Source organism: Variovorax sp. 22077, assembly GCF_052044195.1.
Classification (GTDB): domain Bacteria; phylum Pseudomonadota; class Gammaproteobacteria; order Burkholderiales; family Burkholderiaceae_C; genus Variovorax; species Variovorax atrisoli.
The window spans coordinates 1-55539 of record NZ_JBQEQC010000005.1 but is presented as its reverse complement, the minus strand read 5'-3'; the positions used below and the strand labels follow the sequence as shown (position 1 = coordinate 55539).

Annotated in this window: 54 protein-coding genes and 2 pseudogenes (1 of these 56 only partly in view); 27 read left to right on the top strand and 29 right to left on the bottom strand. The window is 67.0% G+C overall.

From position 1 onward, the window contains the following. On the bottom strand, nucleotides 1-736 hold the 5' portion of the coding sequence (locus ACTJLF_RS08680; protein ID WP_440882891.1) for an IclR family transcriptional regulator. 5 nt of this gene lie to the left of the window's left edge; 736 of the gene's 741 nt are visible here — the first part of the coding sequence; it begins with the start codon at nucleotides 734-736; its stop codon lies beyond the left edge, outside the window. Between the two features lie 158 nt (nucleotides 737-894). Between ACTJLF_RS08680 and ACTJLF_RS08675 the strand changes: the two genes are divergently transcribed. Beyond that, nucleotides 895-1443, top strand: a complete 549-nt coding sequence (locus tag ACTJLF_RS08675) for a GNAT family N-acetyltransferase (RefSeq protein ID WP_440882890.1) — start codon at nucleotides 895-897, stop codon at nucleotides 1441-1443. Between the two features lie 18 nt (nucleotides 1444-1461). Here ACTJLF_RS08675 and ACTJLF_RS08670 read toward each other — a convergent pair whose 3' ends face one another. Both ACTJLF_RS08670 and ACTJLF_RS08665 read right to left on the bottom strand, forming a co-directional pair. Further along, entirely contained in the window at nucleotides 1462-2934 is a 1473-nt protein-coding gene (locus ACTJLF_RS08670; RefSeq protein WP_440882889.1) for an APC family permease, read from the bottom strand. A gap of 153 nt (nucleotides 2935-3087) precedes the next feature. Then, a complete protein-coding gene (locus ACTJLF_RS08665; protein WP_440882888.1) occupies nucleotides 3088-4047 on the bottom strand; it encodes a helix-turn-helix domain-containing protein in 960 nt (319 codons plus the stop codon). A 365-nt stretch (nucleotides 4048-4412) separates the two neighbouring features. On the opposite strand from ACTJLF_RS08665, the gene ACTJLF_RS08660 reads away from it, so the two are divergent. The 7 genes from ACTJLF_RS08660 to ACTJLF_RS08630 all read left to right on the top strand — a co-directional run bounded on the left by ACTJLF_RS08660 (nucleotide 4413) and on the right by ACTJLF_RS08630 (nucleotide 14322). Continuing rightward, the gene (locus ACTJLF_RS08660) at nucleotides 4413-5867 is read left to right on the top strand and encodes an aldehyde dehydrogenase family protein (protein WP_440882887.1); all 1455 of its coding nucleotides are present in this window, start codon (nucleotides 4413-4415) and stop codon (nucleotides 5865-5867) included. 38 nt (nucleotides 5868-5905) lie between these two features. Beyond that, nucleotides 5906-6535 (top strand): cytochrome b, encoded by a 630-nt coding sequence (locus ACTJLF_RS08655; protein WP_440882886.1) that lies wholly within the window; start codon nucleotides 5906-5908, stop codon nucleotides 6533-6535. A 278-nt stretch (nucleotides 6536-6813) separates the two neighbouring features. After that, complete coding sequence (locus ACTJLF_RS08650) at nucleotides 6814-8214, top strand: DUF1329 domain-containing protein (RefSeq protein ID WP_440882885.1); 1401 nt, start codon at nucleotides 6814-6816, stop codon at nucleotides 8212-8214. Between the two features lie 46 nt (nucleotides 8215-8260). Then, nucleotides 8261-9925, top strand: coding sequence for a DUF1302 domain-containing protein (locus ACTJLF_RS08645; protein WP_440882884.1), 1665 nt, complete (start codon nucleotides 8261-8263; stop codon nucleotides 9923-9925). Nucleotides 9926-9984: 59 nt separating this feature from the next. Then, complete coding sequence (locus tag ACTJLF_RS08640; RefSeq protein ID WP_440882883.1) at nucleotides 9985-12381, top strand: efflux RND transporter permease subunit; 2397 nt, start codon at nucleotides 9985-9987, stop codon at nucleotides 12379-12381. 182 nt (nucleotides 12382-12563) lie between these two features. Further along, on the top strand, nucleotides 12564-13424 hold the full coding sequence (locus ACTJLF_RS08635) for a WD40/YVTN/BNR-like repeat-containing protein (protein WP_440882882.1): 861 nt from the start codon (nucleotides 12564-12566) through the stop codon (nucleotides 13422-13424). Between the two features lie 304 nt (nucleotides 13425-13728). Further along, nucleotides 13729-14322 (top strand): cytochrome b, encoded by a 594-nt coding sequence (locus tag ACTJLF_RS08630; protein WP_440882881.1) that lies wholly within the window; start codon nucleotides 13729-13731, stop codon nucleotides 14320-14322. A 223-nt stretch (nucleotides 14323-14545) separates the two neighbouring features. On the opposite strand, the gene ACTJLF_RS08625 is transcribed toward ACTJLF_RS08630, so the two are convergent. Next, nucleotides 14546-15853, bottom strand: coding sequence for a hypothetical protein (locus tag ACTJLF_RS08625; protein WP_440882880.1), 1308 nt, complete (start codon nucleotides 15851-15853; stop codon nucleotides 14546-14548). Between the two features lie 336 nt (nucleotides 15854-16189). On the opposite strand from ACTJLF_RS08625, the gene ACTJLF_RS08620 reads away from it, so the two are divergent. From ACTJLF_RS08620 to ACTJLF_RS08560, 13 genes are all read left to right on the top strand, one after another. Continuing rightward, nucleotides 16190-16582: a DUF6152 family protein gene (locus tag ACTJLF_RS08620; protein WP_440882879.1), complete on the top strand. Its 393-nt coding sequence runs from the start codon at nucleotides 16190-16192 to the stop codon at nucleotides 16580-16582. Nucleotides 16583-16644: 62 nt separating this feature from the next. Continuing rightward, a complete protein-coding gene (locus ACTJLF_RS08615; protein ID WP_440882878.1) occupies nucleotides 16645-17412 on the top strand; it encodes a hypothetical protein in 768 nt (255 codons plus the stop codon). A gap of 46 nt (nucleotides 17413-17458) precedes the next feature. Next, entirely contained in the window at nucleotides 17459-18967 is a 1509-nt protein-coding gene (locus tag ACTJLF_RS08610; protein ID WP_440882877.1) for an alpha/beta hydrolase domain-containing protein, read from the top strand. Between the two features lie 25 nt (nucleotides 18968-18992). Next, nucleotides 18993-19481, top strand: coding sequence for a DUF6644 family protein (locus ACTJLF_RS08605; protein WP_440882876.1), 489 nt, complete (start codon nucleotides 18993-18995; stop codon nucleotides 19479-19481). A 33-nt stretch (nucleotides 19482-19514) separates the two neighbouring features. Then, on the top strand, nucleotides 19515-20006 hold the full coding sequence (locus tag ACTJLF_RS08600) for a DUF6644 family protein (protein WP_440882875.1): 492 nt from the start codon (nucleotides 19515-19517) through the stop codon (nucleotides 20004-20006). Between the two features lie 41 nt (nucleotides 20007-20047). Further along, complete coding sequence (locus ACTJLF_RS08595) at nucleotides 20048-20752, top strand: DUF6162 family protein (RefSeq protein WP_440882874.1); 705 nt, start codon at nucleotides 20048-20050, stop codon at nucleotides 20750-20752. After that, the gene (locus tag ACTJLF_RS08590) at nucleotides 20749-21687 is read left to right on the top strand and encodes a metal ABC transporter solute-binding protein, Zn/Mn family (RefSeq protein WP_440882873.1); all 939 of its coding nucleotides are present in this window, start codon (nucleotides 20749-20751) and stop codon (nucleotides 21685-21687) included. The genes ACTJLF_RS08595 and ACTJLF_RS08590 overlap by 4 nt, the downstream gene beginning before the upstream one ends. Before the next feature lie 14 nt (nucleotides 21688-21701). Continuing rightward, the gene (locus ACTJLF_RS08585) at nucleotides 21702-22400 is read left to right on the top strand and encodes a metal ABC transporter ATP-binding protein (protein WP_440882872.1); all 699 of its coding nucleotides are present in this window, start codon (nucleotides 21702-21704) and stop codon (nucleotides 22398-22400) included. Continuing rightward, nucleotides 22397-23302: a metal ABC transporter permease gene (locus ACTJLF_RS08580; protein ID WP_440882871.1), complete on the top strand. Its 906-nt coding sequence runs from the start codon at nucleotides 22397-22399 to the stop codon at nucleotides 23300-23302. The genes ACTJLF_RS08585 and ACTJLF_RS08580 overlap by 4 nt, the downstream gene beginning before the upstream one ends. 11 nt (nucleotides 23303-23313) lie before the next feature. Beyond that, complete coding sequence (locus tag ACTJLF_RS08575) at nucleotides 23314-24294, top strand: metal ABC transporter solute-binding protein, Zn/Mn family (protein WP_440882870.1); 981 nt, start codon at nucleotides 23314-23316, stop codon at nucleotides 24292-24294. 26 nt (nucleotides 24295-24320) lie between these two features. Further along, on the top strand, nucleotides 24321-24641 hold the full coding sequence (locus ACTJLF_RS08570; protein ID WP_440882869.1) for a hypothetical protein: 321 nt from the start codon (nucleotides 24321-24323) through the stop codon (nucleotides 24639-24641). An 8-nt stretch (nucleotides 24642-24649) separates the two neighbouring features. Then, the gene (locus tag ACTJLF_RS08565; protein ID WP_440882868.1) at nucleotides 24650-25471 is read left to right on the top strand and encodes a DUF4198 domain-containing protein; all 822 of its coding nucleotides are present in this window, start codon (nucleotides 24650-24652) and stop codon (nucleotides 25469-25471) included. A 54-nt stretch (nucleotides 25472-25525) separates the two neighbouring features. After that, nucleotides 25526-27637 (top strand): TonB-dependent receptor, encoded by a 2112-nt coding sequence (locus ACTJLF_RS08560; RefSeq protein ID WP_440882867.1) that lies wholly within the window; start codon nucleotides 25526-25528, stop codon nucleotides 27635-27637. Here ACTJLF_RS08560 and ACTJLF_RS08555 read toward each other — a convergent pair. The 13 genes and pseudogenes from ACTJLF_RS08555 to ACTJLF_RS08495 form a co-directional block, all read right to left on the bottom strand. Then, nucleotides 27590-27943, bottom strand: a pseudogene (locus ACTJLF_RS08555) (GNAT family N-acetyltransferase); the annotation flags it as partial. The gene ACTJLF_RS08560 and the pseudogene ACTJLF_RS08555 sit on opposite strands and share 48 nt — an antisense overlap. A 447-nt stretch (nucleotides 27944-28390) precedes the next feature. Next, nucleotides 28391-28990 carry a nitroreductase family protein gene (locus ACTJLF_RS08550; RefSeq protein ID WP_440882992.1) on the bottom strand — a complete coding sequence of 200 codons (600 nt, stop codon included), beginning with the start codon at nucleotides 28988-28990 and terminating at the stop codon, nucleotides 28391-28393. Nucleotides 28991-29029: 39 nt separating this feature from the next. Continuing rightward, nucleotides 29030-30478 (bottom strand): NAD-dependent succinate-semialdehyde dehydrogenase, encoded by a 1449-nt coding sequence (locus tag ACTJLF_RS08545; RefSeq protein WP_440882866.1) that lies wholly within the window; start codon nucleotides 30476-30478, stop codon nucleotides 29030-29032. An 11-nt stretch (nucleotides 30479-30489) separates the two neighbouring features. After that, nucleotides 30490-31941 carry an NAD-dependent succinate-semialdehyde dehydrogenase gene (locus tag ACTJLF_RS08540; RefSeq protein ID WP_440882865.1) on the bottom strand — a complete coding sequence of 484 codons (1452 nt, stop codon included), beginning with the start codon at nucleotides 31939-31941 and terminating at the stop codon, nucleotides 30490-30492. Nucleotides 31942-31991: 50 nt separating this feature from the next. Next, complete coding sequence (locus ACTJLF_RS08535; protein ID WP_440882864.1) at nucleotides 31992-33674, bottom strand: bifunctional 3-(3-hydroxy-phenyl)propionate/3-hydroxycinnamic acid hydroxylase; 1683 nt, start codon at nucleotides 33672-33674, stop codon at nucleotides 31992-31994. A 47-nt stretch (nucleotides 33675-33721) separates the two neighbouring features. Next, nucleotides 33722-34018, bottom strand: coding sequence for an NIPSNAP family protein (locus ACTJLF_RS08530; protein WP_440882863.1), 297 nt, complete (start codon nucleotides 34016-34018; stop codon nucleotides 33722-33724). Next, on the bottom strand, nucleotides 34015-34887 hold the full coding sequence (locus ACTJLF_RS08525) for an alpha/beta fold hydrolase (protein WP_440882862.1): 873 nt from the start codon (nucleotides 34885-34887) through the stop codon (nucleotides 34015-34017). The genes ACTJLF_RS08530 and ACTJLF_RS08525 overlap by 4 nt, the downstream gene beginning before the upstream one ends. 20 nt (nucleotides 34888-34907) lie before the next feature. Further along, entirely contained in the window at nucleotides 34908-35510 is a 603-nt protein-coding gene (locus ACTJLF_RS08520; RefSeq protein ID WP_440882861.1) for an amino acid synthesis family protein, read from the bottom strand. A gap of 54 nt (nucleotides 35511-35564) precedes the next feature. Beyond that, nucleotides 35565-36074, bottom strand: coding sequence for a VOC family protein (locus tag ACTJLF_RS08515; RefSeq protein ID WP_440882860.1), 510 nt, complete (start codon nucleotides 36072-36074; stop codon nucleotides 35565-35567). A gap of 16 nt (nucleotides 36075-36090) precedes the next feature. After that, entirely contained in the window at nucleotides 36091-37128 is a 1038-nt protein-coding gene (locus tag ACTJLF_RS08510) for a WD40/YVTN/BNR-like repeat-containing protein (RefSeq protein WP_145761144.1), read from the bottom strand. A 25-nt stretch (nucleotides 37129-37153) separates the two neighbouring features. Continuing rightward, nucleotides 37154-37948, bottom strand: coding sequence for an SDR family NAD(P)-dependent oxidoreductase (locus ACTJLF_RS08505; RefSeq protein WP_440882859.1), 795 nt, complete (start codon nucleotides 37946-37948; stop codon nucleotides 37154-37156). A gap of 43 nt (nucleotides 37949-37991) precedes the next feature. Continuing rightward, nucleotides 37992-39551: an acetolactate synthase large subunit gene (locus tag ACTJLF_RS08500; protein WP_440882858.1), complete on the bottom strand. Its 1560-nt coding sequence runs from the start codon at nucleotides 39549-39551 to the stop codon at nucleotides 37992-37994. Between the two features lie 50 nt (nucleotides 39552-39601). Continuing rightward, complete coding sequence (locus ACTJLF_RS08495; protein WP_440882857.1) at nucleotides 39602-40588, bottom strand: Bug family tripartite tricarboxylate transporter substrate binding protein; 987 nt, start codon at nucleotides 40586-40588, stop codon at nucleotides 39602-39604. A gap of 581 nt (nucleotides 40589-41169) precedes the next feature. Here ACTJLF_RS08495 and gstA (ACTJLF_RS08490) point away from each other — a divergent pair. Genes gstA (ACTJLF_RS08490) through ACTJLF_RS08470 form a run of 5 tightly spaced genes read left to right on the top strand, consistent with a single transcriptional unit; the run spans nucleotide 41170 to nucleotide 45552 of the window. Further along, nucleotides 41170-41796, top strand: a complete 627-nt coding sequence (gstA, locus tag ACTJLF_RS08490; RefSeq protein WP_440882856.1) for a glutathione transferase GstA — start codon at nucleotides 41170-41172, stop codon at nucleotides 41794-41796. Between the two features lie 32 nt (nucleotides 41797-41828). Continuing rightward, on the top strand, nucleotides 41829-42470 hold the full coding sequence (gene gstA, locus ACTJLF_RS08485) for a glutathione transferase GstA (RefSeq protein WP_440882855.1): 642 nt from the start codon (nucleotides 41829-41831) through the stop codon (nucleotides 42468-42470). Between the two features lie 32 nt (nucleotides 42471-42502). After that, entirely contained in the window at nucleotides 42503-43480 is a 978-nt protein-coding gene (locus ACTJLF_RS08480; RefSeq protein ID WP_019655342.1) for a Bug family tripartite tricarboxylate transporter substrate binding protein, read from the top strand. Between the two features lie 34 nt (nucleotides 43481-43514). Then, a complete protein-coding gene (locus ACTJLF_RS08475) occupies nucleotides 43515-44498 on the top strand; it encodes a Bug family tripartite tricarboxylate transporter substrate binding protein (protein ID WP_440882854.1) in 984 nt (327 codons plus the stop codon). A gap of 49 nt (nucleotides 44499-44547) precedes the next feature. Further along, nucleotides 44548-45552, top strand: a complete 1005-nt coding sequence (locus ACTJLF_RS08470) for a Bug family tripartite tricarboxylate transporter substrate binding protein (RefSeq protein ID WP_440882853.1) — start codon at nucleotides 44548-44550, stop codon at nucleotides 45550-45552. An 18-nt stretch (nucleotides 45553-45570) separates the two neighbouring features. On the opposite strand, the gene ACTJLF_RS08465 is transcribed toward ACTJLF_RS08470, so the two are convergent. The 5 genes from ACTJLF_RS08465 to ACTJLF_RS08445 form a co-directional block, all read right to left on the bottom strand. After that, complete coding sequence (locus tag ACTJLF_RS08465) at nucleotides 45571-46362, bottom strand: IclR family transcriptional regulator (RefSeq protein WP_440882852.1); 792 nt, start codon at nucleotides 46360-46362, stop codon at nucleotides 45571-45573. Between the two features lie 77 nt (nucleotides 46363-46439). Next, on the bottom strand, nucleotides 46440-46559 hold the full coding sequence (locus ACTJLF_RS08460; RefSeq protein ID WP_440882851.1) for a hypothetical protein: 120 nt from the start codon (nucleotides 46557-46559) through the stop codon (nucleotides 46440-46442). Next, nucleotides 46556-46735 carry a ribbon-helix-helix protein, CopG family gene (locus ACTJLF_RS08455; RefSeq protein WP_440882850.1) on the bottom strand — a complete coding sequence of 60 codons (180 nt, stop codon included), beginning with the start codon at nucleotides 46733-46735 and terminating at the stop codon, nucleotides 46556-46558. The genes ACTJLF_RS08460 and ACTJLF_RS08455 overlap by 4 nt, the downstream gene beginning before the upstream one ends. Before the next feature lie 181 nt (nucleotides 46736-46916). Then, on the bottom strand, nucleotides 46917-47981 hold the full coding sequence (locus ACTJLF_RS08450) for a relaxase/mobilization nuclease domain-containing protein (protein ID WP_440882991.1): 1065 nt from the start codon (nucleotides 47979-47981) through the stop codon (nucleotides 46917-46919). A 55-nt stretch (nucleotides 47982-48036) separates the two neighbouring features. Beyond that, nucleotides 48037-48618 (bottom strand): hypothetical protein, encoded by a 582-nt coding sequence (locus ACTJLF_RS08445; protein ID WP_440882849.1) that lies wholly within the window; start codon nucleotides 48616-48618, stop codon nucleotides 48037-48039. Nucleotides 48619-49050: 432 nt separating this feature from the next. Here ACTJLF_RS08445 and ACTJLF_RS08440 point away from each other — a divergent pair, with 432 nt between their 5' ends. Further along, complete coding sequence (locus ACTJLF_RS08440; protein ID WP_440882848.1) at nucleotides 49051-49491, top strand: helix-turn-helix domain-containing protein; 441 nt, start codon at nucleotides 49051-49053, stop codon at nucleotides 49489-49491. A gap of 461 nt (nucleotides 49492-49952) precedes the next feature. On the opposite strand, the gene ACTJLF_RS08435 is transcribed toward ACTJLF_RS08440, so the two are convergent. The 7 genes and pseudogenes from ACTJLF_RS08435 to radC all read right to left on the bottom strand — a co-directional run bounded on the left by ACTJLF_RS08435 (nucleotide 49953) and on the right by radC (nucleotide 55489). After that, nucleotides 49953-50222 carry a hypothetical protein gene (locus ACTJLF_RS08435; protein WP_440882847.1) on the bottom strand — a complete coding sequence of 90 codons (270 nt, stop codon included), beginning with the start codon at nucleotides 50220-50222 and terminating at the stop codon, nucleotides 49953-49955. A 121-nt stretch (nucleotides 50223-50343) separates the two neighbouring features. Continuing rightward, on the bottom strand, nucleotides 50344-50622 hold the full coding sequence (locus tag ACTJLF_RS08430) for a type II toxin-antitoxin system Phd/YefM family antitoxin (RefSeq protein WP_440882846.1): 279 nt from the start codon (nucleotides 50620-50622) through the stop codon (nucleotides 50344-50346). Nucleotides 50623-50933: 311 nt separating this feature from the next. Then, nucleotides 50934-51242: a type II toxin-antitoxin system RelB family antitoxin gene (gene relB, locus ACTJLF_RS08425; RefSeq protein WP_440882845.1), complete on the bottom strand. Its 309-nt coding sequence runs from the start codon at nucleotides 51240-51242 to the stop codon at nucleotides 50934-50936. 172 nt (nucleotides 51243-51414) lie between these two features. Further along, nucleotides 51415-51772: pseudogene (locus ACTJLF_RS08420) on the bottom strand (DUF2958 domain-containing protein). Between the two features lie 757 nt (nucleotides 51773-52529). After that, nucleotides 52530-53435, bottom strand: coding sequence for an ArdC family protein (locus ACTJLF_RS08415; RefSeq protein ID WP_440882844.1), 906 nt, complete (start codon nucleotides 53433-53435; stop codon nucleotides 52530-52532). Between the two features lie 617 nt (nucleotides 53436-54052). After that, on the bottom strand, nucleotides 54053-54448 hold the full coding sequence (locus tag ACTJLF_RS08410; RefSeq protein WP_440882843.1) for an ATPase: 396 nt from the start codon (nucleotides 54446-54448) through the stop codon (nucleotides 54053-54055). A 405-nt stretch (nucleotides 54449-54853) separates the two neighbouring features. Continuing rightward, a complete protein-coding gene (gene radC / locus ACTJLF_RS08405; protein ID WP_440882990.1) occupies nucleotides 54854-55489 on the bottom strand; it encodes a RadC family protein in 636 nt (211 codons plus the stop codon). Between the last annotated feature and the right edge of the window lie 50 nt (nucleotides 55490-55539).

The following is a 55539-nucleotide window of genomic DNA, read 5'->3' as shown; positions in this document are numbered from 1 at the left end:
GCTGGGCGATGCGAGCCGTGAGCTCCGACGCGGCGGTGGTGATCAGAGTGCACAGGTAGCTTTCCTGGAAGGCCCTGAAGCGCTCATTGCGTCCCACCAGCGTCATGCTGCCGAGCACGCGCTGCTTCTCGTCGAAGATCGGCGCTGCCACGCCCGTGCGGCCCGGATGCAGCTCGCTTTCGCTGATGCAATAGCCCTGCTTGCGGATCCCCAGCAAGCCCTTGGAGAAGGACTTCCATTCAAGCCCCTGCTGCTGCCCCTCGGGCGTGCTGGCATGGGCATCGAAGACGCGGCGGATCTGCCGCGGAAGCAGGTAGGCCAGCACCACGCGCGAGGTTGCGCTGTGGAATAGGTCGATGGGACGGCCGCGGCCTCCGCCCACGGGCCCGGGGTCGGGGCCGCGGCGGATCAGCACGTTGACCACCGAGTCGCCGTACCACTCGCTGATCACGGCGTCCAGACCCGTCTCGGCCACCAGCTTCTCGACGAGGTCGCGGCTGCGCACCAGCACCGGGTCGTAGTCGGTCATCTGGTGCTCCAGCGCGATGATGCGCGGTCCCAGCGAGTAGCCGCGGGGCAGGCGCACGAGGAGGCCGGCATCGCCGAGTTCGCGCAGGTAGCGGTAGGCGCTGGCGGGCGTGTAGCCGAGCTGGTTGCAGATGATCTCGACGTCGATGACCGGCTGGTCGGGCCGGAAAAGGCCGAGGACATCGAGCATGCGGCGGAGGCTGTTCATCGTCTGAAAAGGCTGCTGTCGTGAAATAGGAAATCGTACGGGCACGCCGAGGCGCGCTGCCCTTCATTGTCGGGCACGGCCCGAGGACCTGATCGGGGCTCGCGGCAGCCCCGGATTCCCCAGACACTGATACTTGAGAGAGGACGCAAGCAAACACCATGGCCCTTGACCAACCCATCCACACCCCAAGGCTCGAGCTGCGGCGCTTTCGCGAGCAGGACGCCGCGGACCTGTTCGACTATCTCCAGTCGCCGACCGCGAGCTGCTTCCTGTCGCTTGCGCTCGCGGACGTCGAAGCCGCGCGGGCCGAGGCGCGGAGACGCAGTACCGACGGCGAGCATGTGGCCATGTGCCTGCAGAACACGGGTCAGCTCATCGGCGACCTGTTCGCCATGCAGGAAGACGACACCTTTTCGGTCGGCTGGAACCTCAACCCGCGTTTCGGCGGCCTGGGCTACGCCCGTGAGGCAGCCGAGGCGTTGTTCGCCCATCTCTTCCATGCGCGGGCCGCGCGCCGGCTCTATGCCTATGTGGAAGACCACAACGGTGCCTCCCGGCGGCTGTGCGAGAAGCTGGGCATGCGCGCCGAAGGACTATTCCTCGAGTTCATCTCGTTCAGGAACGATGCACAGGGCCAGCCCGTCTACGAGAACACCATGCAGTACGCGGTCCTTCGCAAGGAATGGCTGCTGGCTTCATCGGCTTGACTGGCGCCACTCCGGGGCTCAGCTGCGGTCCTGGCCCAGCGCGGCAAAACGCTGCGGATCGCGTCTTGCCAGCCGTGATGCGGCCAGCCAGCCGGCCGCCGCCGCGAGGGGCACCGTGATCACCAGTGCCACCGAAATGCCCCGGCTCGCACCGGTGAGCACATGGAAGTTGCCCACCGCCAGCACCAGCACTACCAGCAGGCCCGCGCACGCCAGAAGCGGCAGCACGCGGATCCGCAGCCGGCCGTAGCCGTGCGACTCGGCCCTGAAGAAGCGCACCACCGCCACGGCCGTCGCGATCATCAGCACCAGCAGGCACAGCGTGGCCAGGTTGCTGAGCCAGGCGAACTGGGTGAGCACCGGGTCGGCGCCCAGCAGCGCGAACAGCCCGACCGCCACCGCGCTCAGCACCGTCTGTAGCACCGAGGCCACGTACGGGCTGCGGTGGCGTGCATGTGTCCAGCCCAGGCGAGCAGGCATCAGGCCCTCGCGGCCCATGGCGTAGAAGTAGCGCGCACTGGAGTTGTGGAAGGCGATCAGTCCCGCATAGATGCTGGCGATGAACATTATGCGCAGCAGCATCGTCAGGCCATGGCCCGCGTAGGTGTCCGACAGCAGGTACAGCAGGTTGGTCGGATCGGCGAGTGCGGTGATGGCGGCCACCACCCGGTCGCTGCCCGCGCCGAGCACCAGGCACCACAGCGAGAATGAATAGAAGCCGCCCACCAGCAGAAGCGCCGCATAGGTAGCGAAGGGAATGCTGCGCTTCGGGTCCTTGGCTTCTTCGCTGTAGATGGTGGTCGCCTCGAAGCCGATGAAGGCCGCGAAGCAGAACAGCAGGCCGATGAAGGGGTTGCCGCTGGTGAAGGCCTCGGGAGAGAAGGAGTGTGCGTCGATGCCGTGCGCACCGCCCTTTGACAGGATCAGCACGTCCAGGGCCAGCACCGCCAGGTATTCCGCCACCACGAAGACCGCGAGCACTCGCGCTGAGAAGTCGATCTGCCGGTAGCCGAAGACCGCCACGCTGGCCATCGCGGCGAACGCGCAGGCCCACCACGACACCGCCAGGCCGAACTGCGCCTTAAGCGCCTCGGACGCCACCGCGCCGAGCAGGCCGTACAGCCCGAACTGCAGCGTGACGTAGCCGAACACGGCCACCATCGCGGCCGCTCCGCCTGCCCTGCCGCCCAGGCCGCGCGCCACCATCGCATAGAAGCCTCCGGCGCTGGTAACGCAGGTGGCCATGGCGGTGTAGCCGGTCGCGAACATCAGCAGCAGCCCGAGCGCCACCAGCACCAGCACCGGCGTGCCGGCGCCGTTGCCCAGCATCATTCCGATCGGGAAGCCGCCCGCCACCACGCTCAGCGGGCTCGCGGCTGAAATGACCAGCAGCGTGATGAAGCCGGCGCTCAGCGTGCCGCGGCGCAGGCTGGTGGTGTGGGGGTGGCGCGTTTCCTGGGCAGGTGTCATCGCGGGAGTCAGCGTTTCCATGGGGCGTCGCAATGCGTGCCGCGCGCGGACGCGTGCGGCGGTGAGAGAGAAAGAAGGTCGTGCACGGAGTGCCGGCCGCCGAGAGAGGCAGTCTAGGAAGGCATGCACGAGCAGCGGTATCCCGGATCGGCAATCCGGACACGCATGCCCGCATCAGGCGTCATGCCACCTGGCCGCCCGCGGCGTCTGCGACGGCAGTTCGCCGAAAAGCTCCTGGTACTCCGCTGCGAAATGGCTCAGGTGGAAGAAGCCCCATTGCCCCGCCGCGTCGCCCACGGTCAGCTCGCCGGCGCGGCTGCCCATCAGGGCGCGCCGCACACCGTTCAGGCGCACAGAGCGCAGGTAGCTCAGCGGCGTCGTATCCGCCACCGAGCGAAAGCTGTTCTGCACCGTGCGCCGGCTGACCTGGAGACGCTCGCACAGCTCCATCACGCTGGGTGCGCTCATGGTTTCAGCCATGGCCATGCGGTGGCACTTCTCGACGATGAAGTCCTGGGTGGAACTGCCGCTGCGCTGATGCCGGTCGCAGGCGGGATCGATCACCAGCTGCACCAGTTCGCCCAGCAGCGCCTGTTCGAACTCCTCCTGCCGCGCAGGCGTGCCGCTGAGTTCGTCGTTGACCAGGGCTTCGGAGAACATCGCCATCAGGCGCTGGCGGCATTCGGCGAAGCGCTGCGCCGGCACCTTGATGACGGGCTGGCGCAGCAGCCGGGCTATCTCTTCGGCAAAGGGAGCTTCCAGGAGCGCCGCGTCGAAGAAGGCACGGTCGAAGGTGATGGACAGCAGGTCCATGCCCGTGGGCATGTGGAACATGAACTCCTCGCCGCCGCGGAGGAAAAATAGGCTGTTGTCGTCCGCATCGCGTCCCTGCATGCGGGCGGTGCCGGGAATGGCGATCGGGACTGCGAAGCACACGCGCTGGCTGGGTGCCTCGCCTTGCTGGACCACGCGCTGATTGATGCGTTCGCGAAAGACGTGGCAACGGTCGCTGGACAACTGCTGAAGCGAGCTCTCGAGCGTACCGGCCGTCAGCTGGCTGTAGAGCTGGCTCCAGTGAGCCACCGATGCGGCATGGGCATGCACGTCCTGGAAATGGCGGATGCTTCGGATCATGGTGTGGAATCCTTGCTCAGAAGAGGCTCGAGTGTGTTTCCAATAAATGCATATTTATCGGATAGAAGAAATTGTGCATAGATTGAGTCCGGTGTCAGACAGAGGAAACCCGATGAGGGAAATTCGAATTAATAGGGGGAGATCTGAGGTTGCGGCCGTTCTGCGACGATCGACCTTCATGCGTGCTCGATTTCGAAAGAGCAATAAACGTGCAAGACTGAGTGAGGTCCGTCGCACCGCCGCGGTGCGCCGGGCACGGCAGCAGTGGCTGCCCGTCGCCAGCGTGCATGCCCATTGCTGATTTGGGCTAACGCAGCGCGGGGCCCTCCCTGGACACTGCGGCCGTTCGAACACCCGCAGACACCATGACTCAGAACCTGAAGCATTTCATCGAAGGCGCCCACGCCGAAGCTTCCGACGGCGCGCGTATGCGCCTCGTCAGCCCCGTGGACGAACAGGAATACGGCAGTGCCGCCCGCGGCACCGCCGAAGACGTCGACCGCGCCGTGGCCGCGGCCCACGCCCAGCTCGAAGGCGGCGCCTGGAGCCGACTGCACGCCAGCGAGCGGGCCCAGCTCCTGCTGCACCTTGCCGACCTGGTCGAGCGCGACACGGCCCTGCTCGCCGACATGGACGCCAACGCCATCGGCCGCTCGCCGATGGAGCCGCGCATGATGGATGTGCCCAACGCCGTCGCCAACCTGCGCGCGGCCGCAGGTTGGACCAATCAGCTCGAAGGCCGCACGGTGCCCACCGGAGGCTACATGGGCACGCCCACGCTGTCGTACACGCTGCGCGAGCCCGTGGGCGTGGTCGCGGCCATCGTGCCGTGGAACTCGCCGCTGATGATCACCGTGTGGAAGCTCGCCGCGCTGCTCGCCGCCGGATGCACCGTGGTGATTAAGCCCGCCGAGGAAACGCCCCACTCCGCCCTGCACTTGGCGCGGCTGGCGCAGGAGGCGGGCTTTCCCGACGGCGTCATCAACGTGGTGACCGGCTTCGGCGACGTGGTGGGCCGGGCGCTGTGCGAGCACCCGCTGGTCGCCAAGATCAGCTTCACCGGCAGCCCCGAGGCGGGCCGCGCCATCCAGCGCATCGCCGCGCCGCTCTTCAAGCGCGTCACGCTGGAACTCGGCGGCAAGAGCCCGCAGATCGTTTTCGACGATGCCTCGTTCGACGACGCGCTGCGCGGCTGCGCCATGGGCCTGTTCGTCAACCAGGGGCAGGTGTGCGCCGCCGGCTCGCGCATCCTGGTGCAGCGCAGCCTCGCGAAGCCTTTCGCACAAGCGCTGGCCGAGGCGGCCCGCGCGGTCACGGTCGGCGACCCGCGCCAAGCCGGCGTGCAGATGGGGCCGGTGGCCAAGAAGGCGCAGTTCGAACGCGTCAACCGCTACATCCAGCTCGGCCTGGACGAAGGCGCGGTGCTGCTGGCCGGCGGCGTCTCCCGGCCCGAGAAGGGTTGGTTCGTGCAGCCCACCATCTTCGCCGAGGCTACCAACCAGATGACCATTGCCCGCGAGGAGATCTTCGGCCCTGTGGGCACCGTGATTGCCTTCGACTCCGAGGAGGAGGCCGTCGCGCTGGCCAACGATTCGTCCTACGGTCTGGCGGCCACGGTGTGGACCATGCAGGTCGCGCGGGCGCACCGCGTGGCCGCGCGCGTCAAGGCCGGTGCAGTGGGCGTCAACTGCTGGAGCCCGCTGGACGCCAACCTGCCCTGGGGCGGCCTCAAGACGAGCGGCATCGGCCGCGAGGGCGGCCTGCCCGGCGCGCTCGCGTACACCGAAGAGAAGGTCATCACCGTGCTGCTGCCCGCCTGAGCCCCAGCCTCACAATTCACCAGACGAGGAATCCCGACATGGGTTGGCGCAACACGATCGACGCCTGGGGCCGGGCGTCGATGCTCTTCCATTGGGCCACGGCCGCAGCCTTCATCACTGCCTACGTGGTCGTCTACTACGTGATCTGGTTCGTCGATCCGCAGACCAGCATCAAGCCCGCGCTGTTCGGCACCACGCCCGATGCCGAGCGGGTGGTGCCGCTGCTCAACATCCATTGGGTGCTGGGCCTGTCCATCGGCTTCCTCACGCTGCCCAGGCTGGTGTGGCGCATCGCGGGCGGCGTGCCGCGGCATGTCGCCGGCTCGCGCCTGGAGCGGCTGTCCGCCGACGCGGCGCACTGGGCGCTCTACGCCATCTTGATCCTGATGCCGCTGTCCGGCTACATGACGACCTACGATCCGACCGACTTCGGGCTGTTCGTGATCCCGGCCTGCCGCGACACCGCCATCGCAGCCGCGATCCGCGACGCACTCAGCCTGTCCGTGGCGCAGCTGGAAGACGCCGCCTGGGCGGTGCACAGCTTCATCGGCGCCTGGCTGGCCTGGCCGCTGGTGGTGCTGCACGTCGGGGCCGCGCTGCTGCACCACTTCGTGCGCAAGGACGCCGTGCTGCGGCGCATGCTGCCGCTGCGTCCCAGCGCCGGCTGATCCAACCCTCCACTGCCCGATCCGCACCACAACGACGCGCCGCATCGCGATGCGGCGCGGCGTGGAGCAACGTCGTACGGCGCCTTGCGGCCACGCATGAAGCGGTGCGATCGCGCAGCGGCAAGCAGATGCCGATCTCGGATAACGGCCGGCACCGCCTCCCTCCGATAGTCCAAAGACCCTACTGCCGGTTGGTAAAGCGGGCATCGGCGCATCCCGGGCACGGTCCGGGCGATCCGGATCCACACACCTCGCCTCTTCATCTTTCAGGAGTTCCCATGACCCAGCACTGTGCAAGAACCCTTCGGCCCCTCGCCCTGGCGGCGGCCCTCGCCGCGGGCCTGCTCTGCCCCGGCTTCTACGCCATGGCCGCGCCCGATGCGGCCCAGCTCGACAAGCTCACGCCCTCGGGCGCGCAGCGCGAGGGCAATGCCGACGGCAGCATTCCCGCTTGGCAGGGCGCGGAGCCGCCGCTGGCCGGCTGGGAATGGGGCAAGCTGCGTCGCGACTTTTGGAAGCACAAGGACGAGAAGCCGCTGTTCACCATCGATGCGGCCAACGTCGATAAGTACGCCGACAAACTCTCGGCCGGCCAGGTCGCCATGCTCAAGCAGCGCAAGGACTACCGCATGGACGTCTACCCGTCGCATCGCACCTGCGGCGTGCCGGACTTCGTTGCCGCCAACACGCGCAAGAACGTGGGCACCTCCCGCCTCAACGACGACGGCTGGAGCCTGAAGGAGGCGACCGTGCCGGGTTATCCGTTCCCCCTTCCCTCCAATGGCGTGGAGGCGATGTGGAACTCCAAGATGCGCTACCGCGGCGTGGGCGTCGACTACAAGGGCACCATCACCACCGTCTCGCCGCGCCGCGGCAGCACGGAGTGGATCCGCGCCGACTCGGAGCAGACGGTGTTCATACCCTCGGGCGCCAAGGGGTCGCAGCAGCTGTCCTCGCTGCCGCCCGTGGAGTTCTACGTGTACTTCGGCTACACCTCGCCCGCCGCGCTGGCCGGCCAAGCCCTGGCGATCACCCAGTACCTGAACCAAGCCGAGAACGAGACCTTCTACTACTTCCCCGGCCAGCGCCGCGTGCGCCGCATGCCGACCTATTCGCACGACGCGCCGCAGATCGGCATGGAGAACCAGTACACGCTGGACGAGCCGCAGGTCTTCAACGGTGCGCTCGACCGCTTCGACTGGAAGCTGGTGGGCAAGAAGGAAATCTACGTTCCCTACAACGCCTTCGGCGCCTACGACTTCAAGGCCAAGTTCGAGGACGTGGCGCGCGACGACTTCATTGCGCAGTCGCATCGCCGCTACGAGTTGCACCGCGTGTGGGTGGTGGAAGCCACCGTCAAGGCCGGCATGCGCCATTCGGCACCCAGGCGCACCGTCTACCTCGACGAGGACAGCTGGGCGCCGCTGCTGATGGACGACTTCGACGGCCAGAACAAGCTCGCCAAGATGCGCGAGGGCTTCCTCATTCCGGTGTACGAGACCGGCTCCTGCGACGCGATGGCCATGGTGCAGAACAACCTGGCCGAAGGCCGCTACGTCTTCGACACGCACACCGTCGGCGTCGGCAAGGACATCCGCTGGTTCACCGAGCCGACCGGCCCGCGCATGCGTTCGGGCTTCTTCACGGCCGACAACCTTCGCGCCATCAGCGAGCGCTGAGCGCCGCGCTTCGAACGACGACAACAAGCCCCGAGGAGAAGATCCGATGAACTTCACCGCCCGCCCCTCCAGCACCCTCGCCCGGCTGGGCGCCGTGCCTGTCGCCTGCCTACTCGCAGCGACGGGGGCCACCCATGCCTTCACCTTCGAGACCGACAACGTGCGGGGGAGCTTGGATTCCACCATCACGATCGGCACCGGCATCCGCGCGAAAGACCCTTCGTGCACGCTGATCACGCAGGGTGCCGCCGGCATCGGCGCGCCCGCGGGCTGCCTAGCGCCAACTTCGTCGCTGGGCGACCAGGGCAACCTGAACTACCGCAAGGGTGACGCCTTCACCACCTACGTCAAGGGCAGCCATGAGCTGCTCCTGAAGATGCCCGACGACATCACCTTCCTCGGTCGGGTGAACTGGATGCGCGACCTCACGGCCACCCACACCTCCGGCTACACCAGCGGCGCCGCGCCGCAGTACCTGCCGGACGGCCTGGCCAGCGACGCGCGCGGCGACCTGCGCTTCAAGGCCCGGCTGCTGGACTTCTGGGTGAGCAAGACCTTCCAGCTCGGCGGCGAGACGGCGCGCGTGCGCGTGGGCAACCAGGTGATCAGCTGGGGCGAGAGCCTCTTCCTGCCCGGCGGCATCAACGCGACCAACGCGCTGGACATCATGCGGCTGTCGCAGCCCGGCACGCAGCTGAAGGAGGCGGTGCTGCCCGCGCCCATCGCCAGCTTCGCCACGGGCCTGGGCCACGGCCTGAACTTCGAGGCCTACGTGCAGGCGCGATGGAACGGCAACTACATGCCGCCCACCGGTTCCTACTGGTCGGTGGCCAACGGCATGGGCAAGGGCCACGATGCCTACGGCCTCATCGAGACGAAGCCGAAGAACGGCGGGCAGTGGGGCACCGCCCTCAAATGGCAGCCCGAGGGCACGCAGCTGAACCTGGGCGCCTACGTGATGAACTACAACGACAAGTCGCTGAACTTCAGCACCAACGCGGGTGGCACCGGCCGCCCGGGCTGGGCCTACCCCGAGAACCGCCGCCTCTATGGCCTGAGCGCCAACATGCCGGTGGGCGACTGGTCGGTGGGCACGGAACTGTCGTACCGTCCGCGCGACGCCGTGGCGCTGAACCCGGCTGCGAGCGGCTGCTCGTTCAACAACGGCAACTGCTGGGTCGACGAGAAGAAGCTGCAGTGGCACCTGACCGGCATGCTCAGCCTCACGCCGAGCAACGCGCCCGGCGTGCTGCGCGCCCTCGGCGCGGACACGGCGACGCTGATGGCCGAGGCCGTGGTGGTGCGTTACCCCAACCTCAAGAAGTACTACGGGCCCGATCCGATCGCCGCCGGCGCATGGGGCTGGGGCCAGGAGTTCAGCGCCGCGGGCACGCCGCAGCCGGTGGGGTCGAAGACCGCGTGGGGCTACAACCTGGACTTCAGCTGGGTCTACGACGGCACGCTGATTCCCGGCTGGCAGGTGATCCCCGAGGTGTACTACTTCCAGGCCGTGAAGGGCCGCACGCCCAACGGCGGGGGGCAGCTGATGGAAGGCGCCAAGTCCGTCAACCTCGTCGTGACCTTCGTGCGGAACCCGGCGAAGTGGCAGGCCTCGATCAACTACGCGGCCTTCTTCGGCGGCAAGCGCGTGTTCGACCAGCCCTATCGCGACCGCAACTTCGTGGGCCTCACCCTGTCGCGCAACTTCTGACCCGGCGCGCCGTGCACCGCCCGCGCGGCGGTGGCGGCGCCGCCTGCTGAAAGCACTTCGTGTCCGATCCCAATCACGCCTCCGCCCCCGGCTCCACGCTGCATCGCGCCGTGCAGCGGCTCGAGGCCTTCTGCTTCTCGCACCGCCGCGGCATCCTCATCACGCTGGCCCTGTTCACGCTGGCCATGGCATGGTTCGCGGCGCAGTTGCGCATGGACGCGGGCTTCGACAAGCAGATGCCCTCGGGCCACGAGTACATCCAGACCTTCCAGGCCTACCGCGAAGACGTGCTGGGTGCCAACCGGCTCAACGTGGTGGTCAGGGCCCGCCACGGCACCATCTGGACCGCGCTAGCCCTCAAGCGCCTGTACGAGGTGACTCAGGCCGTCACCTACCTGCCGGGCATCGAGCGGCTGGGGGTTCAGTCGATGTGGACGCCCAACAGCTTCGTCAACGAGATCACCGAGGAGGGTTTTCGCGCCGATCCGCTGATCGACGCCACCATCACGCCCGAGCGGCTCACGCCGGAGATCATCGCCGGCATCCAGCGCGCGGCGGCGCAGGGCGGCTTCATCGGCACGCTGGTGTCGCGCGACCAGACCAGCGCGATGGTCACGGCCGAGCTGGCCGAGTACGACGCGCAGGGCCGCAAGCTGGACTACGTGGCCTACAACCACCTGCTCGAAGAGCAGATCCGCGCTCGCTTCGAGGACGGCGACTTCGAGGTCCAGATCATCGGCTTCGCCAAGCAGATCGGCGACATCGCCGACGGCGCGCAGTCGGTGCTCAAGTTCTGCCTGGTCGCGCTGCTGCTCACAGCCGGGGCGGTGTACTGGTACTGCCGCTCGGTGCGCTTCACGCTGCTGCCCATCGCCTGCTCGCTCGCCTCGCTGGTGTGGCAGTTCGGCACACTGCGGCTGCTGGGCTTCGGGCTCGATCCGCTCGCGGTGCTGGTGCCCTTTCTGGTGTTCGCTATCGGCGTGTCGCACGGCGTGCAGCAGATCAACTACATCGTGCGGCGCATCTCGCAGGGCCATACCACCTACGAGGCCTGCCGCGACAGCTTCGGCGGTCTGCTGATCCCGGGCACGCTGGCGCTGGTGACGGCCTTCGTCTCCTTCGTCACGCTGCTGATGATCCCGATCCCGATGGTGCGCGAGCTGGCCATCGCGGCCTCGCTGGGCGTGGCCTACAAGATCGTGACCAACCTCGTCATGCTGCCGGTGGCGGCCTCCTTCTTCGAGGTGAGCCGCGACTTCGCCGACCAAGCCCTGCTGCAGCGCGAGCGCCGCTCGGGCTGGCTGCGCGTGCTGGCCCGGCTCGCCCAGCCGCGCCCGGCGGCCGCGATGCTGCTGGTCACCGTAGTAGTCTTCGGCGCCGCCGTGTGGCAAAGCCGCGACCGCGTGGTCGGCACCTTGCAGCCCGGTGCGCCGGAGTTGCGCGAGGACGCCCGCTTCAACCGCGATGCCGCCTCCATCGCGCGCAACTTCGACACGGGCCTGGACTGGCTGACCGTGGTCTTCGAGGCGCCGCCCGAGAGCTGCGGCAACGTGAACATCGGCCTTTACCAGGACCGCTTCGTCTGGGCGATGCAGCCGGTGGAGGGGGTGCTGTCGATCTCGTCGTATGCCGGGCAGCTGCGCCTGTACAACGAGGGCTACAACGAAGGCAATCCCAAGATGGCCGTGGTGCCTATCGACTCGGCCAACTACGCCGCCCTGTCCACCGAGATCGCGCGCATCCGCGGCACCATGCGCAAGGATTGCAGCATGACGGCGGTGAACCTCTTCCTGACCGACCACAAGGCCACCACCATCCAGCGCGTGATCGACGCAGTGAAGGCGTTTAGAGACGGCCATCCCATGCCCGGCGTGAACATCCGCCTGGCCGCGGGCAACGCCGGCGTGCTGGCGGCCATCGACGACGAGGTGGAAAAGAGCGAGCTGCCCATGATGCTGTACGTGTACGCGGCGATCGTGGTGCTGGTGTTCCTGGTCTACCGCGACCTGCGCGCCGTGGCGGCCTGCTGCCTGCCGCTCACGGTGGGCACCTTCATCGGCTACTGGTTCATGAAGGAGCTGCAGATCGGCCTCACGGTGGCGACCCTGCCGGTGATGGTGCTGGCCGTGGGCATCGGCGTGGACTACGCCTTCTACATCTACAACCGCCTGCTGATGCACATGGCCGCGGGCCAGACCATCGTCAAGTCCATCGAGCACGCGATCCTGGAAGTGGGCACGGCCACCATCTTCACCGCCATAACGCTGGCCGTGGGCGTGGCGACATGGTCGTTCTCGCAGCTGAAGTTCCAGGCCGACATGGGCAAGCTGCTGGCCTTCATGTTCATGGTGAACATGGTGATGGCGATGACCGCCCTGCCCGCCATGGCGGTATGGCTCGAAAGACTCTTCCCGCGCGGCAAGCCGGTGCGGGCGACCGGGCTGCAGCATCACTGACATCCATCTCACGATCGAAGATGAAATCGACTTCCCTCCTTGCGCGCACGGCAATGGCCGGTGCCCTCGTTTCACTTTCTCTGGCATGCGCCGGGCGGGCGCTTCAGGCACAGGGGCCCGCCGCGGATGGCGCCCCCGTGCTGGTTCCCGCGGTTCGCGCCGCGCATGCTGGCCGCGCCACGATGCTCGCCAGCACGCGCGCGGGCGAGCGCATCGTCGCCGTGGGCGACCATGGCGTGGTGCTGCTGTCGGACGACGGCGGCCGCAGCCACCGCCAGGCGCGCCAGGTGCCGGTGGACGTGGCGCTGACCTCGGTCTCCTTCATCGATGCCAGTCGCGGCTGGGCCGCGGGCCACTGGGGCGTGATCCTGCACACTACGGACGGCGGCGAGACCTGGCAGGTGCAGCGCAGCGATACGAAACAGGATCGCCCGCTCTTCGCCGTGCACTTCTTCGACGAGAAGCAGGGCGTGGCGGTGGGCCTGTGGTCGCTCATATTGCGCACCGAGGACGGCGGCGCCCACTGGCAGCCTGTCGAGCTGGCGCCGCCGGAGGGCGGCAAGCGCGCCGACCTCAACCTGTTCGGGCTGTTCGCCGACGCGCGCGGACAGCTGTTCGCGCCGGGGGAACGCGGCATGGTGCTGCGTTCGGACGACAAGGGCCGCAGCTGGAAGTACATGAAGACCGGCTATGCGGGCTCCTTCTGGAGCGGCACTGCGGCGCCCGGCGGCGCGCTGCTGGTGGCGGGGCTGCGCGGCTCGATGTACCGCAGCTTCGACGACGGCGCCAACTGGCAGCGCGTGGACACGCACACGGAGTCGTCCATCACCGCCCTCGCCGGTGCCGGCTCGAAGATCATCGGCGTGGGGCTCGATGGACTGGTGCTAAACAGCGATGACGGGGGTGCGAGCTTCGCTGCCCGCACGCGGGAAGACCGCCTGCCCCTGACCGGCGTAGTGCTGGACGGCCAGGGGCGTGCGACGATGTATTCGCGCCAGGGCGTGGTCGCAGACGCCGGCGCCAAGGACTCGTCGGCACGCTGAGCGCCGCGGGTCCGAACGCCGCATTCGGCACGGACCCACGCGGTCCGGGGCCGGGTGCGGCAGGAGCAGGCTACGCGCGGAACAAGCCGTCGGGCAGCACAGCAGGGTCGCCCTTCTTTCCCACGGCCACGACCGTCTCGATGGCATAGCCCTGCGGCAGTTGGATGGCCGCGCGAAGGACGTGGCGCGCGCTGGCCTACGCCAAGGAGTGGTGACAGCGCTGCGTCCCGCTTGAGATCCAGCACGGACACAGCGCCTGCGCGGTCTCAACGGAAGGCAGCGACCGCCCGAGTGGTAACCATCCTTGGCACTTGAAAGCGACATGAAGGCTATGATGAATCAAACGAATCAAGAGGACGTCGATCGGTATCCAGCATCCCTGCGGATTCTGCATTGGGTGCGTGCGATCCTGATCCTGGGTCTCCTCTGGGCGGGCTGGCATATGACAGGACTCGATGACGAGGTCGCGTCGAAGTTCGAGGTCTACTATCCGTGGCACAAGTCCTTCGGATTGCTGGCTATCTTGGTCGCGCTGGTGCAGATCACCGTCCGCCTGCGCACGCCCAGGCTGCCGCAGCCGCCGCAAACCCTGGCCCGGTACGAGCAAGTTCTATCGAGGTTTGTGCATCGGGGGATGTACACCCTCCTTGTCATCGTGCCCCTGATGGGCTATTCGATGTCGAGCACATTCACCTTGAGCGACGGCGTCTTCTTCTTCGGTGTGAATATCCCGGAGCTCCTGCCGAAAAACGACAACTGGTTCGTCGTCTTCCAGTGGTTGCACAAGGTGCTTGCGTACACGCTGCTCGGACTGATCGTGCTGCATGTCGTGGGCGCCATCAAGCACCGACTCTTCGACCGCGATCCACGCAGCGATGTCTTGCGTCGCATGCTGTAAGAGCCATCGTCATCGTCATCGTCGTCGTCGTCGTCGTCGTCGTCGTCGAACCGATCGCTAGGCAGAAGGCTTCGCGCATCTCGCGCCCGAAGCAGCGCAATCGTTGCCAGGCCTGCAGGCTGCTGCCTGCTCGTTCCACCACTCGAGCCCGGCAGGAGGTGAGTGAGTCTGATGCTGCGCCGCGCATGGCCAAAAAGCCGCATGCGCTGGCGCGAGGATGGCTTCAGAACGTTGCTGTGAACATCAGCTTGAAATAGGGATTCGACGATGCGCTGCCGCTTTGGTTGCCGCCATTTGCTTGGTACTTTCGAGGTTTGTAGACACCGATGATCGGGGAGATCGTGAGGTTTTCCGTGATGGCCCAATCCACGTAGAGGGCCAACTCCTTCGCGTCGAGATTCAAGACCGATCGATCCGCCAGCGTTCTGAAATCGAAGAACATCAGAGTGGCAGTCAGCGTCTCGCTTGGTCGAACCGTCAGCGCCACGTCGTTGACCCGCGTATTGAAGTTGTAGGAGAAGGCGTAGTTCGATGCAACCTCTCCTTGATACCGACCGCGAAATCCACCTTGGAACAACGAGTCGAACTCCTTCGAGTAGCGCGTATGGCGAAAGCTTAGCGATGGCTTCCAGGCCATCTCCGAGAAGGTGTACGCCGCCTCGGCATACCACGCGTTGTCCGTGCGGGATCGCTTCTTCTGGTAGGCATACTCGACAGCGAAGTCGGCATCGTCTATTCCGGCGCTGCCCTCCGCTCGGATGCTGTAGACCTTCATGCCCTTGCGTTCCAGCCGGGAGGGACTGATGGCGTAGTGCTTGTCGACATCCAGGACATGCACATAGGTCAGACCGACCGTCCCTGCCGATCCCGTGTAGTCCAGGGTCCCAGCGGCCAGTTCCGTATTGGCCTGCAGCCGATTGTCCGACTTGAGCCACATGGTGCTTCCGTGCAGGCCCTCGCTTCCTCCCAGTCGAAGCACCGCTGTTCGGGCGAATGAAACGCGCTGGCCGAAATAGTAGGCGCCGCCGCGGTCGTAGCGGCCTGCTTCCAGGCCTCTGCCGGGATTGACGCCATCGTCGTTGATCAGAAAGCCGGAGCCGGCCTTCACGACCTGGCGGCCCACTGATATGTCGATACCATCCGTCCCCAGCGCGGGAAACAGATTTCCCGACTTCCAGCCGACATACGCATCTTCCACTGCGGTGCGGCGCTCGCGCCCTGTGGTGAATCCCCCCGGATCGCCGTCTCCCCAGGTGGCTGAGCTGAGAAGGCTGAAGGCACCGTACAGCGAACCGCTACCGATTCGGTCAGTGGCACCACTCAAACCGTACTTGACAAAACCCTCCTGCCATCGAAATCCGCCTTGCTGACCGATGTAGTTGCGCTTGGTATGAAAGAGCCCATAGCCGGCTTTCAACTCCGTCTTCAGATAGGTTTCTCCGTCCTTGTACAGTTCAAATCCCTGCGCTTGCGACACCAGCGTGCAAAGCGCTGCAGCGGAAAGCAAAGGGATGTAGATGGTCGAGCGCATGGGGTCTCCTGAGTGGGGGATTGAGATACCCACGTGCTGCCGCGCGACGCTGCGTGACTTCGATGCGATGCGACGGCATGTCGCCGGCGCGGGCAGTCCATGAGGCGAGCGCGAGTGTTCCGTCGTGCGCAACGGGTGCGGTAGCCCGAATCAGCAACTGGGAAGGCCTGGCCGGCTGCCGCCCCCCCGTGTACGCGCTCGCCGCGGCCAAATGCGGTATGCACCGCATGCCCCCAAGGGAGTTCCCTAACCCACCGCGACGGTTGCCGTTTTGGGCTATCGCCTAGCGGAAGCGAATTCATATTCTCGGCAGGCATAACGACATCCATACCTGCCATGATCAATTCGCTCCCCTCGCCGCTGTCCCGCAGGAAGTTTTGCCTGATGACATTCGTCGCTTGCGGTGTCCTGCCGTCCGCAGCGGCCGCGCATCATTCGTTCGCGATCTTCGATCAGACCCAGACGACGAAGATCAAGGGTGTCGTCGGCCGGTTCGCGTGGACCAACCCGCACGTGACCATCTACATCGATGCGCCTGGCCCGCCGCCCCAACGATTCAAGATCGAAACCGGCAGTGTCAATGCACTGAAGCGGACCGGTTGGAGATCGGATTCGATCAAAGAGGGCGAGAGCGCGGAAGTCTCGTTCCACCCGCTTAAGAGTGGAGACCTCGGCGGCCTGCTCATTGAAATCAAGGTGGCGTCCGGCACGTTGACGGGCGGCGGTTGAAGCCTGGCCATGCCTCGCTTCATGAAAACCGGGCCGAGCGTGCCGCAGACGGAGACTTCTCGATGAAGCTGAAACGAAGCCTGATCGCGGCAGCGATCCTCCTGATCCTCCTGGCGATTGCCATCGGGACGTACATCAAGACCACCGAAAGCGCTGGCGGCGGCGGGGCGGCACACCCCGACATCAGCGGCACCTGGGAACGGACACCCGACGACTGGTTCGGCGAGAACCCGGACGATCCGGTCCATCCCGGTGGACCGATGGACCTGAAGGAACCCTATGCCAAGGCCTACGCCGAGTTGAAGAAGAAGCAGGCCGCGGCGAACCAGGCGGGAACGCCGCTCGCCACGACGAGCGCCAAGTGCCTGCCCGAAGGCATGCCGACTTTGATGGCTGCGCTCTTTCCGATCCAGATCATTCACGACGACAAGCAGGTCATCGTCCTGGGCGAGTACCTCCAGCAAGTGCGCCGGATTCTCTTGAACGAGCCCATGCCCGCTAAGGAGGAACTGGACCCCGCCTATCAGGGCCACTCGCGCGGCCATTGGGAAGGCAACACGCTCGTCGTTGAGACCCAAGGCGTTCGAACGGACGTGACTTTCTACAACGTGCCGCACGGCAAGGACATGAAGATCACGGAACGCATCCGGCTGCGGGATCCGGATCACCTGGAGAACCAGGTCTTGATCGAGGACTCCGAGGTACTCAACACCCCGTACCGGTTCACCTTCGAATACAAGCGGTCCGACTACAAGATCCAGGAATACGTCTGCGAGAACAACCAGATCGTGATCGACAAAGAGGGCAAGGCGTCCCTCAGCCGCGAATGAAGCCATGCGGATCCATTCACCGAAGCTCTCCCGGAAGCCCGCTCGAATGCAACAGATGATGCCCTTCACGGCGTCACGGCCAGCGCTGCTCGGCGCGTTCCTGTCGATGACGCTCGCAGCCACCGCGCTAGCGGAAGTGCCGCGCATGCCCACAGCAGTGCTCGTGCCTGCTTCTGAACAGCCGGCCTTGTCGTCGGCGCAGCGGCAGGGAACGGAGTACAGCGACCTCGCCAAGCATGGCTACGTCGAAGAAGAGTATTACCTGCAAGGCGTTGCGCCGGCAATCACGGCCGCCGGCGAGACGCTGGTCCAGGCGCCCTACACCACGCGCATTCTGGTGCGCAAGCCCGCGGATCCCGCGCGCTTCAATGGCACTGTGGTGATCGAGCCGTTCAGTTGGTTCGGAGAGCGCGGTGCCGGATGGATCCTCACGCGCGACTTCCTGCTGCGCCGCGGGTATGCCTACGTTGGCTACACGCTGAACATCAACAAGCCCGAGGTCGATCCCAAATTCATCTCGGAGACATCCGCTGCCGAAGCCGAGGCCATCGGCCGGTACGGGAAGATCGTGAACTTCGAGTTCATGCGCCGCTTCGACTATGCGCGCTATGCACCGCTGGGCACCTACTACGACCCGGCGCGCTTCAAGCGCGGCGACGGGCCCGACCCCTTCGTTCCCCAATCTCAGGGCATCGCAGCGCAACTCGCGCTTCTGCTGAGGACCCGCGCACCGCTCGGGCCGGTGGGCGGTCTGGACGTGCGGCGCGTCTATGTCAACAGTTGGGCAGTGACGGCGCAGGTCTGGATGGACTACCTCGACCAAGGCCGCCACCAGCAATGGCGCATGCGCAACGGCCGTCCGCTGATCGATGCCTACATGACCGGCCGCATGTCCTATGGCGAAGTCGGCGGTGACGCCATCCGGGTGCCGCGCAAGATGCCCGACGGCGCACCGTTCGTGACCATCTACACGCAATCCGAGCTGATGCACGACGCGATCGAAGGCATCGACCTGCCGCCGGACACCAACCGCCCCAGGCTGCGCTACTACGAAGTGACCGGCACGCCGCATCTTCGGCTGGCCGACCTCGGCACCGAACACACCGAGCAGCTCGCGGCCGACGTCGGCAAGGGCGATGACCCGCGCTGCCGCACGCTGTACGACGAGCCGGTGGAACTGATCGCTTCGGCGCTCCTGGACGGCATGGACCGCTGGGTGCGCGAAGGCAAGCCCATGCCCAAGGCGCCCAGGGTGACGCGCGAAGGCAAGGGGGCTGCCCGCGACGCCGCGACCGGCAATATGGTGGGTGGTGTACGTCCCCCTTGGATCAGGGTGCCAAGCGCGGCCTATCTCACCGATCAGGAGACCGGCTGCGGCTTGATCTACGACACGAAGCTGCCGTACTCGAAGGAAGAGCTGCTCAGGCGCTACGGCAGTTTCAGCAACTACGAGCGGAAATTCGAAGAAGCCAAGCGCCAGTCTGTCCAGGAGGGCTATCTGCTTCCAGAGGATGCGGCAAGCCTGAAGCCGACGGCGAAGCCGCAGGACTTCTAGTCGCCAATTTTTGAGAGACGAAACGATGTCACCTGAACACCTCATCACCTGGCTCTACCAGTCGCCATTGAGCACGATGATCAGAGACGTTCTCTGGATCGTGCCCCTGGTCCAGAGCATTCACATCCTCGCCATCGCCGTCATCTTCGGCTCGGCGGTGGTGTCCGATCTGCGGCTGGCCGGCGTGCTGGCCACAGACGAACCCCTTGATGCGGTCGTGCGCAGGTACTACCCGTGGATGCGCAACGCGCTGATCGTGCTGCTGGCGACCGGGCTGATCATGACCGTCGGCGAGCCGGACCGCGTGCTCAAGAACACGACCTTCTGGCTGAAGATGGCACTGGTGGTGGGCGTGTTCTCGCTGACCTGGCTGATCCGGCGCCCCCTGCTGCGCCGCACCGCCGACGCGCACAACGCCTTGAGCCCCCCCTTGGTCAAGCCTGCCGCATGGGTGTCGATCCTGCTGTGGTCTGCGGTGATCTTCTGCGGCCGCTGGATCGCCTACACGATCTAGTCCGTTTTCAACAAGCGCTCCTCGGTCTTCCCCATGGAAATTCAAACCACTCTGCAGGCGATCCAGGACACCCGTCTGGCCACCTTGATCCGCGAATCGGGTTCAACCTTTCCGGTCCTCGAGTCGCTGCACGTGATCGGCATCGCCCTCGTTTTCGGCACCATCGCTATCGTGGATCTTCGGCTGATCGGATACGCATCGCACCGCCGCAGCGCACATCGGCTCATCCAGGAGTTGCTGCCCTACACCTGGGTAGCGTTCGCGCTGTGCGTTCTCACGGGCCTGCTCATGTTCGTCTCCAACGCCACGACCTACGCGGAGAACAGCTACTTCTGGTGGAAGATGGGTGCGATCTTCCTGGCCGGCGTCAACATGGCGGTCTTTCACATGGGCGCTTATCGCCGGATCGGCGAGTGGGACACGGCACTGCCGGCGCCAGGTCAAGCGCGCGCTGCGGGGTTCGGTTCGCTGGCGCTGTGGACGGTGGTGGTCTTCCTGGGCCGCTGGATCGGATTCGCCTCATGATCCACGGGTCGGCTCGTACAGTCCTCCCGTTGCACTTCTCCATGACGGCAAACGACAGTCGCGGCGGCAGGACCGTCCACCCCGTCTCCGGCCGGCCGGAATCACTGCTCCTGCTGCTCGCGGTCCTGGCGGTGGTGGGCAGCCTGGCGAGCTATGTGCTGCTGAGGCCGCAGAAATCCGGTCCACCCACACCGCTGAGTTGGCAGGTCCGTTCCTTCGACGGCCTGGGGCCGGTGGACCAGGCCATCCACGGCGCGCTGCTACCTGCCGGCGAAGAGATCATCTGGTTCAACAACGACACCGGGGGCTGGATCACGCTGGAACGCGCCCAGGCCATTCTGCTGCCGCCTTTCTTCCGCGACGCCTTCTGGAAAACCAACGGCGAAGTACGCTGGCAACTGGTCCTGCCCGGCACCCATCAGGCCCACGACGGCAAGGCCGATGCCATCGAACCAGCGGAGGCCGCAGCGGCACGCAAGGTCACGCAGGGAACGCAAGGAACGGGCGCCGCCGTCTACCACGGCTTCGGAGGCCACGCCAAGGGCCAGCGTGCCTACCTGCTGGTGATCGGGCACGCTCATGCCGGCGTGATGTGGGCGAATCAGGCCACGATCTGGGTCCACCCCGACCCGAATGCGCCGTACCCAGGCATCGTCAAGCCCGAAGCGCTGGTCGGCAAGGGTTGGCGCCAGGTCATCCCCTACGACGGTGCCAGCGAAGTCGAGCGCGTGAAAGGCAACTCGTGACGATCGTGGAGCTCTCTCCTCGCATGCTGCGACGCCGCTGCATCGCGATGCTCGCGTTGCTGCCGGCCGTGGTGCAGGCAACCCCCCCGCCCCGGCCAACTGGCCAGAAGCTCAAGATCGGCGCCACGCTGCACCCGTATTACAGCTTCGTCGCCAACATCGTCGGCGACCGGGCGGAAGTCATTCCGCTCATCGCTGGCGATGCGAACCCCCACAGCTACCAGCCGCAGCCGGACGATATCGCACGCGCCACGAAGCTCGACGTGCTGGTGGTCAACGGCATCGGCCACGACGAATGGGCTTTCGAGATCGTCAAGGCCGCCGGCCGCAAGGAAACGCTGCCGCTGATCCATGCCAACGCCTCGGTGGCCCTCATCCCCATCGGCGGCGACCCGAACGGCGCCAAGGTGGTCAACCCGCACACCTTCGTCTCCACGACGGCGGCGATCCAGCAGGTGTTTGAAATCACGCGTCGGCTCGGTGAACTCGACCCGGACAATGCGGCCGCCTACCGGCGCAACGCCCTGGCCTATGCCGGGCGGATCCGGGAATTGCGCGCGCAGTTCATGAACCGCTTCGCCGGCATGGACCTGTCGTCGTTCCGCTGCGCCACGACGCACGCCGGCTATGACTACCTGATGCAGGAGTTCGGCCTGTTCGTGAGCGCCGTCATCGAACCCCGACACGGCGTCGCGCCGACCGCGCGGCAGTTGGCTGGCACCATCGAGGCCATCAAGAAGGCCGACGTGCGCGTCCTGTTCGCCGAAAAGTACTTCTCCAGCGGGTTGGCCAAGCCCATCGAGGAAGCAACGGGCGTGAAGGTCTTCGCGCTGTCCCACATCAGCGGCGGCCCCTACACCGCCGACCGCTTCGAGGTGGAGATGCGCGAAAATCTGGAAACCCTGGCCGCGGCCGTCGACTACAGCCGGAAATGAGAAACGGGCAATCCATGCGCGGGCCGGCCCTCGTGTTCGATCGCGTCTCGCTGCAGCTGGGGGGCACACGGATCCTCGACGAGGTGAACTTCCGGGTGGAAGCCGGCGCGCTTCACTGCCTGGTGGGCCCGAACGGCGGCGGCAAGACCTCGCTGGTGCGCGCCCTGCTCGGGCAGATGCCACATACCGGTTCGATACGGCTCGAAGGCGAGACCACGCAGCCGCTCGGCTACGTCCCGCAACTGCCGGACTTCGACCGCAACGTGCCGATGACCGTCAACGACCTGATGGCCCTGCTCTGCCAGCGCAAGCCCGCCTTCCTGGCCTCCCCGCGCGCAGCCAAGGCCGCCGCCGCTGCGGCCCTAGCGCGCACCGGCGTCGCGGACAAGGGGAGCACCCCCTTCGGGAACCTGTCCGGCGGAGAGCGTCAGCGCGTACTGCTGGCCCAGGCGCTCAATCCCCCGCCACGGCTGCTGGTGCTCGACGAGCCGACGGCCGGCATCGACGCGCCGGGCATTCAGGTCGTGGAGGAACTGGTCCAGCAACTGCATGCCGACGGGGTCACCATCCTCTGGATCAACCATGACCTGGCGCAGGTCCGGCGGCTTGCGCAATGCGTCACCGGCATTCGCAGCCGGGTGATCTTTCACGGCACGCCCGCGGAGGTTCTCGACAGGGCAAGTGCACCCTACGCGCTGGAGGCGCAGGAGTGACGCCGTTCTATGCGTTCATGGGCGAGCATCTGCAGGCGCTCGCTGCCAGCGGCGCCCTGCCGGAGCCGTTCCAGTACGAGTTCGTGATCAATGCACTGTTGTGCGCGCTGCTCATCGGCCCGCTGCTGGGGGTGCTCGGCTCGATGGTGATGATCAAGCGCATGGCCTTCTTCAGCCAGGCCGTCGGCAATGCCGCGATGACCGGCGTGGCCATCGGCGTGCTGATCGGCGAGTCTTACACCTCGCCCTACGTGTCGATGTTCAGCTTCTGCCTGCTGTTCTCGCTGACGCTCAAGTACACGCAGCACCACACGACGCTGCCCAGCGACACGCTGATCGGCGTGTTCCTGTCGATCTCGCTGGCGGTAGGCGCCTCGCTGCTGCTGTTCGTGTCGGCAAAGATCAACACGCACGTGATGGAGAGCGTTCTGTTCGGCTCCATCCTCGCGGTGGACCACACCGACATGAACGTGCTGCTCGCCGTTACGGTGGTCTGCGCCATTGTCGGCCTGCCGCTGTACAACGGCATGCTCCTCGCCAGCCTCAATCCCAGCCTGGCGCGCGCGCGCGGCGTTCCGGTGCGCGGCGTGGAGTACGTCTTCGTCGTGCTGGTGACGCTGGTGACGGTGGCCTGCCTGAAGATCGTCGGCGCCGTCCTCGTCGAGGCGCTGCTGCTCATCCCCGCAGCGGCGGCACGCAACATCAGCCGCTCGCTCGGCGAACTGGTATGGCGCTCCGTCGCGATCGCCGTCTTCTCCTGCGTGGTCGGGATTCTGGTGCCGATGCAGTTCCACCTGCCGGTGCCGACCGGTGGTGCCATCGTCCTGGCGGCTGCGGCGGTGTTCGTCCTCACCACCATCGTCCGCGCCAGCGCGTCGCGCTTTCGCAGCGTGGGCATGTGAGGTCATTCGTCATGCGCCATTGCTTCTGGCTCTTGATGGTGTCGGTGCTGCTGCTCGGCCAGCCGCCGGCCCACGCGGGTACCAGAGGGCATACCGTGCTCACGGCGCTGCCGGCCGTCCATGCCCTTGCCTCGGCGCTCGACGAAGGCACCTCCATTCGCGTCCGCCGGCTGCCAACCGACGCCGCGGCGCCCATGGAGGGCCAGGCCCAGGCGCTGTCGCGCGTAGAGCCGGCCGTGTTCCAGCAGGCCGATGCCGTGATTACCCTGAGCAGCCTCTGGCGCGCCGACGCGCTGTATGCGACAGCGCGTCGCCATAACTTGCGCATCGTCGAGATCGACGCCTCGCGTTCGTGGGACGCCGCCAGGCCATCGGTGGCCGTGATGCGCACGCCGATCAACAACGTCCCCTGGGCCGGTGAACGCAACGGCGATGGCAGCCTGTCGCCCTACGTGTGGCTCGGACCCGTCAACGCGATGCGCATGGCAGTGTCGATTGCCGCAGACCTGGCACGGCTCGCGCCCGCGGACGCCCCGCGCGTCGAGCGCAACCTCGCTGCGCTGGAAGACCGGCTGCGGCAGGTGAAGGCACGGTACGGCGCTCGCCTGGCGCAGCTGCAGCACCCCCGCGTGTTGTCGCTGGCCAGCGAGTTTGTCTATCTCTTCTCGGAGTTCGACGTCTACGTCGACGGATGGTTCGTCAAGCAGGACGTCGACTGGACCGGCGCCGACCTCGCGGCGCTGACTCGGCATCTGCGCGAACACGGCATCCGCGTCGTTGTTCACCGATGGAAGCCCGACGAGAAGATCGTCCACGCAGTCGAGCAAGGCGGCGCGCGGCTGCTGATCCTGGATGCGGGCGACCCGGGCGTGCTGGCCGATGCGGCGCGCAGCTACGAAACGCTCGTGGCCCACGACATGGACGCCCTGCTCGCCGCCCTTGCGAGAGCGGACGCCGAGACGGGCGACGGTGGCGCCTCGCCGCGCCCGTGACCCTTTTGGACTTAGGAGAAAGATCCATGAAACCCATCCACGGCTTGCGATCGACGGCCATCGCCGTGCTGCTGGCGATGTGCCAGACAGCATTCGCCCATGCGCCCGTGCTCGACTGCTTCTTCGAGCAAGAAACGGTGAAATGCGAAGCCGGCTTCTCCGACGGCAGCGCCGCCGCCGGTCGGAAGATCCAGGTCCGTGACCCCAGCGGCCGAGTGCTGTTCGAAGGGGTGCTCGACAAGACCCACACCTATGCCTTCGCCCCCCCGGCTGGAATCTACTCCGTTGTCTTCCTCGGCGGCGACGGTCACGACGTCACCTTCCACTCCTCCGACATCACAAAGTGATGACCTCCATGACGACCAAACGACGCATCCTCCAGACTCTCGCTGCCGCCGCACTCGGCCTGGTCAACGCGGCCCAGGCTCATTTCCAGGTGCTCTACACCGAGGAGACGGCACTGCGACGGGGCGGCAACATGGAGTTCGCTTTGGTGTTCTCGCACCCGTTTTCCGGCGGCCCCACCATGGCCATGCCGCATCCACGTGCCTTCGACCTCACCAGCCGCAACGGCGGGGAGAAGACGGATCTGCGCGAGTACCTGCGACCAGTGGAGTGGCAGGGCCTCGCGAACCGCGCGACCGCCTACCGGGCATCGATCCCCCGTGAACTGGTGCGCCCGCTGGGCGACCATGTCTTCGTTCTCGAGCCGGAGCCCTACCTCGAAGCGGAGGAAGGTCTGTATATCCAGCAATTCACGAAGCTGATCGTCAACGTGGGCGGCGTGTCCGGGCACTGGGCGGATCCTGTGGGCCTGCCCGTCGAGATCCAACCCCTTAACAAGCCCTACGCCAACTGGACGGGCGGAGTGTTTCGCGGCGTCGTCCTCGCCAAGGGTGAGCCGGTCCCCTACGCCAAGGTCGAAATCGAGTATCTGAACCATGCGGTCGATCTCGAGAAGGGCGCGTTCGGAAGCAAGGCAAAGGTGTCTGCCCCGCACCCGGCGTTCGAGATCCTGAGCGCATACGCGGACGCCCAGGGCGTCGTCACCGTCGGCCTGCCCCGGGCCGGCTGGTGGGGAATCGCCGCACTCGACATCGGAGAAACCAAGACTCACAAGGGCAAGCGCCTGTCGCAGGACGCGGTGCTGTGGGTCCAGGTCAAGGACATCAAGTGATCCGACCGCGACTCCGGCGGCGGAGCTGAATCTCGACAAAACAGTGGAGACAACATGCGAATCATCAGTCTGACGCTGCTGCTGAGCAGCGCGGGCACCTTCGCGCAGGAAGGCTCCGCGCCCGCAGTGACGTTGAGCACGGTGGAGGTCAACGGCGAGCGCGTATCGCCCGGCAGCTCGCTGGGACTGGACGCCGAGCAAGAGGTGGGCTCGCGTCTGAGCCTTACGCTGCGCGAGACTCCCGCCAGCGTCAGCGTCATGAGCTCGGAAGACATCGCCGACCGCAATCTAACCCGCGCCCAGGATGCCGCCGTGCGGATGCCAGGCATCACCGAGTCGCCGGCGCCGGGCAACGGCGGCACCGCCCTGGTCGCGCGGGGCTTCGTCGGACACAACTCCGTCGTCCAACTGGTCGACGGAATGCGCCAGGCCGTCGCCGCGGGAACCGTCACCTATCCGTTCTCCACGTGGCCTCTGGCATCGGTCGAAGTCCTGCGCGGGCCTGCATCGGTGCTGTACGGCGATGGGGCCATCGGCGCCGCCGTGAACTATGTGATGCGCAAGCCCGCTTGGGATCGATCGCATCGCGAGGCGTTCCTGGCGGCGGGTTCGCATGGACTGCTGCAAGGCGGGATCGGCTTGCGCGGTCCCATCAATGACGCTACCGCCTACTCGATGTATCTCGACACCGAGCACAGCGATGGCTATCGGGCACTGGAGGACATGAAGCGCCGCAACTATGCACTGGCGCTGTCCCTCAGACCGACCCCCAGCCTGATGGCCACGTTCTCGCTGGATGGCGGCGTGAACGCCGATGCGCGATACTTCGGCACACCGCTGCGCGGCAAGAAACTCGACGACAGCGTCAAGCGCATCAACTACAACGTATCGGATGCGGTCGTGCGCTACGACGACCGACTCTGGCGTGCAAAGGTTGAATACGAGGCAAGCCCGCAAGTCCGGCTGCGCAACGAGACCTATCACGTGACCTCGGACCGCCATTGGCGCAACGCCGAATCCTATGCCTTCGACCGCACCGGCGGCTCGGTCATCCGCGAAGACTATCTGGAGATTCTTCACGCCCTGCAGCAGACCGGCAACCGTTTTGACGTGAGCGTGAATGGCTCTGTTGCCGGGCTTCCCTCCCGATGGGTCGCCGGCGCGGACTGGTACAGCACGAAGCTCGTGCATACCAACAATTCACCTTACCGGGGCGAGAGTTCGGTGGATTCCTACGCCTTCGACCATGGCGCATTCGACAGCCCCGATCCCACCACGCCCGGGCGGCAGGCCAAGCTGCGGGTGACTGCGCTCTACGTGGAGAACGCCCTGGACCTGACCCCGCGATGGAAGCTAGTGAGCGGCCTTCGGAACGAGCGAATTAAGCTTGACGACAGCAACTTGCGCACAGCCGAGCGCCGAGGCAAATCCTACGTTCCCACGACGGGCCGAATCGGCCTGGTCTGGACGGCCAGCGACGCGCTGTCCTTCTACGGCCAGTACGCCACGGGCACCGACCCTTTGAGCGGCGCACTTTCCCTACCCGGCGGTGTCACGGCCTTCGACCTGACCCGCGCACGGCAGGTGGAGGTTGGTGTCAAGGGTCTGCTACCCGCGATTCATAGCGAATGGACCGCTGCAGCCTATCGGATCGACAAGCGCAACCTGCTCTCGCGCGACCCCAACGATCCGAGCGTCACCCAGCAGATCGGGCGCCAGTCCTCTACCGGATTCGAGCTGGCGTTCGCCGCGCAGCCTGCGTCCGGCTGGAACATCGACGCCAACGTCGCGTTGCTGCGAGCCCGCTACAAGGACTTCAACGAGGTCAGCGCGGGCGCGGCGGTGTTGCGCGACGGGAATGTGCCAATCGGTGTTCCAGAGCGGATCGCCAATCTCTGGACCACCTATCGCTTCGCTTCCCAGTGGCGAGTTGGCGCGGGTCTGCGGTACGTCGGTGCCCGCTTCACCAATGCTGCGAACTCGGGCAGGCTGCCCAGCTACACGGTGGCCGACGCCTCCTTGACCTACGAGCATTCCGCCGCACTGCGGTTCATGCTGACGATCCGGAACCTGGCGAATCGCTCTTATGCGGTGTCCGGATCAGATTCGACCTGGCTGCTAGGGGCACCGAGGACCGTGCAACTGACTGCCCGCGCCACCTTCTAGCCCGCCATGGCCTCGATCGTCTTCCAGCAGGTCATGAATCGGCGGCCATGGAAGCAAAACGGAATGCGGGGCTGCGCCCCGGGACAGCCACTCGCGCCGAAGAATGGCGTACTGCATGGTGTTCTCAAAGATCTGAACTCCGCCACCATCGTTCCTGAAGGAGACAAACTCCTTGAAAACCCTCTCTTTTCGCATGCCAAGTTTTTCGCAAAGCCGCTGGGAGGGCGCGTTCATGTCCTCCACATAGGCATAAAGCCGACGCGCAGCCCGTTCTGAAAAAAGATGAGTGAGCAACGCTACGGCAGCTTCATACGCGTACCCCCTTCCGCCGAAGCCAGTATTGAAGTTCCAGCCGACGGAGAAGGTGTCCCCTTCTGGCTAAGCGAACAGATCACCAACGAGCTTGCCGGATGCACGTAAACACACCGCAATACTCTTGTCGTCCGCGCTTCGCCTCGCCGCTCCGCGCTCGGCATCATTCATGTCGACGAGCGCAAGCCAAAGAAAACAGCTGGCTGCTGGCTCATGCAGATACTCGAAAAGATCCGCGGCATCTCGCTGAGTGAAGGGCCTCAGGACAAGCCGGTTGGTCTCGATAGTTCCCATTTGATGGCTTGCATCGGCCCGCGCCCGGCACTAAGGGCACCACCAGAGCCCCAGCCGACCGCTCCCTCGGATAGACCGGCTGCGCAAGCGCGGAGAACGTGCCGCCGAGGAAGGCGAAGGTCGCCAAGCAGGCCAGGACAGTAAGCGTCACGAGCCAAAGCTGAAATGGCCCTCGGCGGCCGACTGCGCCAGCGGGCGACGATCGTTCGGTACCTCGCGAGCCTGAAGCGCCTCGGGAAGCACTCCCTTGTCCGCGCGCCGGCCGATGGCCACCACGGTCTGGATTGCATAGCTTTGCGGCAGATTCACTGCGGCCCGAAGCGCGTCCGCGTCAAAGCCGGCCATGCCGTGGGCCGACCAGCCAGACAGCGTGGCTTGGAAGGCCAGGCTGGCCCAGGCGGCACCGGCATCGAACGCGTGCCAGGGGTTCGGGGCTGCTTCGGTCTGGCCAGGGAAAGTCGCGTCCTTGGCCGACACGACCACCACCAGTGCCGCGGCGCGCTGCGCCCAGCCCTGATTGAACTCCACCAGCGCATCGAAGATGGGTTGCCAGGCCGCGGTGTCTCGCTGCGCGTAGATGAAGCGCCAAGGCTGGGCGTTGTAGGCCGAAGGCGCCCAGCGGGCGGCCTCCAGCACGGTCAGCAGTTCCGGCGTGCTGATCGCCTCTCCGCTGTAGGCGCGTGGTGACCAGCGGTCGGTGAACAGAGGATGAATCGGATGGCCGGGTTGGCGGGTCTGGGACAAGATAAGCTCCAAGAGTTGTGGTTGGACTGCAGCCGGCATTCGTCAGATGCCGGCCATGTTGATGTACTTGATCACGAGGTAGTCTTCGATACCGTGCTGCGATCCCTCGCGGCCGAGTCCCGACTGCTTGACACCGCCGAAGGGCGCGACCTCGTTGCTGATGAGACCGGTGTTGACGCCGACCATGCCGTACTCCAATTGCTCGGCGACACGCCACACGCGGCCGATGTCGCGGGAATAGAAGTAGCTCGCCAGGCCGAATTCGGTGTCATTGGCCATCTCCACGACTTCGTCGTCATCGACGAAGCGGAACAGCGGTGCGATCGGGCCGAAGGTCTCCTCGCGCGCGACACGCATCTCCTGCGTGACGCCCACGACCACAGTGGGCTCGAAGAAGCTGCCGCCAAGCACGTGCCGCTTTCCACCGACGATGACCTGCGCACCCTTTTCTGTTGCATCCTTCAGGTGCTCCTCGACCTTACGGACCGCTGCTTCGTCAATGAGCGGGCCGATGCGCACACCCTCCTCATCACCTTGACCTACCCTCAGCGACTGCAAGGCCTCAGCCAGCTTTTGGGCGAAGGTGTGATAGATCTTGGCATGCACGTAGAGCCGGTTGGCGCACACGCAGGTCTGGCCGGCATTGCGGAATTTCGAAATGATCGCGCCCTCGACCGCCGCGTCCAGGTCTGCGTCGTCGAAGACGATGAAGGGCGCGTTGCCGCCCAGCTCCATCGACACCTTCTTGACGGTGGCCGCCGTCTGCTGCATCAGCAGCCGCCCCACCTCGGTGGAGCCGGTGAAGCTGAGCTTGCGCACCACGGGGTTGGTCGCCAGCTCGGTGCCGATGTCGCCGGCGGATCCGGTCACCACCGACAGCACGCCCGCGGGCACGCCGGCGCGTTCGGCCAGCACCGCCAGTGCCAGTGCCGTGAGCGGCGTCTGGCTCGCAGGCTTGACCACCATCGTGCAGCCGGCCGCGAGCGCGGGGCCGGCCTTGCGCGTGATCATCGCCGCAGGGAAGTTCCATGGCGTGATGGCTGCGCACACGCCGATAGGCTCGCGCACGACCACGATGCGCTGCGAGGCGACGGGCGAAGGAATAGTCTCGCCATACACGCGCTTGGCTTCTTCGCCGAACCACTGAATGAAGGAGGCCGCATAGGCGATCTCGCCGCGCGCTTCCGCCAGCGGCTTGCCCTGCTCGGCCGTCATGATGCGCGCCAGGTCTTCCTGGTTCTGCAGGATGAGCGCGTGCCAGCGCGCGAGGATGGCCGAGCGCTCGTGCGCGGTGCGGCGGCGCCACTGCGGCCAGGCAGCATCGGCCGCTTCGATGGCACGCCGCGTGGCGGTGGCGTCCAGCCGTGGCACGTGCCCGATCAACGCGCCGGTGGCGGGGTTGGTGACGGCGATGGTCCGCTCGGCGGATATCCATTCGCCCGCCACCAGGCATTGCTCGCGTAGCAGCGAGGGGTCGTCGAGAGTCAGCATGGGGTTCCGATTCAGATCTGAGTGATGAGCTTGGTACTGAGAAAACTGTCGAAGGACTCCGTGCCGCCTTCGCTGCCAAAGCCGCTGTCCTTCACACCGCCGAAGGGCAGCTCCGGATGCGCCATGCCTGAATGGTTGATGTTCACCATGCCGGCCTCAAGGCCGTCGCCCACACGGGTCGCGGTCTGCAGCGAACGGGTGAACACATAGCTCGCCAGGCCGAAGGGCAATGCATTGGCCTGCTGCAGTGCCTCGTCGACGGTGTCGAAGCGCGACAGCGCGGCAACGGGACCGAAAGGCTCTTCGTGCATCATGCGCGCATCGGCGGGCACGTTGGTTAGCAGCGTCGGCGCGTGGAAGTGGCCTCTGACTCCGGTGGGCCCGCCAATCCGCCCGTCGATGTGCCCGCCGCCCGTCAGCAGCTCTGCGCCGCGCGTGCGGGCGTCGTCCACCAGCGCCTGCACTGCCTGGAAGCGGCGCTCGTGGATCAACGGGCCCATCTGCACGCCATCCTCCAGACCGTGGCCCACCTTCACCGTCCCCAGCGCAGCGGCGAAGGCTGCGGCAAAGCGGTCGTGCACGCCCGACTGCACATGGAAGCGCGTCGGCGACACGCAGACCTGGCCGGCGTTGCGCGTCTTCAGCCGCGCCAGCAAGGCCACGGCGGCGTCCACGTCGGCATCGTCGAAGACCAGCACCGGCGCATGGCCGCCCAGCTCCATCGTCATGCGCTTCATGTGCTGGCCAGCCAGCGCGGCCAGCTGCCGGCCCACCGGCACTGAGCCGGTGAAGGAGACCACGCGCACCAGCGGCGACTCGATGAGCTGGCGCGAGATGTCCGCCGGCACGCCCCACAGCAGGTTAAACACGCCCGGTGGCAGGCCCGCATCGTGAAAGAGCCGCGCCATGGCCACCAGCGCGCTGGGCGATTCTTCCGGCCCCTTGAGCACGATGGGGCAGCCAGCCGCGATGGCGGCCGCGGCCTTCTTCATCGCCTGTCCGAAGGGAAAGTTCCACGGGCTGAAGGCGGCGCACACACCCACCGACTCGCGCACCACCAACTGGCGCACGCCCGGCTGGCGCCCTGGGACCACGCGGCCGTAGACGCGGCGGCCCTCCTCCGCGTGCCACTCGACGTGCTCGGCGGCGTTCAGCACCTCGGCCACGGCGTCGGCCAGCGGCTTGCCGTTGTCCAGCGTCATGGCGCGGCCGATCTCCGGCGCACGCTCGCGCGCCAGCACGGCCACGCGGCGCAGCAGGTCCGAGCGCTCCAGCGGCGACACGCGCCGCCAGCCCGCGAAGGCCGCATGGGCGGCCTGCACGGCGGCCTCGACGTCCTCGGCCTCGGCCCACGGCAGCAGGCCCAGCGGCTGCAGCGTGGCGGGATCGTGCACGGCCTGTGTGCGCCGGCCCTGCGCGCCGATGAAGCGGCCGGCAATGTAGAGCGAGAGTTCTGGATACATGGTGAGAGGGCGCCGCGGCGCGGGTGTTCGGGCGCGGTCTGCGCGAGGTTTCAGGCCGCCAGGGCCTCGGGCTGCACGAGGGATTGATTGGCTGCGCGCTGCGGCAGCACCGCGTCGTCGGGGGCCAGCACGGCTTCGCAGAAGCTGCCCAGTTCGGCCGCGGCATCGGCCCGGCGGCCGACGGCGGCGATGAAGCGGTCGGGGCGGATCAGCACCCAGTCCACGTCCTTGCCGTGGAACCAGAAGTGCAGCGTGTTCTCCAGGTCCTCGATCATCGTGCCCGTGAGCTGCCCGGGCAATGGCGAGCCGGCCTCGTTGCCCATGCTGCGCGAGCGCACGGCCACGTAGTGGTCGCAGCCCAGCCGGGCGAGCTGCGCGTGCAGCGCGGCGGGCACGCCCGCCAGCGCATCGCAGCGCCAGCTCAAGAGCGCGAAGCGCGCGCCGACCACGTCGTCGAGCTTCTGTGGCAGGCCGCGCTCGCGCTCCACGTTGGGCTGTATGAACATGCGGCCCACGAGCGCGTCGCGCGCGGCCACGCCGCTGTTGCGCACGATGCCCTTCGCGAAGCGCGGCATGGGCTTGAACCTCATCTGCAGCACGTAGTCGCGCACCTTCGGAATGTTCCGGATCGCCATGAAGAAGCGGTCGCGCGCCCAGGCCAGCAACGGGTTGCGCTGCGACAGCACAGCGCCGAAGGTGTCGGCCAGGTCGATCATTGCCTTGGCATGGGCATGGCGCTCGTCGTGGTAGCTGTCCAGCAGCTCGGGCCGCAGCCGGCCCTGGAGGATCCAGGCGAGCTTCCAGCCCAGGTTGAACGCATCGCGCACGCCGGCGTTGAGGCCCTGGCCGATCCACGGCGGCGTGATGTGCGCGGCATCGCCCGCCAGGCAGACGCGCCCCGAGACGAAGTTGCCCGCCACGCGCGAGTTGTGCGTGTAGACGCGTGCCCGGATGACGTTCAGCGCCGCCGGGTCGGCCACATGCCGGCCCAGCAGTTCGCGCACCTTGTCGGGCGCGAGCATCTGCTCGCCGTCTTCGCCGGGAAACAGCATGAACTCCCACCGCCGCAGGCCGTAGGGCAGACGCAGGCAGACATAGGGGCGATCGGGTTCGCAGTGCAGCGCGGTGTAGGGAGCGTCGAGCGGATCCTGGTCGCACTCGATCACCACCCACTTGGCCGGGTGGGTGCGCCCCTCGTAGGACAGCCCCAGCATCTCGCGCACTGCGCTGCGCCCGCCGTCGCAGCCCACCGCGTAGGCGGCGCGCACCTGATGCTCGGCGCCTGACTCGTCGCGCAGGGTGGCGGTCACGCCTGCCTCGTCCTGCACCAGGCCCACCAGCTCCAGGCCGAGCCGCAGCTGAACGTGCTCGAAGCGCGCCAGGCCGCGGCGCAGCGTCTTCTCGCCAAGGGGTTGCGAGAACAGGTTGCGGCGGAACCAGCCGTACTCGCGGGTGCTGGGCAGGATCTCGGCGAAGCACTGCTTGCGCGCGGTGTACATGCGCATGGGCACGTTCTGGATCATGTCGCGCAGCATCTCCTCGGCCAGGCCGGTGGCCTGGAAGGTGCGCAGGGCCTCGTCGTCCAGCCCCACGGCGCGCGGAAAGTCGAACACTGCCGTGCTGCGCTCGACCACCAGGGTCTGCACGCCGTAGGTGCCCAGCAGGTTGGCCAGCGTCACGCCGACCGGGCCGGCGCCGATGATGAGGACGGGGGCTTCCACGGAAGCGCTCATGAAAACTCCTTGGGACTGGGACTGAAACGGCGGCCTGCGCGAGCGCCTCAGGCGGCCGAGAGCAGCCGGCTCTCCTGGCGCACCAGCAGGTGCCGCACCTGCTTGCGGAATTCCGCGAAGGCCGGGTCGGCCATCAGGGCGGCACGGCGCCGTGCGCGCTCGTCGAGGTTGTCGAAGACCCAGTGGAAGACCAGCTGGTTGATGTCGCCGCTTTCCGGCGTCATCAGCGCCACCAGTTGCCCGAGCGTGCGGGTCTGCAGCTCGCGGCCGCACTCGTTGTAGATGCGCAGGTAGTCGCGCACGCCGCCGGGCACGAGGGTGTAGGTTCTGAGTTCGTGGATCATGGATGGGACTGGCCCGGTGCGGCCGCCTCGGGCCGCTTCAGGAAGGTGGTGACGGCCTCGGCGAAGAGCACCGGCTGGTCGTCGTGGACATAGTGGCTGGCATCGGGGATCTCGACGGCGGCGATGCGCGGGTTCAGGGCCCGCATGTGCGAGACCATGGCCGGCTGCAGGTAGTCGGAGCGGCCGCCGCGCACCACCAGCGTCTCGCACTGCAGTTGCCTCACGCAGGCGGCAAGGTCCACCTGGCGGGTGGGGTCGGGGTTCAGGCGCGTGGCGGCGATGCCCGCGTGGTCGTAGCGCCAGGTGAAGCCGCCGCCGCTCATGGGCTTGAGCATGCTCTGCAGCCGTTGCTGACGCGCCTCTTCGGTTACCGTGGGACGCAGCGCGCGCATGAACGCGGCGGCCTGGTCCCAGGTCGCAAAGGTCGCCGGCGTGGTCGCAAGTTCCTTCTGAATGCGGGTCCCGCCATCGCTGGCTCCGGAGGCTCCGGGGCCGGCATCCTCGATCACGAAGCGGCGGATCTGGTCGGAATTCCGTGCGGCATACACGATGGCGTTGATGCCGCCCATCGAATGGCCGAGCAGGTCGAAGCGCTGAAGGCCCATCTGCGCCACCAGCGCCTCGACGTCGGCGACGTAGGTGTCGGTGTAGTAGTTGTGATCCGGGTCCCAGTCGGTCTCGCCGCGGCCGCGCTGGTCGAAGGCGATGACGCGGAAACCGGGCTGCAGCGCGGCCGCCACGCCCGCGAAGGTCTCGGCGTAGCCGCGGATACCGTGCAGCATCAACACCGGCCAGGCATCGGGCTCGCCCCATTCGGTGACGTGAAAGCCCAGGCCGTCGTGGCTCAGGCGGTAGTCTCGGCGTTTCATGTGCGGCTCTCCGGCGGCGCTCAGACGAGGCCGTCCTCGCCCTTGATCTCGGAGGCCTTCAGGCCGCCCAGTCGCGCGTTGAGGCGCCCGCGCGTGGCGAAGGCCCAGATCAGCACCACCTCGTCGCGATTGGGGCCGTCGCCAAACATGGCCGAGACGGTGTCGTAGTGCGAGCGCACGTAAAGCGCGTCCTTGTGCGCCAGCGGAATGTCGATGACGGTGCCCGGCCCGCCGCGCTTGCCGGTGGATGGCACCCACGACTTGCCGCCGCCCACGCCTTCGCGCACCGGGTTGGCGGCGGGATTGGTCAGCAGCGCGTTGCCGTGCTCGTATTCGCCGTCGATGCCCACCAGGCAGGCCTTGCCGTAGCTCTCGATGGCCTGGCCGCCCGCGGCCTCGCGGATGCGGCGGCCGAACTCCTTGCCCAGCTCGGGCGAAGGCGCGATCCAGGACGACAGGTCTTCGACGTAGCGGCCCGCGAACGGGTTGCGCAGGCAGGCGGCGATGACGATCTTGCGCAGCGGCTCGCCGTCGGCGGGTGCGCCGGTCTCGCCGGCCAGGGTGTCCTCGATCTGGAGGTACCACTTGCGGATGTGGAAAGCGCGGAGGTCGGGGGTGCTCATAATGATCGTGTTCAGGAATGGGTGTGAATGGGATGGATGTGCAGCGGGCTGCGCTCACAGCGGCTGCAGGTCCAGGGCGTTGCTGGGCGCGTTGTATTCGCCCAGCAGGCGCTTGGCTTCCTCGTCGTCGTGGACGAGCTCGAGGAAGAACTCGAAGCGGTGGCCGTCGGGGTCGTGGAAGTACAGGCCGTAGCCCACCTTGTGGTCGGTGGTCTTGACCACCTCGACGTTCTTGCGCAGCAACATGCCGTAGAGCCGGCGCAGATCGTCCAGGCCGCCCTCGATCTCCAGGCCGTAGTGCTGCATGTTCACGGTGCCGCGGCTGGCGGCCTCGGGCTCGTCCACCTGGATGAGCGCGATGTCGTGGTGCTTCTGCCCGAAGGAGAGGAACACCCATCGCGCTCCGCGCGCCGTGACCTGCATGCCCAGCACTTCCTCGTACCAGGGGGCGGAGGCGAAGGGGTCCTTCACGAACAGCGCCAGGTGCGTGCGGCGGATGCGCGGACGGACCTCTGCGACAGTGCTGCCGGTGCCGTCGGCGTGCGAGGGGTTGCGGGTGTTCATGGCCGGCCTCCGTGCTTCAGTGGATGGACTGCGGATGCGCGTGAACCGGCGCCACGAAGGGCGTCCAAGCCACCGAGGTGATCTCGCTGAAGTCGCGCCACTCCTTGAACCAGCTGCGCCCGCCGTTGGTGGAGCGCAGCAGGTGGCCGTACTTGGTGCCTGCGAAGAGCAGCCCGCGGTCGCTCGGGTGCGAGCCGAAGGCCCACACGGTGGAATTGGGCGCGGTGTTCAATAGCGTCGGCGCCCAGGTCTCGCCGCGGTCGGCCGAGCGGTAGATGCGCGTGCGCGAGCCCGGCGTGCCGTCGCCGAGGGCCAGCAGCAGTTCGCGGCCTTCGGCGTCCAGGGGCTGCACGGTGCGGGTGTAGTAAAGGCCGTCGAAGCGGTCCTTGGACGGATGGCAGACGAAGCTCCGGGCGTCGTCGATGCTTTCGCACACCGAGTTGACGGTGACCACGACGTGCTTGGCCGGCGCATCCTGCGTGGCCGGCAGCACCGAGATCGCGTGGATGTCGGAGTTGTTGATGCCGCGCCCGGGCGTGTCGATGCGCTCCCAGCTGTCGCCCGCATCGCGCGTGCGCCAGGCGCCGCCTTCTTCCACGCCGAACCAGGCTTCGCCGGCGCGCTGCGGGTGGAAGGCGATGGTGAGGATGCGCGGGCGGTGCACGCCGGAGCAGAACTCGGGCAGTTCCACGTCCAGCAGCTGCCAGCTCAGGCCGCCGTTGCGCGAGCGGTACATGCGCGCTCGCGAAGGTGCGCCCGTGCCCGCGAACACCAGCTGCGGATCCAGCGGACTGAAGGCCAGGGCCCACACGGTCTGGCCATCGGCTGGCGAGGCCATGCGCTGGAAGTGCGCGCCGCCGTCGATCGACAGGCAGATGCCCACGTCGGCGCCCGCCAGCACGCGGCTGGGGTCCGACGGGTCCACGGCCAGCGCACGCACCGTTCCGTCGAATTCGATGGCCTCCTTCAGGCCCAGTCGGTGCCAGGTGGCGCCATCGTCCACGCTGCGCAGGATGCCCTGCCCTGCCGTGCCCACGAGAATGGTTCCGTTCATGTCTGTGACTCCTTGGATGGATGGCTCAGAGGAAGATGCCGCGCGTGATGCCGCCGTCGACCGCGATGGATTCGCCGGTGATGGCCGCCGCGCGGTCCGAGGCGAGGAAGAGCACTGCGTCTGCGATCTCGTTGACCTGCAGCACGCGGCGGATAGGGGTGGCCTTCGCATAGTTCGCCTCGACCTGCGCGGGTGTGAGGCCCTGCAGCTTGGCTTCCTTGGCGTAGAGCTCGTGGATGTGCGGGGTCTCCACCACGCCGGGGTGGATCACGTTGACCGTGATGCCCGAGGGGCCGAGCTGGTCCGACAGGGTCTTGGTCATGTGCGCCACGGCCACGTTGCGCATGCCCGAGAGCTGCTTGCTGCCGCGGCCGGTGAGTCCGCCGATGTTGATGATGCGGCCCCAGCCGCCCTTGCGCATGTGGGCGGCGCAGGCTTTGGCGAAGCGCATGTAGCCGACCACCTTGATGTCGATGTCCTGCAGCAGCCCTTCGGGATCGGCGTTCTCGATCTCGCTGCGCACCAGGCCGCCCGGATGGGCTGCGCTGTTGACCAGGATGTCGATGCGGCCGAAGTGCGCCGCCGCCTTGTCAACCGCGGCCTGCACCTGCGCGGTGTCGCTCACGTCGGCGGGGGTGACCAGCACCTCCACCCCGGTCTTGGCGGTGATTTCTCTCGCGGCTTCTTCCAGTGCACCCTGGCTGCGCGCCACGATGGCCACGCGCACGCCCTCGGCCGCGAAGGCTTCCGCCACCGCCCGGCCGATGCCCAGGCTGCCGCCCGTCACCACGGCCACTTTGCCCTTGAGTCTGAGATCCATGTTCGATTGCTCCTTGGATGGGAAAGGCGCCTGCCTGTGCGGCTCAGAGCGCCATTTCGATGAGGGCCGGCCCGCGGCGCCCGAAGGCGTCGCGCAGCTGGACCGAGAGTTCTTCGGCCGTGGCGGCCCGCGTGGCCGGCACGCCATAGGATTGCGCCAGCCCCACCCAGTCGATGCGCGGCGAGTCGAGCGCGGTGAGCGCCTCTGCGCGCGCACCCAGCGCGGCGCCGCCGCGGCGCAGTTCGTTGCGCAGGATGGCGTACTGGTGGTTGGCGGCGATGAGCACGACCACGTCGAGCTGCTCGTGCGCCATCGTCCACAGCGACTGGATCGTGTACTGGGTGCTGCCGTCCGACAGCAGCCCCACCACCCGCCGTCCTGGGCAGGCGATGGCCGCACCCACCGCCACGGGCAGGCCCTGGCCGATGGCGCCGCCGGTGTTGGTCAGCGTCGTGTGCGGCGCCGCAGCAGCCGACGCGGCATAGAAGGGATAGCCGCAGGTGCCGCCTTCGACCGAGACGATGGCGCCTTCGGGCAGTGCACGCGTGAGCACCGCGCCGATGGCCGCGGGCGTGAGCACGCCGGTGGGCTCGGCCGGCAGCGGATGCACCGGCGCCTCGAACGCGGGGGCCTGCAGTGCATCGGCCAGTTGCTCAAGTGACTCGGCCACCGGATGGCCGGGCTCGCCCAGGCTCAGCAGGCGGTCCGCATCGACCATCCGGCTGGGATGGCCCGCGTAGCCGAAGTAGGTGACGGGCGGCAGTGCGCCAGCCAGCACCACCAGGTCGGCGGGGTCGAGCACGGCGCGCGCCGGCTCGGGAAAGTAAGGCAGCCGGTCGAACGCCGGCAGGCCCTGGCCGCGTTCCGCGCGGGCCGGGAAGGTTTCGGCATAGGCCGTGGCGCCGAGCAGTGCGCACAGCCGCGCGGCGGCGCGTTGGGCGCGCACGCCCAGCCCGCCCAGTTCGCCACCGCCGCCCAGCAGGAAAACGATGCGGCGCGCCGAACGCAGGCGTTGCGCGCAGGCGGCGATGTCGAAGGGCGCGGTTGATGCCGCGGCCTGCGCCGGGGCGTCGGCCGCGACCGACGCACCCTGCAGCGGATCGGCCTGGTAGTCCGCCGGGAAGATCAGCGTTGCGCCCTGCCCGCCGTTGGCCAGCGACTGGCGCACCGATTCGGCAGCTGCGCGCGGTGCATCGGCCGTGCTGGCGATGCGGTGAACCCAGCCCGACACCGGCCGTGCCAGCGACTCGATGTCCGAGGTCAGCGGCGCATCGAAGGGCAGGTGCCAGCTGGTGTGGTCGCCGATCAGGTTGACGATCGGCGTGCGCGCCCGGCGCGCGTTGTGCAGGTTGGCGATGCCGTTGGCGAAGCCCGGGCCCAGGTGCAGCAGCGTGGCGGCGGGCCGCCCGAGCATGCGGCCGTAGCCGTCGGCCGCGCCGGTGCAGACGTTCTCCTGCAGGCCGATCACGCAGCGGATCGAATCCTGGCCTTCCAGCGCGCGCACCAGGTCCAGCTCCGTCGTGCCGGGGTTGGCGAAGCAGGTGTCCACCCCTTCGCCGGAGAGCGCCGCCCACAGGGCCTGCGCGCCAGTCTGCTCAGTCATCGCCGATGTCCTCTCGTTGCTTCTCTATGTGGGAAATGCCGTGACCGACGTCACTGCACCTTGATGCCGCGCTCGCGCACCAGGCGGCCGATGCGGTCGTTGTCCACGGCGATGCGGGCGTCGAGCTCGGCTGGCGTGGAGGCGCCGGCGCCCAGGCCGCGATCGGCCGCCCAGCGCTTGAGTTCGGGCTGCGACAGCACCTTGGTCAGCGCAGCGTTCATGCGCGCCAGGATCTCGGGCGGCACGCCGCTCTTCGCGTGGAAGGAATAGGAGGTGGACAACAGCATGTCCGAGCCGCCCGCCTCCACGATGGTCGGCACGTTCGGCACGATGGCCTGGCGCGTGGGTGCGCCCACGGCCAGCAGCTTGAAGCTGCCCTTCTGCACGTAGGGCAGCATGGCCTCGACGCCGCCGGAGGTGACCTCGACCTGGCCGCCCAGCATGGCCGGGATCACCTCTGCCAGCGCCTTGTAAGGCACATGCAGGAACTTGACCCCTGTGCCCGATTCGAGCAGCTCCATGTTCAGGTGCATCACGCTGCCCACGCCGCCCGTGCCGAAGGTGACCTTGCCCGGGTTGGCCTTGGCATAGGCGATGAACGACTTGAAGTCGTTGGCCGGCAGCTGCGCGCTGGTGACCAGGTACAGGTTCACGTCGGCGATGTTGCTGACGGAGACGAGGTCCTTCTTCGGGTCGTAGGGCGGCTGGTAAAGCAGTGGGTTGACGGTGAGCGTGAGCCGGTCGACCAGCAGGTAGGTGTAACCGTCGGCCGGCGCCTTCACCACCTCGGCCGTGCCGATGATGCCGTTGGCCCCGGCCTTGTTCTCCACCACGACGGAGGTCTTCAGCTCCTTGGAGAGCCCCTCGCCCACGAGCCGGGCCATGACGTCGGGACCTGTGCCCGGCGGGTAGGGCACTTCGATGCGGATCGGCCGCGAGGGCCAGCTGCCCTGGGCCGAAGCCAGCGGCGACACCAGTCCACATGCCGCCGCCAAGGCGACGGCACCACAGACCTGCAGAACGGACTTTCTATTCATTGCGCGATTCCTCGGTACCCCTGCGAAGACGGGACCGACACCAGGAACCAGAGGGGGACGTACCTGGGCGGCAATGGACGAATAACGACGCCGATCACTTGTCGGTCGCCAAATCATATGCTGTTTTGTCGAATAAGCAAAATACAGCAATCATTTTGGCTCCTGGTAGTTTCCCGAATGATCGACTTTCGCCCATGTGATACGGGAGCAAGCAATCAGTGTTCCAGGGCAGAGGGGAGTAGTCGTTCGGTTCATTACTGCATAGCGATAAAAAGATTATCCAGTCTCTACACAAGGAAAATGAGCACCAGGAAGTCATTGAAACTCTCGCCTTCCCAGTCTGTATGTCAACTATCCGAGTACTTCTACTGACACGCACACGTTGGTGCGATGGCATATTTATCGCATAGAAGTAATTTTATGAACATGTCTTCGATCCTATGCAACACAACAGGGCGCCGCTGCACCAGAACGCTGCACGAGCGGCGAGTGGGCACCGCAGCGGCGCCCGGATCAGCCTTCGTCCTATGCCTGCCGAGTTGCAGGCGCGCACCTCCGTCCCCGCGAGGCGCTTTCCTGCCATGAAGCTCTATCTCACTCCCAGGACCTGCGCGCTGGCCGTCGACATCGTGGCGCGCGAGATCGGCGTCGCGCTAGAGCTCGTCTGGGTCGACGTGCGGGCCAAGAGGCTCAAGGACGGCAGCGATCTTCATCGCATCAATCCCAAGGGCCAGGTCCCGGCGCTGGAGACGGACGACGGCCAGTTCCTCACCGAGGGCGGCGTGATCATTCAGTACCTGTGCGACCGCCACGGGGCCGGCCACCTGCTGCCTGGCACCCTCGACATGGAGCGATACCGCGTGCTGGAGTGGATGAGCTTCATGAGCTCGGAGCTGCACAAGACCTTCACGCCGCTGTTCCGCGCCAACACGCCGCCTGCCTACCGTGTCATCGCCATCGAGAACCTGCAGCGCCGCTTCGCCTGGCTAGACCGGGTGCTCGCCGCTCGAAGGTTCCTGCACGCGCAGCGCTTCACCGCGGCAGACGCCTATTGCTTCACGATCGTGATGTGGGCCGAGCTGCACGCCATCGACCTGGCGCAGTGGCCGCACCTGCATGGCTACCTGCAGCGCATCGGCGCGCGCCCCAGCGTGCAGGCGGCGCTGGCCACAGAGCGCGACGAGCTCGCCACCCCGCCGGCAGCCTGAGCCGCCGGCGCCCTTCCATTCCGGAGAACACCATGAAGCTCTATCACGAAGTCCGCGGCTGCTCGCTCGCGGTGGATATCGTCGCGCGCGAACTGCAGCTGCCGCTGGCCCTCGAGTGGGTCAACATGAAGACCAAGCGGCTGGCCGACGGCCGCGACTACTTCAGCGTCAACTCCAAGGGCACGGTGCCCACGCTGGAGATGCCGGACGGCCAGCACCTGAGCGAGGGCTGCATCGTCATGCAGTACCTGGCCGACCAGTGCCCCGGCAACACGCTCCTGCCCGCCTCAGGGTTGCCTCGCTACCGCGTGCTGGAGTGGATGAGCTTCATCGCGGCCGATCTGCACAAGGGCGGTTTCATGCCGCTGTTCAAGGCCGTCACGCCGCCCGCGTACAAGGCCATCGCGCGCGGCATCGTCGAGGCCAAGCTGCAGTGGGTCGACGAGCGGCTGGCGGGCCGCGACTACCTGACCGGCGACACCTTCACCATCGCCGACGCGCATTGCTACACGATCGCCATGTGGACGCGCGCGCATGCCATCGACACGCGGCGCTGGCCCAACCTCGAGGCCTACTTGGCGCGCTGCGGCGCCCGGCCCAGCGTGCGCGCGGCCGAGGCCGCCGCGGCCGCGCAGGGCGAACGCGAGCGCGCAGCAGCCGCTGCCGCGCACTGAGCCCGTCTTCGCCACCCTCGCAAGGACCGACCATGCCCATGCTCCGACGCCTCCTGTTGCCCTGCCTGGCCGCTCTCGCCGGCCTGCTGCCTGTACTGGCCTGCGCCCAGGCCTACCCGACGGCACCCGTCCACCTAGTGGTTGCGTTTCCGCCAGGCGGCGGCACCGACGGCGCGGCCCGGCTGATTGCCGAGAAGCTGGCGCCGGAACTCGGGCAATCGATCGTGGTGGACAACCGCGCGGGCGCTGGCGGCACCATCGGCGCGCAGTCGGTCGCGCGCGCCAGGCCCGACGGCCAGACGCTCTTCTTCGGCACCGGCGCCGAACTGCTGATCAACCCCGTCACGCGTAAAACCGCCCCCTACGACCTCCTGAAGGACTTCATCCCCATCACCGAGGTGGGCACCGTGAGCTTCGTGCTGGCCGTGCCCGCGGGCTCGCCGGTGCGCGACGTGCGCGAACTCATCGCCACCGCGAAGGCGCAGCCGGGCAAGCTCAACTACTCGTCCTTCGGAATCGGGTCGACCAACCACCTGATCGGCGAGCTCTTCCTGAAGGCCACCGGCACCCGGGCTGCGCACGTGCCCTTCCAGGGCAGCCAGCAGGCCATGACCTCGCTGCTGGCCGGCGACGTGGACTTCACCTTCGACACCACCGCCGTGGTGCTGCCACAGATCAAGGCCGGCAAGCTTCGCGCGCTGGCCACGCCTTCCCCCAGCCGGCTGCCCGGCCTGCCCGACGTGCCCACGCTGCAGGAGCTGGGCTACGGCAGGCTGGTGGCCGAAGGCTGGATGGGCGTGTTCGCGCCAGCGGGCACGCCGCCGGCCGTGGTGGCGGCCCTGGGCACCGCGCTGGACAAGGTGATCCGTACGCCCGACATGGAATCGCGCCTCGCTGCGCGCGGCGTGGCGGTGACGGCGGCTGACGGCCCGCAGTTCCGCGCCAAGCTGCAGGCCGAGCTGGACAAATGGCGTCGCGTGGCCCGCGAGGCCGATGTCTCGCTGGACTGACGTGGCCGCTGAGCCTTTTCTGCAGGAGCCCTCCATGCCGATCCTTTTTTCCATCCGCCGCCTAGCCGCCGTCTTCCTGCTGGGCCTGGTCTGCCCGCTCGGGAACACCGCCGCCCGCGCCGAGGCCTGGCCCTCGCGCCCGGTCACGCTCATCGTCTCCTTCGAGCCGGGCGGCTCCACTGACATCTCGGCGCGTGCCGTCGCTCAGGCACTGGCAGTCGAGCTCAAGCAGGCTGTGGTGGTCGAGAACCGCGCGGGCGCGGGCGGGCGCATCGGCACCAGGGCGGCGGCCCTCGCAAAGCCGGACGGCTACACCCTGCTGTGGGGCAGCGGCAGCAGCCTGACGGCGGCACCGGCCATTTATCCCAACCAGGAGCACGTCGCCACGCTGGTGCCGGTGAGCCTGGGTGCCACGCAAGCCTTCGTCTTCGTCACGAATCCGGGCCTGGGGGTGCGCACGGTGCAGGAATTCGTCGCGCTGGCCAAGCGCGAGCCGGGCAAGCTCAACTTCGCCTCGGCAGGCGCGGGCTCCAGCAACCACCTGTTGGGCGAGATCTTCCTGGCCGCCACCGGCGCGCCCGTGGTGCATGTGCCGTACAAGGGCGCCGTCATGGCCAAGGACGCGGTGATCCGCGGCGAGGCCCAGCTGATGGACGAAGTCAGCTCGCCCCTGATCGGCGCCCTGCGCGCCGGTCAACTGGTGCCGCTGTTCATGACCGGCGAGCGGCGCGACCCCGCCTTCCCCGACATTCCCACCGCCGCCGAGGCCGGCCTGCCTGAGATGACGATCCAGGGCTTCTTCGGCCTGCTGGCGCCCGCGGGCACGCCGCCAGAGATCGTGGCGCGGCTCAACGGGGCCATGCGCACCGCACTGGCCTCCGAGACCGTCGCCAGGACCTTCGGCAACCTGGGCTTCACCACTGTTTACAGCACGCCCGGGCAGATGGCGGCCCGCATCGCCGAGGGCCGCGCAACCTATGACCGCATCGTCAAGGCGCGGCAGATCCGCGTCGACTGACGCCAGCCGCTCGCTCCTTCCGTTTTTTCTTCCGATCTCCCATCGCACGATGACCTCTGACCCATTTCCTTCCGTACATCTTGTTGACCGCCGCAAGGCCCTTGGCGCTCTCGCGGCCCTGGCTGCCTGCAGCAGCGGGCTGGCGCGCGCGGCCACCTGGCCGGAACGGCCGATCAACCTCGTGGTGCCGTTCGCAGCCGGCGGCGGTACCGACACCGTGGCCCGACTCATCGGTCAGAAACTGCAGGCCGCGCTGGGCGGCACGGTGGTGATCGACAACAAGCCCGGCGCCAACGGCCTGATCGCCGCGCGCACCGTGCTGCAGCAGCCAGCCGACGGCCACATGCTGATGTTCGGCAGCAACTCCACGCACGTGATCGCCGCGCTCGCCTCCAAGCAGCAGGTGGCGCCCGGCAAGAGCATGCAGGAGGCGTTCACCATCGTCAGCGTGATGGCCAACGCGCCGCTGGTGCTGGCGGTGCGCGCCGAAAGCCCCGCCAAGGACCTGCGCGCCTTTCTGCAGCAGGCGAAGGCCGGCAAGCTCAGCTACGGCAGCTTCGGCGCGGGCTCCTCGGCCCATGTGATGGGCGAGGTGCTGGCCGGATCGGCCGGCGTCGAATTGCTGCACGTGCCCTACAAGGGCTCGTCGCCCGCCATCACCGACCTCATGGGCGGCCAGGTGGATGCGGTGTTCCTCACGGTCGCTGCCGTGGAGGCCATGGTGACGGCCGGTTCGGTGCGCCCGCTGGCGGTGACCGGCCTGCGCCGCGTGAGCTCGCTGCCGGCGGTGCCCACCTTCGAGGAACTGGGCGTGCGCGACATGGGCAATGCCGGCTGGTTCGCGGTGTTCGCTCCCGCAGGCACGCCTGCGCCGGTCGTGGCGAAGCTCGCGACGGCGCTGCAGTCCATCGCGGGCGACGCCGAGGTGCAGTCGCGCATGGTGGCGCTGGGCCTGGAGCCCGTGGTGAGCACGCCGGCACAGGCATTGGAAACATGGCGCCGCTCGCTGGCGGCGGCCGCGCCGATCGTCAAGAAGGCCAACATCGTCTTCTGAACGGGCTGGCCGGCGTCTCTACAGATGCCCGTCGGCCGACAGGCGCACGCTGATCATGTGCGCGGTGCGCTTGACTAGTTCAGCGATGGCCTCCGCATCGAACAGCGCCAGCCGTGCATCACTGCCTAGTGCGGTGACGCTGGCGACCACGAGCCGCCCGCGGCCGAAGATGGGCGCCGACACGCCGGTCTTGCCCTCGTTGAGTTCGCCCGAGGTCCTGCAGTAGCCCTCTCGGCGGATGCGCTGCGCTTCCTCATAGAACGCATCCCACGGGGGTGTGTCGGCGGACTCGCCAGCCATTTCATGGTGCAGCCGGCGCAGCCGCGCTGCCGGAAGAAAAGCCACCAGCGCCTTCGCGCTCGCGCCGCGCGACACCGGCACGGGCCGGCCGCGGCCATAGCGCAGGTGCGGCAGCGGGTCGTTGAACTCGGTGTGCACCGTGATGATGGAGTGGCCATAGAGCTTGGACAGGAACACGTCCAGGCCCGTCTGCTCGGCAAGTTCGCGCATCGGCGGCGCGGCGGCGCGGATCACCGGGTCGGACTCGCGGATGCAGCGGTCCAGCTCGATGATGCGCGGACCCAGTGTGATGCTGCGGTCCAGCCGCACCAGCAGGCCCACCTTTGACAGTTCCTGGATGTAGCGGTAGGCGGTGCTTTTGGGCACCTTCAGGCGGGTGGCGATCTCTTCCACGGTGAGCGAGGGACTGGCCGTTGAGAAGAGCCCCAGCGTGCCAAGCAGACGCGAGAGGCTCGACTCCACCGCGCCGCGCGATGCCGCCTCAAGCTGCCCATCAGTCTCGCCGGACACGGCCGGCGCGCGTGCACTCACAGCTAGGCTGCGCTCCACACTCTCTTTCCGGCGCGCCCCGCGCCCGCCCTCTTGCTTCATCGGGCCGATCTTAGTGGATGCGATTCAGTGATGATCACGAGCTCGTGGTGAGCATGCTGCAGGTCCCGCACACGGGTGGTGACGGTGTGCTCGTGATGGTTGTAGCCATAGCTCACGTTCGCCGCGCACCAAGCGGCCAGACATTTGGAAGGCTTGTCGAGCGTTGCGCTGCCCAGGCGGGAGCGATCAGATCGCGAGCGGCTTCCGAGCGGTTGCCGTACCCTTTGCCGGCGATGAACTCATCGAATTGATGGGTCAGTTCGTCGTCGAGGGAGATGGTGAAGCGTTCCATGGCTGCTGCTCTTTCGCGCGTATGCATCATAGCGGCCTAGATCCACTCATCTTCTCCTTAGTAATCAAGGCGTGTTCGGCAGACGCTTACGCTCAACAGGCGATACATGCAGCTGGAAGGCTTGCAGACCCCGGGCAATACTGCGCCCACTTGGCTGTGACGCGCTGAGTACCCGAGCAACTCAGCCTTCTCCGCGCTGTGGAGCCACACCACGGAATGGGACGCCACCGACATGAACGCGCTCCAGCACTCGATTTCGCGCCGTATTTTTCCAATGCTGGGCCATGCGCTGCCAATCCGTCTGTACAGCTGGCATGCGAGCCACGAAGCGCTCCACGCTGTCGGCCAGTTCCCCTTGGCCTTGCCTTCGCAGCCTGTCGGCAGTCGACTGCCAATCTGTCCGAACCTGCTGCCGTGTGCGCCGCATCTCATCTCTGCCGGCATCCAGGCGTTCTCGCTTTGTCTGTAGAGCCCCGAGCACTGCCCCTAGCTTGGCCCGCATGAAACTCGAAGTTTTCGGCGGCCGCCGACCTGCCCGCTCGTCCGGTCCCAGCCGCCAGAACTCCCGAATCGCACGCAGTCGGTGATGAATCGCGTCTTTCAGCGGCTTGCGGATCTGCCCGCGCACCTGCCGCGGCGTCGCGTTGGCGGCCACGCCCTGCTCCCGCATCAGCGCGGCGAACTGCTCGCGCCACTGGCGCAGCGTCTCCTTGCGAATGTAGAGACGTTTACTGGGCTCGAACTCGTGCTCACACTTGACCACGAGGTGCACGTGCGGGTGTGGCTGATCTGTGTGCAGCGCCATGGCGTACCGGTACTGGAACGCAAAATTCTCCCGCGCAAACGCACGCGCCGCCGCTAGCACCTTCCCCGGGGGCGTACCGGGCGGCATCGATAGCACGATGTTGTGGGCGAGCTTCGGGCGGATGTCCTTCTGGTCTGCGGCCGGCTTGGGCCTGTACTGGCTCCTGCACAGGTCCAGTTGCCAGTCGGTGACGATCTCTTTGGGGGCGCCACGGCCCTGCATGGCGGGTACTTCATCGGTCTCAAGGGGCAGCTTCCCATGCCGGCTGATGTAGCGCAGGTGCGCCTCGACACCATCAGCGTCGCGCCCGCCGCCGGAGACCTTCACCAACACCTCGGGCGTGCGTCCCACCGTGCGCTGGATCTGCGCGATCTCTCCAGTCCCGAAGCGCAGCATGCCACCGGGCCCGCGCCGGCCATAGCTCACGATGTCCAGCGCCATGTCGCGCACGCCATCGGACGATCGGCGGTCGCCGCGCGCCAGCCGCACCGTCTGCTTAGGCACGGGGCACCTCGTGGCTGCGGACCTCCCAGCTGATCAGGTTGCGCTGCGCGATGGCCGCCGTTGCTTCGCGTGCCTGCTCGACCACCCGTCGGGCCAGCGAGAGCGCATCGCAGATCTCGGAGGCTTGCGGCGGCGTGACGTTGTTCGGCAAGCCGAACATCCGGAACTGCCTTCCGAGCGCGGCCAGGTGCGCACAGGTCACCTTGATCTGGGCGAGTTCTTTCGGTGGCAGCACCATGGGTGAGTGCACATGGTTGTGAATCAGCATCGCGAGGTAGCTGCCCGGCTTCATGCCCCGCAACTCAGCCCGTTCAGCGATCAGGGTGCGATCGCCCGCGCGAAGCCGCAGCGTAATGCGGTCTTGGGCGAGGCAGTCGGAGCCCGCGGCACGCGGAGTCTGTGTCGACTCAGATGCGTACGACATAGGCGCATTGGTCCGCAGCACTTCATCGACGAGCTGGGCGAGCAGGCCTGCCTCGGTGAGCTGAAGACACGCCGCGAGTGCAGCAAACCGAGTCCGGGTTTCGGCTGACACCCGGGCCCCAATCACGCTCGATCGAGAGGTCTTGGTCATCGCGAGGCCATCGTTGTAAACAATGTCTGACAGCAGTCTATCCTGCCCTCAACACCGCGCAAGAATTCAGCCCCCGAAGAATTCCCTCCCTCGTCCATCGCCGCCCACGAGCCGGCAACCAACCCGAACCCAGGGTCGCGACCGCGAGGCCCGTCGAGCCGCGCCTGGTGGCGAGCCGGATCGCTCGGATGTTCGGCTTGCCGAACATCGAGGATCGCGAGAGCAGGTTCAAATCGGATGCGCGTCGGGCATCAGTTCCATTGTGCGAACGTGCATGGAGCACACGCGGCCGCCCGGTACGGGCACGAGCGCACGAGTTGGACACGTGGTCCTTGCGCCAGTGTGAGCGAGTGCCAAAGGAATGAGCCCCAGTTCTCACCAGAGGGGCATGCACCTGCGGAGCGGTCGGCGACAAGGCGGCAGAATGCGCGCATGCCCAACATCGCCTCGATACTCAAAGCCGAAATCTCCCGCGTCGCCCGCAAGGAAGTGCGCGCCGAAATCGAAACGCTTAAAAAAGCGTCGATGGCGCATCGCGCGTCGATCGCCGAACTGCGTCGTCAGGTGAGTGCCCTCGAGAAGGAAATTCGACGTGTGGCGAAAGGCGCGACGCGCACTGCCGCCACGGCGGACCCCGTCATCGAGGAAACCACCGGCACCAAGCGCAGATTCAGCGCCAGCCGGCTGGCCACCCATCGCTCGAAGCTCGGGCTGTCGGCGGCAAGCTACGGCCAGTTGGTCGGTGTGTCGGGACAGACGATCTACCACTGGGAGCAAGGCAAGGCGCGCCCGCGCGCGACGCAGCTCGAAAACCTCGCGGCAGTGCGAGGCCTCGGTGCCCGCGAGATCGCGCAGCGTCTATCCGAAACCTGAGCGTCCATGCACGCGAGCTACGCCCACCCGGCGCCTGAGATACCGGCAGCAGGCCGCTCTGGGCACCGCCGAGGAGACGGAACCAACAGGCAGAACAGGCAGCCCCGGCATGCTCCGCGTTCTCACACCGTGGTTGCGCGTGAGCGCAGCCAAGGATGTTGCCGTGCATCGCGCAAGGATTCGCGTGGGCCCAACGGGCCGCACGTGCGATCTCAATGCGCGGGTTTGACTGCCGGCGGCGGGTTGATGACCGCGCCGGCAATCCGCCGAACGATATTCTGGGTCGGACGCCTCGCGCCTCGGCGGGAAGGTCCGGCAGATCCGCAGCCAAATCCGTAGCCAGGTCGCGCTCGCGCTGCAGCGAAAGCAGGACCGCTTCGCTTTCGGCGTGCGCGCATCGCATCGCATCGAGACAGGGTCTGACTGTACGGTGACGGACGGTGCGTATCCCGAAGTGCTCATCAAGGCGCGGGGGACAGGACCATGAGACGAGGGTTGCCGCCGAACTCGCAGGCAGGTCCCACCCTCCCCATCAGATTCGCAAAAGGCGCTTCATCAAAAGCGTGGGGGGCGTGCTGCCGGAGGCCCGCCACGGCGAAAACGATGGTGTCATCGTTCATGCGCCGATAGACCAGCCAGTGGTGTGAGGTAGAGAGGCGCTGAGACTCATAGGTGCCCAGGGATGCAAGCGCCGATACAGGCGCACCCGTCAAGAAGCCTGCGTCGACCATGGTCAGCTTCTCGAAAAGCTCGTCTTCGGCCCCGGGCCCGTGGATTCGTTGCCCTTGTCGAGCAAGTTCTCCTGAAGCGAAAGCAAGTCCTTCTGGGCACCGGGAAGAATCCAGACGACCCTTACTTGCGACGTTGGCGAGCCGCGGCCAGTTGCGCGCGGGATTCGGCGGCGGAAATATCTTTGCCCTGCATGCGATCCTTCTCACCCAAGGCCATGATTTTCAAGGCAGCGATCAGCGATTCCTTTTCCCTGAACTGCTTGACGTTCTCGATCACCATGCAGGCCTTGCCATCCCGCGTGATGAAAAAAGGTGTGACATTCATCACCAGCTCTTCGGCGATCCGGGTGGCGTGGCTCGCCAGGTAGGACAGGGACCTGATTCTGGAGATGGATGGCATGGCAATGCCACCATTTTCAACCAAGAGCCGGCAATTCTTCCGGCCACAACTGCGCGATGTGAAGAATGCGCAGGATGCGAACGCAACCCTTGGCAACAAGGTAGGCCGCAATGTACGGCGTGCGACGGGCGACCAGTGCCCGAGTTCCTGCCATACGCCCTGGACGTCCGCCCTCCGGGAACCGCATTAGCACCAGCTTTTTGCGCCGCGATGCGGATCGTCCACCAAGATCGCGGCACGTGGATCATCTTTCTCGATGAAATCGAAAATGCGCCTCCGGTCCTCCATCGCCAACGGCGACCACTCAAGCCTCACGCGCCATCCGCACCTGCTTCGCGCCGGGCGGCAGCACGGCGCTTGGAGAAATACGACTCGACTTCTTCATGAGGTACGGCCGGGCGCGGATCGTTCAGAGCCTCCTGTACCTTGGCCCGGAACCAAGCGTCGTACGCAGCGGCATCCACAGTCAAGCCTGCCGGCAGCGCCCCTTCCTTGGCCACGCGGGTCAGAACGATCCTCATCACGTCGGAGACGCTCAGGCCGATGTTGTCGAGTATCTCGGTGGCACGCTCCTTGATCTCCGGATCGATGCGAGTCTGAACCAGTGCGTTTGCGGCCATGAAGAGTCTCCAGTCGATGCTGAATTAATCTGTCCTTGTAATTCAAATGAATGGCAACTGCAAAGCAACGGGTTGTGACGCACCGGCCCGGACAGCGTGAGAAACGCGCCGGCGCACGCGCCGAGTGACCGCCAGTCGTGCTGGTGGCCAAGCTCAACGAGCGGCAGCCCTTTCAGGCCTGGATGCGCCCCGCGCGATGGGCCTGCCTCGCATAGGCGCTCAGGCGCCGAACGGCGCGGAAATGCAGGTCCTGCTCGATCGCAGATTCAGGATCCCGCGCAGCTGGGACAGCTCGACGAGGCTCACCCAGCCCGGCTCCGGAAAGCCCATTCCGAGGTCGCACGGGCCGAAGGCGATGTCGGGGCATCGGGATCGATCCCGCCTGGCAGCCAGGTGGCACCGGCATCGGGCGTGAACAGCTTGACCACGGGCAGCGGATCGAAGTCCGATCGCACCTGCGACCGCTGGCCGTTGGCCAGCAGTTGGTCGAATTGCGCCTCGGTGAGGAAGGCGAAACGGGAAGCAGCCATGGTGTTCTCCTTGAACGGTTGCGGGCGGGATGGCCCGGCACCGTTGCCGGCACGCCGCAGCGCAGCGATCAAGGTTCGAAGACGGCCGGGAGACCGCGAGCGCGCCACCGGCGCGCGCAGGCCTTGACGGCGAGAACCGTGTGCCACGCTGAAGGAGCCGACCAGCCGACCAGCCGACCAGCCGGCCACTCCACTCACGTCGTTGCCTTCTGCTTTCTCCCTGCTGCCGCCTTACCCGCATTCCCCGCTTTTTCAGCGCCGGCGCGCCCCGGTGATCGCTCGTGCGCGCACGCCGGACCCTCGGTGTGTGTGTGTGTGTGTGTGGAGGCCCGCGCCAGCCCGGACTGCCCCATGGCCCGTGGCAGCGGCGCGTCGACGGCGTTCCGGCGGCGCAGACGCCGATGCCATCCGGCCTTCAGCACGCCGGCATTCTTCGCACCGGGCGTGCGAGGCATCGCGCATGCGCAAGGCCGATGGCCACACCATCGACGCACAAGGGGCAGGAGCGCCTGCCGCCCACCGCTGACGCCGGCTGCCTCGGCGCCGGCGTTCCCATCGGAAGACGAGCGCCTCTTTCGGCGGCAGCAATAGCACCCTTGCCCGAAGTCCGAACGACACGCCCCATCTCCTCGCCTCGTCGACCAGGACAATGAGGAGGCTCGGCCGCATCACCGAACGAAGTCACCAAGTCCTGAGCGCCTCGCGGCGGGATCCATCGGCCGAAGATCGGCAGGCCATGTCACTGCAGGCGATCGCGTCATGCAAGTGACGCGAGCACCGGCATCTGCCGCGCGACGATGAAATCGAAGGCCTCGCCCGCAAGGCGCATGGCCGTGAAGATCGCACTGCGGTCATGGCGCAGCAACGCCAACCAGTCGGCAAGACGGTCTGAATGGCCTTCGACGACGGCACCGACAAGTCCGCAATGCCCCATCAGCAAGACCGCGCCGAGCTCGGCCACAAGCGCCTCGAACGCGCCGGCGGCATCCCCGTAGCGCGCGCCGAACGCGCGATGCAGCCGCTGCGGATGCCCGCTCCAGTGCACCAGTTCGTGCAACAGCGTCGCCGCGTAGTTCTCGCAACTCGCAAATCGCGTCGGCAAAGGCAAGCGGATCTCGTCGGACGCCGGCACATACGCTGCGCGATCGAACCCATGGCGAATCGCTGCATGGCAGCCACCGACCAGACGCAGCGCTTTTTCCATCGCGCCATGCCACTCGGCCGAAGGGGCTGCGGCACTGGCGGCCAACGGGTCGAAGAAGCGCTTCGCAGCCAGCCCGTCGACCTGTGCGACATTGAACAACCAGAACGGTCGCCACCGCAGGAACCCGTCCTGCGGCCCGGTGACCGGCGCGCCATCACAGCTGCCGCCACTCACGCGCCGGAACTGCGCGCACAACACGCCGCGCTCGCCCTTGCGCACCTGGGCGCCCAGCGCCTGAGCCTGCCTGTAGGTCAGCCACTGCGGTACCTCGAAGCCCTGCATGATCGCCGCGTCCCAAAGCAGCAGCGCATTCACGCCCCTGTAGGACTGCCCCGTGGCGGCATTGCGCGGCGTCCCGCGTACCGCGGCCTGCACCCAGCGCGCACGACATACATGTTCGCCCTGCGCCAGCATCGCCACGATCCGGTCCGTGATCACGCGCTTCACATCCATGTTCATGCCCGCGCGCTCGCCCGAACCCCGCCGGAGCCGCCCCTCATCCGACTCACCTGCAGTGGGAGAGTCCTCGGGGGGCATGGGGGGAACGCCCGAGGTCTGCGGGTCCCGCACCACGGCCGGGCCGGGCACGGCGTCACGAGAAGGGCGAGAAGTTCGAGAAGACGTGGTCATGGCGAAGCCTTTCTGCGGCGCATGCCGCGGTGGTGGAAGGATCTGCTGTCGGAGCCGCCTCGACGCAGAACCGGCAAGGGGCCAGCGAGACGGTCCAGGGCCCGCCCGCAGGCCGCAGCCGAGCATCGCGAGGACCGGGCGAGGACGGGGGCGGCGCCTTCACCCTGGAGCGGGGAGCGACCCGCGCCATGCGTCGATCCAGAGGCGGGACGACTGCAGACCGGCCACCGACACCGGTCATTCGCCACAGCCATGGTCAGCGAGGGCGATGCGCCGGCCGTCACACGCGCACACATGCAGGGGCAACAGGGGGCATGCCGGACAGTCCACCCATCGCCCGAATGGCAACCCAGCAAGGTGCCACCAGGACGAGACACGGCGGGCAACAAAGAAAGTGCGCCGCCCCGCAGTTCGCGAAGCGGCGCATGAAGGACCTCAATGCACGTTCAGTCCTTTTCGGGCTCGATCATCGCCCGCAGCTGCTCGATCACGCCGGGCTCCACGAAAACGCAGGGCGCCTCGGGTGCCAGTGTCACGTGGGTCACCCGGGCAAGGGCCTCGCGCTTGACGTGCGCCAGCCGCCCCGTGCGCCAGGCCTGTTCGGGCCGCATGTGGTCCTGTTCGGCCGGCACACCGCTGCGCTCGGGGTCGCATTCGATGAGTGCGACGAAGCCCTCCTCGAAGAGCCTGCGATGCTCGCCGCACAGGCCCCAGCCTGTCACCGTGTGGCGTTGCATGCTCTGGCGCAGGCGCCTGTCGAACAGGATGCCGCCGGTATCGAAGTTCAAGCCGCATACCAGGCAGAGGTGCTGTTCCAGCGAAACGTGTGATTTTTCGTCCATGACGATCTCCGGTTGTCCGGGCGGAATTGCCCGCGGCCGGAAACCGCACGGCGCAGCGCAGCAGTCAGGGGTCCACGACGGCCGCAGGCCGCCAGCGCCGCGCGCAGCCGCGGCGCGCAGCCCTTGACGGCGAGAACGCCGTGCCACGCTGAAGGCCCCAGCAAGACCGTCCCTCCCCCCCCCTCCCCCCCCTCCCCCCCCTCTCCTCCCTCTCCCTCCTCATTCGTCTTCCCGCTCCTTCCCTTCTTCGCTGCGCTTTCCCCGCACGAACTCGGACGCCCGATCGACAGGCCGGACGAGCGGGCCATCGGACGGACCGCCACGCGGCATCCGACAGCGCTTGCGCAGCCCGGCCCGCCCGCGGCAAAGGCAAAAAAGGGGCGCCGCAGCGCCCCGCGGCCGTGCTCAGAGCAGGCCGCGCTCGGCCATCGAGGTCACCCGGTTCGCACCGACCACGATGTGGTCGAGCACGCGCACGTCGATCAGCGCCAGCGCTGACTTCAGCGCCTGCGTCACGGCCAGATCCTCCGGAGACGGCTCCACCGCGCCCGAAGGGTGGTTGTGCGCGAGGATCAGCGCCGACGCGTTGTGATGCAGCGCGCGCTTGACCAGCTCGCGCGGATAGACCTCGGTCTGCGTCAGCGTCCCGCGAAACAGGTCCTCGAAGGCCAGCAGCGTGTGGCGAGCGTCGAGGAAGAGCACCGCGAAGCTCTCGTGCGCCTGCCCCGCGAAATGCAGCGTCAGATAGTCCGAGACGGCGCGGAGCGAATGGAACGACTCGCGCGCACGCAGCTCCTCGGCCAACAGCTCCCGCGCCAGGCGCAGCCCGCACAGCAGCTGCGCGCACCCCGGCAGCGACGAATCCCGCGCGAAGCACACGAGCCGATGCAGCGAGCGACCCTGTGCCGCGTACAGTGCCTCGGCGTCGGCCCCGAGGAACGGACGCAGCGCCTCGAGCACGCTGCGCTCGCGCGCCGTGAAGCCGGATGAAGAAGCCGAGGAGGAACCCGAAGCGGGTGCCGAGGAAGTCGGCGATGACAGCCCGCACGCAGCGGAACCTGAACAGCCGAAGGGAGTGAACGGTGCGTTCA

Excerpts from the sequence above, each read along its gene's own strand:
- ACTJLF_RS08445 (WP_440882849.1), bottom strand. The coding sequence starts at position 48,618 with ATGACCAAGACCTCTCGATCGAGCGTGATTGGGGCCCGGGTGTCAGCC.
- ACTJLF_RS08495 (WP_440882857.1), bottom strand. The coding sequence starts at position 40,588 with ATGAATAGAAAGTCCGTTCTGCAGGTCTGTGGTGCCGTCGCCTTGGCG.
- ACTJLF_RS08645 (WP_440882884.1), top strand. The coding sequence starts at position 8,261 with ATGAACTTCACCGCCCGCCCCTCCAGCACCCTCGCCCGGCTGGGCGCC.
- ACTJLF_RS08605 (WP_440882876.1), top strand. The coding sequence starts at position 18,993 with ATGTCACCTGAACACCTCATCACCTGGCTCTACCAGTCGCCATTGAGC.
- ACTJLF_RS08475 (WP_440882854.1), top strand. The coding sequence starts at position 43,515 with ATGCCGATCCTTTTTTCCATCCGCCGCCTAGCCGCCGTCTTCCTGCTG.
- ACTJLF_RS08525 (WP_440882862.1), bottom strand. The coding sequence starts at position 34,887 with ATGAAACGCCGAGACTACCGCCTGAGCCACGACGGCCTGGGCTTTCAC.
- ACTJLF_RS08540 (WP_440882865.1), bottom strand. The coding sequence starts at position 31,941 with ATGTATCCAGAACTCTCGCTCTACATTGCCGGCCGCTTCATCGGCGCG.
- ACTJLF_RS08575 (WP_440882870.1), top strand. The coding sequence starts at position 23,314 with ATGCGCCATTGCTTCTGGCTCTTGATGGTGTCGGTGCTGCTGCTCGGC.
- ACTJLF_RS08530 (WP_440882863.1), bottom strand. The coding sequence starts at position 34,018 with ATGATCCACGAACTCAGAACCTACACCCTCGTGCCCGGCGGCGTGCGC.
- ACTJLF_RS08665 (WP_440882888.1), bottom strand. The coding sequence starts at position 4,047 with ATGATCCGAAGCATCCGCCATTTCCAGGACGTGCATGCCCATGCCGCA.
- ACTJLF_RS08635 (WP_440882882.1), top strand. The coding sequence starts at position 12,564 with ATGCTCGCCAGCACGCGCGCGGGCGAGCGCATCGTCGCCGTGGGCGAC.
- ACTJLF_RS08510 (WP_145761144.1), bottom strand. The coding sequence starts at position 37,128 with ATGAACGGAACCATTCTCGTGGGCACGGCAGGGCAGGGCATCCTGCGC.
- ACTJLF_RS08440 (WP_440882848.1), top strand. The coding sequence starts at position 49,051 with ATGCCCAACATCGCCTCGATACTCAAAGCCGAAATCTCCCGCGTCGCC.
- ACTJLF_RS08620 (WP_440882879.1), top strand. The coding sequence starts at position 16,190 with ATGATCAATTCGCTCCCCTCGCCGCTGTCCCGCAGGAAGTTTTGCCTG.
- ACTJLF_RS08615 (WP_440882878.1), top strand. The coding sequence starts at position 16,645 with ATGAAGCTGAAACGAAGCCTGATCGCGGCAGCGATCCTCCTGATCCTC.
- relB (WP_440882845.1), bottom strand. The coding sequence starts at position 51,242 with ATGGCCGCAAACGCACTGGTTCAGACTCGCATCGATCCGGAGATCAAG.
- ACTJLF_RS08655 (WP_440882886.1), top strand. The coding sequence starts at position 5,906 with ATGGGTTGGCGCAACACGATCGACGCCTGGGGCCGGGCGTCGATGCTC.
- ACTJLF_RS08470 (WP_440882853.1), top strand. The coding sequence starts at position 44,548 with ATGACCTCTGACCCATTTCCTTCCGTACATCTTGTTGACCGCCGCAAG.
- ACTJLF_RS08585 (WP_440882872.1), top strand. The coding sequence starts at position 21,702 with ATGCGCGGGCCGGCCCTCGTGTTCGATCGCGTCTCGCTGCAGCTGGGG.
- ACTJLF_RS08515 (WP_440882860.1), bottom strand. The coding sequence starts at position 36,074 with ATGAACACCCGCAACCCCTCGCACGCCGACGGCACCGGCAGCACTGTC.
- ACTJLF_RS08560 (WP_440882867.1), top strand. The coding sequence starts at position 25,526 with ATGCGAATCATCAGTCTGACGCTGCTGCTGAGCAGCGCGGGCACCTTC.
- ACTJLF_RS08455 (WP_440882850.1), bottom strand. The coding sequence starts at position 46,735 with ATGGAACGCTTCACCATCTCCCTCGACGACGAACTGACCCATCAATTC.
- ACTJLF_RS08430 (WP_440882846.1), bottom strand. The coding sequence starts at position 50,622 with ATGCCATCCATCTCCAGAATCAGGTCCCTGTCCTACCTGGCGAGCCAC.
- ACTJLF_RS08435 (WP_440882847.1), bottom strand. The coding sequence starts at position 50,222 with ATGGTCGACGCAGGCTTCTTGACGGGTGCGCCTGTATCGGCGCTTGCA.
- gstA (WP_440882856.1), top strand. The coding sequence starts at position 41,170 with ATGAAGCTCTATCTCACTCCCAGGACCTGCGCGCTGGCCGTCGACATC.
- ACTJLF_RS08505 (WP_440882859.1), bottom strand. The coding sequence starts at position 37,948 with ATGGATCTCAGACTCAAGGGCAAAGTGGCCGTGGTGACGGGCGGCAGC.
- gstA (WP_440882855.1), top strand. The coding sequence starts at position 41,829 with ATGAAGCTCTATCACGAAGTCCGCGGCTGCTCGCTCGCGGTGGATATC.
- ACTJLF_RS08565 (WP_440882868.1), top strand. The coding sequence starts at position 24,650 with ATGACGACCAAACGACGCATCCTCCAGACTCTCGCTGCCGCCGCACTC.
- ACTJLF_RS08625 (WP_440882880.1), bottom strand. The coding sequence starts at position 15,853 with ATGCGCTCGACCATCTACATCCCTTTGCTTTCCGCTGCAGCGCTTTGC.
- ACTJLF_RS08535 (WP_440882864.1), bottom strand. The coding sequence starts at position 33,674 with ATGAGCGCTTCCGTGGAAGCCCCCGTCCTCATCATCGGCGCCGGCCCG.
- ACTJLF_RS08500 (WP_440882858.1), bottom strand. The coding sequence starts at position 39,551 with ATGACTGAGCAGACTGGCGCGCAGGCCCTGTGGGCGGCGCTCTCCGGC.
- ACTJLF_RS08520 (WP_440882861.1), bottom strand. The coding sequence starts at position 35,510 with ATGAGCACCCCCGACCTCCGCGCTTTCCACATCCGCAAGTGGTACCTC.
- ACTJLF_RS08595 (WP_440882874.1), top strand. The coding sequence starts at position 20,048 with ATGACGGCAAACGACAGTCGCGGCGGCAGGACCGTCCACCCCGTCTCC.
- ACTJLF_RS08480 (WP_019655342.1), top strand. The coding sequence starts at position 42,503 with ATGCCCATGCTCCGACGCCTCCTGTTGCCCTGCCTGGCCGCTCTCGCC.
- ACTJLF_RS08545 (WP_440882866.1), bottom strand. The coding sequence starts at position 30,478 with ATGCTGACTCTCGACGACCCCTCGCTGCTACGCGAGCAATGCCTGGTG.
- ACTJLF_RS08675 (WP_440882890.1), top strand. The coding sequence starts at position 895 with ATGGCCCTTGACCAACCCATCCACACCCCAAGGCTCGAGCTGCGGCGC.
- ACTJLF_RS08600 (WP_440882875.1), top strand. The coding sequence starts at position 19,515 with ATGGAAATTCAAACCACTCTGCAGGCGATCCAGGACACCCGTCTGGCC.
- ACTJLF_RS08570 (WP_440882869.1), top strand. The coding sequence starts at position 24,321 with ATGAAACCCATCCACGGCTTGCGATCGACGGCCATCGCCGTGCTGCTG.
- ACTJLF_RS08660 (WP_440882887.1), top strand. The coding sequence starts at position 4,413 with ATGACTCAGAACCTGAAGCATTTCATCGAAGGCGCCCACGCCGAAGCT.
- ACTJLF_RS08610 (WP_440882877.1), top strand. The coding sequence starts at position 17,459 with ATGCAACAGATGATGCCCTTCACGGCGTCACGGCCAGCGCTGCTCGGC.
- ACTJLF_RS08670 (WP_440882889.1), bottom strand. The coding sequence starts at position 2,934 with ATGGAAACGCTGACTCCCGCGATGACACCTGCCCAGGAAACGCGCCAC.
- ACTJLF_RS08450 (WP_440882991.1), bottom strand. The coding sequence starts at position 47,981 with ATGGCGCTGGACATCGTGAGCTATGGCCGGCGCGGGCCCGGTGGCATG.
- ACTJLF_RS08415 (WP_440882844.1), bottom strand. The coding sequence starts at position 53,435 with ATGAACATGGATGTGAAGCGCGTGATCACGGACCGGATCGTGGCGATG.
- ACTJLF_RS08650 (WP_440882885.1), top strand. The coding sequence starts at position 6,814 with ATGACCCAGCACTGTGCAAGAACCCTTCGGCCCCTCGCCCTGGCGGCG.
- ACTJLF_RS08410 (WP_440882843.1), bottom strand. The coding sequence starts at position 54,448 with ATGGACGAAAAATCACACGTTTCGCTGGAACAGCACCTCTGCCTGGTA.